The sequence below is a fragment of the Acidithiobacillus ferridurans genome, assembly GCF_003966655.1.
Taxonomy (GTDB): Bacteria; Pseudomonadota; Gammaproteobacteria; order Acidithiobacillales; family Acidithiobacillaceae; genus Acidithiobacillus; species Acidithiobacillus ferridurans.
In genome coordinates, this window is the sequence record NZ_AP018795.1 from 2,351,150 (window position 1) to 2,408,820 (window position 57,671).

Sequence of the window (57,671 nt, forward strand, 5' to 3'; positions counted from 1 at the left end):
CGTGATCAAGGACATCAATATGCGCGATTTGGGGTTGCGTGGCCTGTCGGGTAATGAAAGGAGAAAACACTCCAGGCCACACTGTTTCTATTAAGTTTTCCAAAGGTTCTACCTGACGAACACTCTTGACCACCGGACGTGAAACTTCATTTGCCATTTTACACCTCCTTCACGGGCATCAATAGGACGCCAGCCAAGCGACTGTACGCCTGGACTCTGGCATGCAACGTTATGGGTACGAGTTCAGATGATTTCAAGGGGGGCTTTAGGCCTTTTGGAGGAAACTGAACCGCCCCGGGTTTCAAATAGCCTTCTGCCTGGGGCAGTGACTTGAGCTTGTCATAGGGCGTCATCATGTTTACGTAGCGGTAGAGCTTGCGTTGTTTGCCTTTGGTATCGGTGCGGGTTTCCGGGAAGAAGCAGAGGCGGTGGAAGTTGATATAGGGGTTGAGGTGTTGCTGGTTGAAGGTGTTGATCAGCGCCGCCCAGCGTTATGGAATATGGCTGTAACCGAATAGCTTTCTCACCACGGCGCCGTTTTTGCTTTCGGCCCGGGCGTTGTCATTGGAATGACGTGAGCGGGACTTGGTGAACTCGATGCGCAGTTTCTCCAGCAGCTCTGCGACCCGTTTGTTGATGTATTCCAAGCCGTTGTCGGAGTGGAAGCCGAGCACGCTAAAGGGGAAGCTGTCCAACAGCTGTTCCAGGGCCGGAATGAGGTGCTGCTCGCTGATTTTCTCGACGCTCACGACGATCTCAAACTGTGTCTGTTCATCCACCGCGTTGATGTGATACACGCCTTTCTGTTTGTCCAAGTCGCCTTGATGAACCGTATCGATGCGGATATAGCCGGGTCGCCCGTTGGGCTGGGGTTGGCGCCGCTCGCCGAGCGTTGACGGCTTGGGTCGGGTCTTTGCAAAGTGGCGCCGCTGGCGAGTGTAGATGGTGGATTTTCTCAGGTTATAGAGGTGGTTCACGGAGATCGAGGCCAGCCGCTCATACTCGGCCTGACCGAAGACCGCGCAGGCGCGCTCACACAGCTTCTTGATGGCCTGACCGCAGGACGTGTCGTGGCGCTCATCCATCGCCGCCAGCAGGCGGATATCTTTGGCGGTGTACTGGTGCTGGAAACCAGCCACGGTGCGCTGGCGGCGCTGTAACCGACCGTGTTGGCGATACTGGGCAATCAGCCGGGTGATCTGCTGACGGAAGTAACCACTGATTTTCATCAGATAGCGGATCACCATCCCTCCATCATGAACGGAGCCCGATTCCGTTGCGGCTCACTCCAGACTAATTTCATGTTGGAAACACGATCCACCCTTCAGACTCATTTCATATTGGACAAGGCCCATTGTTGACGGAAACAGTAACTCTAACTAAGATCTATGCCGACCGGTCGGTATGTAACGGATACAAGTGAAGGAGGTCATCATGCAAGTAGGTTTCATTGGATTGGGGCAGATGGGTTCGGGAATGGCGGCCAGACTGCTAACTTCCGGAGAGAATATCAAGGTGTTCAACCGCACTCCCGAAAAAATGCAGGCTTTTGCGGACCAAGGTGCACAAGCCGCCAGCAATCTTCAGGACTTTGCAGATGCCGATGTGGTATTCACCATGCTCGCCGATGATCCTGCCGTGACATCCCTGGTTCTGGAAGAAAACGGCCTGATAACGCAGTTGCGGCCGGGGGCCGTGCATGTGTCCTGCAGTACCATCAGTGTTGCCCTTTCAGCGCAACTGGCCGCAGCCCATGCCAAAGCCGGACAGGAGTATCTGGCCGCACCGGTTTTCGGAAGACCCGATGCTGCGGCTGCTGGCAAGCTGTTCCTGGTCTTGGCGGGAAAACCGGAACTCATTGCCAGTCTGCAAACACTTTTTGACGTGATAGGTCAACGCAGCTTTGTGGTGGCAGAGGCACCGGAAAAGGCCAATCTGGTCAAACTCAGTGGTAATTTTTTGATTGCTTCGGTCATTGAATCGCTGGGTGAGGCCATGGCGCTGGTGGAAAAAGGGGGGGTAGACCGCCATGCCTATCTGGATCTGCTGACCTCTAGCCTGTTCAATGTGCCCCTCTACAAAAACTATGGTGCACTGCTTGCCGACCGGAAATTTACGCCTCCAGGCTTTGCCGCGCCCTTGGGCCAGAAAGATATGCGTCTGGTTCTGGCAGCAGCGGAAAATCTGGATGTCCCTCTGCCTCTTGCAAGCCTCTTGCGTGATCGCTTTATTCGCCTTGCTGCTGAGGGCGGTGCCACCCGTGACTGGTCTGCCGTAGGCGCATTGGCCGCGCAGGATGCCGGTCTTCTGCCCTGAAAGTCGGTGATACTTCACAAGGAGAAACCATGTCTGAGCTGAAATTCCATTCATATCGTCAACCAGCGGGAGGCTGGGGGGCGCTTCGCGCTTCCATGCAGAGCCTGCGCCAGCAAGGCATTCTCTCGGCAGGAACTGCCCTGCTGCTGAAGTCCAATCAGGCCGAAGGTTTTGATTGCCCGGGCTGCGCCTGGCCCGACCCCGATGCCCACTCCACCTTTGAATTTTGTGAAAACGGGGTGAAGGCCGTTGCTGCCGAAGCCACCAGCAAACGCGTAACGGCCGATTTTTTTGCCCGGCATTCCGTGCGCTGGCTTGCCCAGCAAAGTGATTATGATCTGGAAGAATTCGGCCGCCTGACGGAACCGATGATGTATGATGCAGCCAGCGACCATTATCAACCCGTTTCCTGGGAGCAGGCATTTGCCCAAATAGCCCGTCACCTGCACGCGCTCGAATCCCCCAACCAGGCTATTTTTTATACGTCCGGCAGAACTTCTAACGAAGCAGCTTTTCTCTATCAGCTTTTTGTCCGTGAGTTTGGTACCAACAACATGCCGGACTGCTCCAACATGTGTCACGAACCTACCAGTCTCGGAATGCCTGAATCTATTGGTATTGGCAAAGGTACTGTCACCCTGGAAGACTTTGACCATGCCGACACACTGCTCCTCTTTGGTCATAATCCTGGCACCAATCACCCGCGTATGCTGGGCACCTTGCGGGATGCGGCCAAGCGCGGCTGCCGGATTCTGGTTTTCAACCCGCTTCGGGAACGCGGCCTGCAGCGGTTTGTGAACCCTCAGGATCCCGGCGAGATGCTCACCAATCATGGGACCGAAATCGCCACCCATTATTATCAGCCCCGCATTGGCGGCGACTATGCCATTGCCCTCGGCATAGCGCGTTATCTGTTGGAGCAGGGCTCTCTGGATCAGGATTTTATTGACATCCATACCGAAGGTTTTAATGCTCTGAAAAAAATTGCCCTGGATACCCCTTGGGCAGAAATTGAGTCAGAAAGCGGTCTCAGCCATGCCGAGCTTATGGAAATCGGTAAAATTTATGATTCGGGCAAAGCCAGCATCATCACCTGGGGAATGGGCATCACCCAACACAAGCATGCCGTCGCTACCATTCAAATGCTGGTCAATGTGCTCCTATTGAAAGGGAATATGGGTAAGCCAGGAGCCGGAGCTTGCCCCATTCGCGGGCATAGTAATGTTCAGGGCGATCGCACCATGGGGATATGGGAACGTCCCGCTGCCGATTTTCTGGATCGTCTGGGTAAGGAGTTTGGTTTTGAGCCGCCCCGAGAACCCGGCCATGACGTCATTGGCAGTATTGCCGCCCTGGAAAAAGGCGAGGCCAAGGTGTTTTTCGGGATGGGAGGCAATTTTGCCAACGCTACCCCGGATACCCAGCGCGTACATGAAGCATTGCGCCATTGTGAACTCACCGTACATGTGACCACCAAACTCAATCGTTCTCATGTGGTTCACGGGAAAAATGCCCTGATTCTCCCTTGTCTGGGTCGGACGGAAATAGATATTCAAAATGGTCAGCCCCAGGGCATCACCGTTGAGGATTCCATGAGCATGGTGCACATTTCCCAGGGAATTCGGGTGCCGGCTTCCCCACAACTGAAATCCGAATGTGCCATCATTGCCGAATTGGCTGAAGCCACTTTGCCCAACAGCAAAACTCCATGGCGCGCCCTGGTAGAGGATTACGACCGGATTCGCGACCGCATCTCAAGAGTGGTTGCGGGTTTTGAGGACTTCAATGCCCGGGTCCATCAACCCAGAGGGTTTCATCTCGATCTGCCGCCTCGCTCCCGACGCTGGACAACGCCATCCGGCAAGGCTCAGTTTATTGCCCAGCCATTGCATCACATCACTGAAGGCCGCTTTGTTCCCAAAAGTACGGCGCGGATTTTCAATCTGATGACGATTCGTAGTCACGATCAGTACAACACCACTATTTATGGGTATGAAGATCGCTACCGGGGGGTATCAGGTGCCCGCAATATTTGCTTCATGCATCCGGAAGACATGGCTGAATTGGGTTTTGCAGAAAATTCGCTGGTGGATATTATTTCGCACTGGACTGACGGCGAGCGCGTTGCCCGGAGTTTTCGCCTGCTGCCTTATGATATTCCCCGCTCCTGTGTGGCGGGTTACTATCCCGAACTGAATGTGCTGGTTCCTCTGTCCAGCCATGCAGACCGAGCCAACACCCCGACTTCCAAATCCATTCGGGTGACCTTTCACGCGGTGACCAAGCGTGACGACTGAGTCTGTTCCAGAATCGGCCACGGAGGATTGGGTCATCGCTCTGCTGCAAGCACTGTGTAATGAACCGGTCATTTCTCTGGCAAAAATAGGGAAACAGATGAATTTGCGGCGTAGTCAACTGGAACGTCTGTTGTTACTGCTTGGTGAAAATGAAAGCTGGGGTGGTATGGGTTATCTGACCCAAAGCGAACAACGTGGTCGTGCTGTGATCCTTCTTACCCAGAAAGGAAAGGATTTATGCGCATCCATGGCGAATTAGATAGTTGCATCGGCTGGTCAGCAGCGACCCTGCTGACCGGAAAAGGGTTATCGGTTGCCCACCAGGAAGCTGTCCTTGAAGAACGGGCAGTATCCATTGTCATCAACGGTCAGACTTATGCGGTGATGATGGTGACGCCGGAGCATCTGGATGATTTCTTTATGGGTTTTCTGTGGAGCGAAGCCATTATTCACGGCCCCGAGGAAATTATCGCCTGGGAACGGATGACCGAAAATGGCGCCTGGGCCATCTACCTCCAGCTCACGGCAGCAGCTGCAGAACGCGCGCAACACAAGCGTCGTCACGTCCTTGGCGGAAGTGCCTGCGGCTTGTGCGGGACACCACTCCTGGCCGGGCTCATTCCCTTTGCGCCACTGGAAAGCAGTTTTTGCTGCAATCCGGCCTCCATCCGCACTCTCATGGTCCAGATGCAGGAGCGACAGGCGCTCAACCACAGTACCGGGACAGCCCATGCAGCCATTCTCGGCTATCAACGGGATTATCTGGTGCGCGAAGATATTGGTCGCCACAATGCGGTGGATAAAAGTATTGGTGCAGCCATTCAGCATGGGCTGAGGCCCGGCGAAGTCAATGTGCTGGGGATTTCCTCGCGCCTGAGTTTTGAAATCGTCCTCAAAGCCATTGGCTTTGGTATTCTGGTGATTGCGGCTATTTCCGGGGTCAGCAGTCTCGCTATCAAGCTGGCTGAAAGCCATGGTGTTACCCTGATTGGTTTCGCCCGGAATGATCGCATGACTTTGTATGCCCACCCCGAACGCATCTAGAAAGACTGGGTGCCCGCACTTTCCCCGGTTTGTGATTATTAACCAGGCACTTAAATATCCGACATAGCATAGTGGGCAGAAGGGTGGCGAAAATAGCTGGTGACCTGGTGCGGCATTTGGCGCAGACGCTCCATGAAGGCTGTTGCCTTGGCTATTAGCGAGTTTTTCTCAGTGCTGACCGTGCCGACACGTAGAGCCGTTTTGAAGTCCCGATTCAGGTATTCGTCGGGGTTGGATTCCGGCGCATAGGGCGGCAGAAAGGCCAGTTCAATACGGTCTTTTTTATCCGCGAGCCAAGTCGTTACCATCTTGGCATGATGCACACGCAGATTATCGACTACCAGATAGATTTTCTTGGGCGCATTCTGAATCAAGGCCGTGAGAAAAGCGATGAAACGCTCCGCATCCATGCTGCCTTCGACAATCTGGAAAGCGACTTTGCCCTGCGGAGAAATCGCCGAGATCATGGATAGCGTGGTCCATCGGGCGGGAACAGCCAATACCGGCGTTTGTCCCCGAGGAGCATACCCGCGCACCCAATGGGCATCTTCCTTGACGGCCGTCTCGTCCCCCCAATAAATCACCGCTCCCTCTTGGGCCGCTTGCGCGCGTAGGCGGGGATAATCCTGCTCCAACCACTGACGGACCGCTTCTGGATTCTGCTCCAACGCCCTTTTGACAGGACGTTGCGGAGTGAAGCTCCAACGCTTGAAATACTTACCCACCAGACGCTCCTGGACCATCCGTACAGCAGAAAACTCTTCCAGCAATACGGCCACCTCTGTCTCTATGGCCTGTTCGATCAGGGAACGTGCCGCTCGCCGAAGTACGCCTTCGATGCCCAGGCCCAACTCTCCCATACCACCCTCAAATACGGTATTCTTTTCCACGGCGTACTCCTTACGTTGCTCACTTGGCCTGCAAACCCTTTGTAGCAACAGTACGCCACCTTGCTCAAGTCACTTGTAACCCGTCTATACACCAGTTTCGATCATAGCTCCTATGCGGACAAAAACCGTTCGAACTGCAAACAGGAGTCCGGCAACCCTTGGCTCAGAGCTAATTCCGTCACCCCCTGGACCAATCGCGTTGATCCGCAAACATACAGATCCGGTAAAGTGGCAAGACTTCCCAGATCGTCGCGCAAGGCATCCACCACGCTGCCTCGATAATCCACCCAGTGATTGCCAGGACGTGAAAGACATATCTTCACCTGCAGTTGGGGAAGTTTATCCTGGATCTGACGGATTTCCTCCTGACAGAAGAGTTCGTCTTCATATCTTGCGCCGAAGTACAGACGTGCCGGAAGCATTTCTCCCCAATCTGCCATGCGTCGCAGCATCGACAGTAGCGGCACGAGACCTGTCCCGCCACCAATGAACCAACGTGGCCGCAGGCCGTTTTCTCTCAGGGTAAAGGTTCCCAGTGGTCCACGTATGTTCAGGCGATCGCCCACCAAGGCGGATTCCAGATAGGTAGAGAAGGCACCACCTGGTCGTAGCGTGATGAAAAATTCCAGGTCGCCATTCCAGTTGGTGTTGTTGGCTAGAGAATAGGCGCGACGCGCATCGCTGCCAGGTACCTGGATTTCCATAAATTGCCCAGCTTCGAATTCCGCAGCTCCCCCTTGCTCATCAGGTTGCAGGCGTAATAACAGTCGTCGCGTACCCGTAGCCACCATAGTGACGTCCACTACTTCTGCCTCGCGCTCCGGGATGCGCTCAAAGCGGATGTAGTTGTAGTCATAAGGCGCCTCCAGAATCAGATCCGCTCGCGGATAGGTACGGCACAGAAGTACATCGCCTCGTGCCTGCGCTTTCTCTGGCAGGGCTTCCATACTGACTTCACCCAGGTGATAAGTGCCTGCGGTAACGGTGGCCACGCAGGCTCCGCAAGTTCCCTTCCGGCATTGGGAAGGAAGCAGGATACTTTCCCGGTCCGCAGCAGAGAGTAAATCTTCCGCCTCAGAACAGACGAAGGACACCTGTTGCTTATCACGGGTATGGATAGTGATATCGTAGTTGGTCATGATGTGCTCATCCTTATGCCGCTTCGTCCGTTGCAGAACGAAGCGGCGTTCCATTGTGCTATGCCGTATGCGCCAGAGCCGTCTGCAAATCCGCTTGCGCCTCGCCAATAAGATCGAGATCAAGATCGAAACGTGATTGGAGCTTCTGCACCAAAGTTGGTGTGAGATAGGCAGGCAGGGTGGGCCCCAGCTTGATTCCCTTGATACCCAGAGCCAGCAGGGAAAGGTGAATGGCGGTAGCCTTTTGTTCAAACCAGGAGAGCATGATCGACAACGGCAGGTCATTGACCCCACAATTGAATGCCTCGGCCAGGGCACCCGCTACCCGGATGGCGGAGTGGGCATCATTGCACTGGCCTATATCCAGCAGGCGGGGGATGCCTCCAATATCTCCGAATTCATGCTTGTTGAATCGATACTTACCGCATCCCAGGGTCATCACTACCGAATCGGCGGGGGCATTATCCGCCACCTCCGTGAAGTAGTTGCGCGCCGGAGAAACACCATCGCACCCACCGACGAGGAAGAAGTGGCGAATATCTCCGTGCTTCACCGCATCGACGATTTTATCCGCCACACCCAGGAGAGTGTGATGCCCAAAACCGATGGTGATACGCTGCTCTTTTGCATCGGCAGTAAATCCCGGTAATGCCTTGGCGGCCTGGATCACCGGGGTGAAATCCCCATTGTCGATATGGCGGACGCCGGGCCACCCCACTGGGCCAAGGGTAAAAATTCGATTTTTATAACTTCTGCCCGGCTCAATGATACAGTTGGAAGTCATGACAATGGGCCCAGGGAAATCTGCAAATTCACGCTGCTGATCTTGCCATGCTCCCCCTAGATTCCCGGCCAGATGAGGGTATGCCTTGAGCAAGGGATAGGCGTTGGCTGGCAACATCTCCCCATGGGTGTAAACATTGATCCCCTGATCCTTGGTCTGCTCCAGGATTTGTTTGAGATCATGGAGATCGTGACCGCTGACCAGGATTGCCTTGCCCTGGATCGGGGAGATGCGCACAGAGGTAATTTCCTGCGCTCCAAAACTGTCCGTATTGGCAACGTCAAGCAACTCCATCACCTTCAGGTTCAAACGGCCGACTTCCAATGATTCTTCCAACATTTCATCGAGGTCCGTTGGATTACTTGCCAAGTAGTCCAGGATTTCCTCTGCCTGTGCGTCGACTTCGTCGCTCTGATAACCCAGGACGCGGGCATGTTGAGCATAAGCGGCTACGCCTTTCATGCCGTAGAGGATGAGGGCACGAGCACCGATCACATCGGATCCGAGATGTTCTACGTCGGCGTTTATGGCGACGCTAGGGGCTTGACGCAGCAGTTGTTCCAGACTATCGGCAGGTTGGAAGAGGGCCGGACCGGACAGGATTTCGGGAGTCTTGCCCTGCTCTCGCGCCGCTTCCTCGTACAATAATTTGATCCGTTCACGCCTTTTGCTGGCCTCCTGGATCAGGTGGACAAAACGTGTGGCAGTGAAGTTCACATTGGTGAGCGTGGTGAAAAGCCCATAAAAAATGAAGTCGTCCGTATGTCTGTCGGCAACACCCATCGCCCGCGCCCGGCGCGCATACTGGGCAATGCCCTTCATAAGGTGCGTGAGAATGTCCTGCAGACCGGCAGTGGCCTCATCCTTGCCGCACGTTCCCGGCTCACTGGTACAGCCTATTCCGGCGGGGCTGCGGGTGGTTTGTTCGCATTGATAGCAAAACATCATGGTGTCTCCTGAGGTTGTGGTGCTTGTTTGTCAACAATATCTGCTGTGATCAGGACCATCCTTGATTTCAATCAAGTGGCTGCGCCACTTCCTCATGATCGTCGACGGGAAACCCGTAAGCAAAAGACAGGCGATTGACCCTGCCCGGAGATTCGGCGTAACGTATTTAACGTCACACTACGCTCCGCCTATCCCGATCAATTGTCTGGAATCCGGCGGCTGAATCCGCCTGCGAGACGCCACCCGCAGGCACATAACAGGCTGAGTTATGGTCCGTAAAAGCCGCATCATGGGGTAAAGATGGTTTTAGACACGGTTTTGTTCGCCCAAAAGCCAGATTGATGACAATCGGCCAAGTAGAGTTAACAGAAATGGAGCGATTGCGCCGAACAGAAATATTCTCTGTCTGGTCGGATGAGGACCTTTCGCATTTGTTTAAGGGCGCACGTGTTCTGGAGATGAATGTCGGGCAAATCCTTTTCCTCGAAGGCGATGCAGCTACCGCTTTCTATTTTCTTCTGGATGGACAAGTGAAGCTGGTGACGTCGGCTGCTGACGGCCACGAGAAAATAGTTGATATTTTGCAAGGCGGAGACCTTTTTGCAGAAGCTGTAGCCTTTTTGGGATATCGTTATCCTGTGCAGGCAATAGCGGCCATGCCGAGCCGGGTTCTGGAAATTCCCCTTACGATATTTCTCGTCATCCTACAGCAGCATCAGGAGCTGATGCTGCAAATGTTGGGCAGACTGAGTCTGCGTTTACGTCATTTAATAATGGAGTTGCGACATCTTACTGTGGAATCCGCTGACCAACGGGTTGTAGGATATCTGCTGGAACTTTGCCCATCGGGAAATTCTCCCGTGAGTTTGCTTCTACCTGCCAAAAAGGCCATGATCGCGGCGCGACTAGGTTTAACCCCGGAAACATTTTCTCGTGTGTTGAAGCGATTGCGAGAGGAGCATTTGATCACGGTTGAAAAACTCAAGATATACATTCACCGCCCTTCTGCGTTACGGCAATGGGCGAAGGAAGACCGCTGAAGAGACACGAACCATGGGGCCTCCAACCGGTTTGTGGCCTGGCAATACCAGGCGATATCAGGCGACCCGGCGGCTTTGCGCTCTCTGCATGGCGCGCAAAGGCGCCGATTCGGTGATTTTGATCTGTTCCGGTCGCAGGCAGGGCTGCTTGGCCAACACCTCCAGGAATCTAGCATCCAGCAGAGATGGGGCAAAGCTCCCGGTTTTGCCGGGAGATATTTACCTATTTATGCTGTGCTATTGCTTGGTGACCGTCTTTTGGCCATCAACCATTATTCCATAACGTATGATCTCTTTTGAGAAAGTCGTCATGCGAAATATAATGAGAGCAATCGGAGGAAAATGTCAACCCTACGGTGCCGTTAAAGATGTTGACAGATCCTGAGCGCAAATAAAATATTCCTTGCATAAATCTCAATGTTCGTAAATTGCTCAATATTTTCCGGACCTCTTGCTGGGGTACCACAGCTTCATCCGGATATGGACGCTTGGGATACGCCAAGCAAATATTGGGGTCTATCAGTTCGTCTATAGTCAGCAGACGGTACCGATACGGATCATCCATCACCCAGAGTATGGCTTGGCTGCTAGAGAAATGGAGAATTATATGGTATACACCATGTACGAGTATCAATTCTTCCACGACACTAAGCACGGTATCCAGATGTCTATCCATTTTGCTTTCGGAACGCATCTTCGTATCGGCCGTATCCGATATGAATGGGTCTCCTTCAAACCGCCGGGGATACCGGGGCTCTTCGTATATTTCGCCTGCCTGAGGCAAGTCCCTCAAGGCAAAATCCGCACCGATGAAACCGAGAAGTGTGCCGTCGGTGTCACGCACAAATTGGACGGCGGTCAACGAAGGCCGTAGCGCATGCAGACTGATATAGGCTTCGCACAACAGAAAGTCGACAGCTTGGACCCCTTCTCGTATGTAGGGCCACTGCTGATACTGCGCTTCACGATATTTGTTAGAATACTCGGCAGCCAGCAAGGCTTCTCTGACATATGGCCGGTCCGATCGATCCCGGCCAAAGTGCTCGGCGAGCAGACCTTCACGGCTGATGTTGGACGTTATCTGCACTCCGCCGGTGTCCAACACATATAAAAACTTACAGTACGGTACGTTGGAGAATGCCTCGCTCAATGCAGTCTCCATTTTTGGACGGTCACCCCACACACGACTGCATGCATCTGCCAGGCGCCGCATTGGCTCGTACAGCAACCCGGTAAGCAACGCGCGTTGCTGAAAAACCCGTCTTGGCAGGGAAGAGTCTTCTAGCGCTGTCATAAAAAAGAAATCTCCATTGTGGCTTGCGTCTCCTGCCGGCGTTGGACGGCTCTCTTACACATATCTTGCATCTTCCCTCCAATGGCTGTCTCTAGCAAGACCAGGTTTGCAATGCGGCAGAAATTTTCACGTCATCCGTGGCCACTGCTTGTCGCATACGCGACGGTAAACACTGCCATCATCATCAATTTGGAAGAGATAAAGCCAACCATTATCCACCAGTTCTCGGACGAGAATGTGGCGGGAAATGATGCTCTCCATCTCTGCCTGCGGAGCCTCAATCACCACGTTGAGACGGACCGGCTCATGGATCCAACGCTTACCGTCGTGCAGGGACTGCAAGGCAAAACCGACACGCAAATCCCCTCCATTCCCCTCTAAAACGCCGATAGATCCCCCAACGACATTATGTAGCACTTTATTGCCGCTGCCGAAACGCAGATTGTCTACCATGGAGCCGTAGTATTGCATGTTGATCCAGTTTGCCACCACCATGGGTGCGGTCATAATCAACTCCAATGTGGAGAAGCCCGCGTCCTTATGCCAGTCATAGTCATGCAAAAAAGCCCGACCTTCCAAGTCAACACCCCTTGTCCTCTGGCGGGGGGCTGCGATAAAAGCGGCGTTGCCTGCTAGTGCCCATTCGGGTCTGACCTCGGCCCAGTCCCGAGTGCGTCGCCGCATATCGCGCGTGACCACCTCAGGAGCTTGAGAGGCCGTACCCAGCAGGGTGGCGCGCTCCAACCGCGTAAGCTCACCCGCATCCGCCAGCCATTGGCGGAGTTGCGCCAGATCTTTGGCGTGTGTTGTCGGCAAATCTTCCGTATCAAAGATCGTCACTTCATCGGTTGTGGTGTCATGCAATCCGGCGATAAAATAGGTGTCTTTCGGAATTTTAAGCCCTTTTTCCTCAAGACCCCGGCGGGTCGCCGGATCGTTTAGCAAGGTTACCGCAATCCTGGCACTGGCTTCTCCCGTCTGCCCGGCACAAGCACCGCAATCGAGTCCAGTCCCCTGTGGATTATTGACCGTAGTGCTGCCATGGCCTGCCAACAAGATCAGGCGTGCGAATGTCTGCGTCAGCCCCATGTTTTTAAGGATGAATTCTCCGACACCCGCCCGCTCAGTTTCTGGTATTCCGGTACTTTTCGCACTGGATTTACCGTTACCGCTAGCGATCAAGCGTGGGCGCAATCTCTGTTTCGTCCCACTATCAAGGCCCCTTTCGTCCGGATGGGGTACGGTGCGAGTCCAACCCATGCTGTCACCGAAAAGCTTCGGGGCATATAGCAACCCGGTGGCTTCCACAAAGGTGAAAGTCGACACTGCTGATGTTTTGAAACTCTTCCAGGCGGTGGCTACCCGTAGGCGTAATTGCCTTTTTGCGGCATGCCGTTGCGTTTCATCCTCGCTTGCATGACTCAGGTCCTCGCACACCCGATAAGGCGGATTGAAAATGACTGGGAGATGCCCCTTAGGCGCATTCGAACCGAATGGGACGTATTCCATGAGTACGCCAAAGAAACCCGCAAAGCCCAAGGTTTGAATGCCTGGAGCCACTGTTTCCAGTGCCCGGCGGATGATTTCGGAGCGCACGTCTATGCAAAACGCAGCCTGCGCCACGGGTCGCTCAATGACTGTATTGCTTGGCCTCGATGCTTCTTTTAGTGATTTGATTAATGACCGCTGATAGCCGATCTCCAGCGCGGTTTGCAAAATGGCATCAACATGCTCCGACGGTTTTTCTATCGCCCTATTTTGTTGGGTGTGCAACATCAGGTGCCATTGTTTTCGTACGGCGATATCTGCGCAGGTCTTGTGAAGAATGGCATCCCAACACACGCGGATGGCGAGAAGATCACGCAAGGATTGATCGGTCTCACCCTTCAATTCGGCCTGCCAACGCAAATATCTAGCCCAACCCGCCCAGCCGCCGATACTCAGGAGTGCTGCAAAGAGATAATCATCGATCAGATCGAACGGGACGGAGAGTTCCTTCAGAGCCAAGGCAATGGCCGTTTCAGCGGCTGCCGGGAGTGCGGCGGCCGCTTCTCCAATCCCGCGCAAACCGACCATTCGCGGGCTCTTGTCGAAATGCATGAACTTTAACCAAGCCTGATACATCGGGTCATCGCGCCACGGCATGCTCCATGTGGCCTGCCCCTCGTCAAAGTACGCCGCGCAATATTGGCTAATCCTTTCCACAACGAAGCCTGGCCAATCCCGACGATCATCGGCAAACATGGCATCCGCGAAGACCGGAAAGGGCACGTTCCGGCTTGCCGATCGTTGTTTCATCGCCTGCTTGAGCTGGGTAACACTCCAATTGCTGTGCATTTCCTTCAGTGCTTCGTCTAAATCCTCTTGGGTGATCCGTCCGTTGGCGATCTGTTCTTCATAATATGGCCGCGGCATGGTCAGTCCCTTGCCAGTGATTTTGCGAAGCGTCTGATCCGCTCGCCAAAATGGTTGATCGCGCAAGCCAACGTATGGATTTACTGCAACAAAGTGCTTGAGCGGCCAGAGTGGAGCAATTCTCTGGCATGCTTTCTCAATGTTCGCTTTGATGTCCTGATATGACTTTATTGTCGCTGGTGTTGGCATGCCTACTCCTCCGGGAACCGAACTTGTGGATTTGCCGCGTCCACCGTTTTTCCTATCTTCGATGCGTGCAGAAAGGCCATCTGGCTAAAAACAAGATCAACATACAGTCCATTATATAGGTTCACATATACGGCCTGCCAAAAAGCCGACTTCTGCAGACGGGGCAAAAGTTGCTGAATGTGCAACAAGGAAAGAAAAGCCACGACGATAAGCGCCAGTAACCAGATTGGAATACGATCAGCCTGCACGGTATCACTGGGAATGCTGGTTCCCAGCAAGTCGCTAGACAGATCATGCAGCCCAAAATAGGCTGAACAGACCATGATGCTTAACAGAGCCACTCGGGAAAGCAATGTGCCGGCTCCGACTCCGGACCTATTGAGGGCTTGCAGCAGAAGCTGACCCATCGCAATGGCGACGATGGCGCCGATCGTCAGCAAAGTAGGTTGCTTTTGCAAATCGATGCCAAATGCCATGGCAACTACAAAGGTCACTATCCCTGATATAACAATTGCCAATTCCGCTCGTCCGAGCGTTTGCGTTGTAGTGAGCTTCTGGATCGTCGGTCCACGGAAATTGTCTACCACACTTCCGGAAGACAGGAACGCATGCGCCTTATAGACGGAGTGAGCGATAATATGGAGTACGGCGATACTGTACAAACCCAAACCGCATTCCATGAGCATGAAACCTAGCTGCGCAGAAGTGGAATACGCCAGTGATTCTTTGATATTGGTTTCCGTCATCATCATGAGAGATGCCACTGTTACAGATAAAAGTCCCGCAAGAATGAGTGCGGTCCAGGCCCAGCTTACGTGGGTGATCATGGGACTGACACGCAAGAGAAGGAATGCCCCGGTATAAATGAGCCCTGCGTGTAATAGTGCCGAAACCTGCGTGGGGGACTCCATAACCTGAATAAGCCAACCATGCAATGGAAATATTCCGCTCTTTAAAATAGCACAGAGTACAATCAGGCCTGTTGCGATCTGCAAGCTGGCAGGAAGACTTCCGTGCCACGTGTGCATCCACTGTGCGATTCCTGAAAACTCTGCTCTTCCTGTGGTCCGTGCTATCAGAAGAAATGCGGTGAAAAGGCTCACGTCAGCGATACGCGAAAACAAATACTTTTTGCGTGCCGCAATCACGGCGATCGGACGTTCGCGGTAGAATATCAATAACTGGTGTAAAAACAGACTGGCGGCGACAAATGAAATCCAGAATCCCCAGATATTATCTGTCACAATCAGTACTAGAAATGCTCCAACGGTCAGACTCAGCCACCGGTGGAACTGTCCCTCATGGGCGTCCCCTACCATATACGAAGCGGAATACCGAGAGACAATCATTCCCATAAAGGAGACCAACACGAACATGACGAACGTCAACGGATTAATCAATACTCGGACCGCAAATGAGCCTAGTTCCCATGGAAGATGGATCGACAGTAGGGTCTGCGAATGCTGTATTATCGCCAAATATATTGTCGTAGCAGCGATGCTACAAAGCAGTGCAAACCAATTGGCACCGTTGCTCAGCGTCTTGACCCAGCGCGCATGATGGTCCGCGCGGATTCCTACAAGTAAACCCACCAATAGCAATGGCCATGGTGCAACCAACATAAGAAGAGAGGATGCAATCATTCACAACTCCTGCGTGAAGTCAGAAATGTAGCTCGGTGACCATTTGCTACAGTCTTGCGAAGTGAACAGTAACCTGTACATCGATAAATAATAAGTTAAGATTTTTAACCATGATGTTTTACTTATATAAATGGGTTATGGATCGGCACTCTAGTTGCTATTACGTAGAAGGCAGTAGTGACGGTAGGATTGGATATAGTGGAGGTGCTGATGATGGCCGGGGTGTTTTACCGCACGGGGGCGTTACGGTCGGGTTGAGGGCGCCATCTTCACGATGGCGGCGACTTCATCGCCACCTGTGGATCAGTCGCTACAATCCTCCAACAGAGGAGCCAGGGCATCGGCACACAGATCCAGCCAATGGCAAACCGGTGTCTCACTGCCGCTTTGAAGGTGTATTTGGCAGCCCACGTTGGCCGTGGCGATGCAGTCCGGCTGCCCTGCCTGCAAAGCCTCCAGTTTCTGATTGCGTAGCTGCTGGGATAGGGTAGGCTGCAAAATAGAGTAACTGCCTGCTGAACCACAACAAAGATGGCTATCTCGAACATTGGTTAATTGGTAGCCGGCTTGTTGTAAGAGCGTTTCGACCCTGCCTTGCAAGCGCTGGGCATGTTGCAGAGAACAGGGCGCATGGAAGGCGACTGTGCCGCGATTAGCGGCCACGAAAGGAATTTCCCCGGCGTGTTCCAGAAGCCATTCACTGGGATCGCAGGCCAGAGCGGCGACACGCGCAGCCTTTTCAGCATAGTGCGGGTCGTTTTGTAACGCTTCCCCGTATTCCTTGACCATGCTGCCACAGCCGCTGGCGCTGACCAGAATGGCTTCAGCGCCGGCTTCGATCAGCGGCCACCAGGCGTCGATATTGCGACGCATATAGTTGTGCGCTTCGTTGTGTGCGTTGAGGTGCAGGCTGAGGGCACCACAGCAACCGGCGCTGGCAGGCACATCGACAGCCACACCGAGGGAGCCGAGTATTTGCTCCAGCGCCACCCCGGTCGAGGGGGTCATGACGCTTTGCACGCATCCGGCGAGGGCAATGACCCGGTGCGTCGCATGGAACGTGACCCGGGGCGCCTTCAGTCGGGGCTTGGGCAGGGTCGGAACCATGCGCGCCAAAGCATCCGGCAACAGGGGCTTAAAGATGTCACCGAGTCGTACCAGCAGATGGAAGCGCTCGGGATGGGGAACAATGGCGCGCAGCAGGCGGCGCTTCAGCCGCTCCAGTGTCGAGCGGCCCACTTCTGCCTCAATATGCGCGCGGCCGATTTCCGCCAGCCGCGCGTAGCGCACGCCGGAAGGACAGGTGGTTTCGCAGGCGCGGCAGGTGAGACAGCGGTCCAGATGTTCCAGGGTATGTTCCGTGGCCGGGGCACCGGCGAGGAATTCCTTGATGAGGTAGATGCGACCACGCGGACCATCCAGTTCATCGCCGAGAATCTGGTAGGTGGGGCAGGTGGCGGTACAGAAGCCGCAGTGGACGCAGCTGCGCAGTATGGCATCGGCTTCGGTTACGCTGGGATCATTTTGGAAGCGGGGGGCGATATGGGTTTGCATGGGCAGACCTCAGAGGGTGGCGTAAAGACGGCCCGAATTGAGGATGCCGCGCGGATCGAAGGCCGCTTTGAGCCGTTGTTGTATCGCCAGCAGCGGTGGTGCGAGGGGATGAAAGACCTCGCCACGGCGATTTCCACCACGAAACAGGGTGGCGTGACCACCGTGCTCCGCTGCCAACTGCCGCAAGGCAGTCGCATCAAGGGCACCACGCAGCCAGCGTTGACCGCCGCCCCATTCGATAAGGGTCTGATCCCCGAGCGGCAAGGGGGGGGTGGCCGGGGCCACGGCCAGACGCCATAAGGGTGCGTCCCCCTGAAAAAAATCGTTCCGCTGTTCGCGCAGTGCCACCCAGAAGGCCGCCGCCTCGGCATCGGGCAACCTTTCGCCGCCCAGCCGGGTCTGTGCCGCCCGCACGGCGCTTCCGGTGCCGGAAAGACGTATATACAGGTGCTCACCATCATACGCCGTAGCGGAAAGCGGCAGTGGCTGTCCAGCCCAGTCATTCATGCGTTGGACGGCGGTAACGGGGTCCATCGGCCATACCAGAGTCACGGTACTATCGGGACGCGGCAGCACCTTGAGGCTCACCTCGAGCAGAACGCCCAGGGTGCCGAGGGCACCTACCATCAAACGGGAGACATCATAACCGGCGACATTTTTCATGACCTGCCCGCCGAAGCGCAGGATTTCGCCTTGTCCATTGAGGATGCGCATGCCCAGCACCATATCGCGAGCCGACCCTGCGTAGGGACGGCGCGGACCGGAAAACCCACAGGCCAGCGTCCCGCCAATGGTCGCGGCGGGTCCGAAATGCGGGGGCTCGAACGGGAGCATCTGCCCGGCTTCCGCCAGTTGTGCCTCCAGTGCTTGCAAGGAAGTACCCGCGCGCAGAGTGATGAAAAGCTCGTTGGGCGCGTAGTCGATGATGCCCCGGTGGCCACCGAGATCGAGCAGATCGCATGCCGGCGTTTGGCGGCCATAAAACGTCTTGCTCCCGCCACCACGAATAGCGAGCGGTTGGGATCTGGCGTGGGCCTCTTGTACGGCCACCTGCAAGGTCTGGCTCTGATCTATGTCAAAAACGCTCCAGTTCGGGGAAAGGCAACTGGCCATGATGCACATGCATGGCCCCCAACTCGGCGCAGCGATGCAGGCTGGGTACGGCCTTTCCGGGGTTGAGGCGACCTTCGGGGTCGAAGGCGTGTTTGATGCGATGCAACTGCGCCAGTTCGGCGGCGTTGAACTGGACGCACATGCTGTCCAGTTTCTCGACGCCGACGCCGTGTTCGCCGGTGACGCTGCCACCGACGGACACGCAGAGTTCAAGGATGCGGTGCCCAAATTCCTCAGCGGCGTGCAGCTGTCCCTCGGCATTCGCGTCGTAAAGGATCAGCGGGTGCAGATTACCATCGCCCGCGTGGAAGACATTGGCGACCCGCAATCCATATTCTGCGGACCAGGCGGTGATTTGCTCCAGCACTTCCGCCAGGCGCTGGCGCGGAATGGTCCCGTCCATGCAGTAATAATCCGGAGCCAGACGCCCCACCGCCGGAAAGGCCGCCTTGCGGCCTTTCCAAAGCAGCAGACGGGTTGCTGCGTCCTCGGCTATGCGGATAGCGCGAGCACCGTGGCGTTGGAGCATGGTTTCGACCTCTCGCAGCTGTTCCTCCAGTTCCACGGCCGGGCCATCCAACTCACAAAGGAGGATGGCTGCGGCATCGCGGGGATAACCGGCATGGACAAAATCCTCCGCGGCTTCGATGGCGAGCCGATCCATCATCTCCAGGCCGGCGGGAATGATGCCCGAGGCAATGATGGCGCTGACCGACTCCGCTGCCGCCTCGACGCTGGAAAAGGCCGCCAGCAGGACGAGGACATGCTCCGGCATCGGCAACAAACGCACCGTGCATTCCGTCACCACACCCAGCAATCCTTCGGAACCGGTCATTAGCGCCAGCAGATCGTAGCCGGGGCTGTCGAGAGCCTGACTGCCGATCCGCAGGGTTTCACCCGTGGCGGTCAGCACATCCAGCTCCAGAATGTTGTGGACGGTAAGCCCGTATTTCAGGCAATGCACACCGCCGGAGTTCTCCGCTACATTGCCGCCAATACTGCAGGCGATCTGCGAGGAGGGGTCGGGCGCGTAATACAAACCCAAAGGGCGGGCCGCTTCGCTGATGGCCAGATTGCGCACGCCCGGCTGAACCCGAGCGGTTCGGTTTTCCCGGTCGATGGCGACAATATGATGTAAGCGGGCCAGACTGAGAAGCACCGCATCACGGAGTGGGCGCGCGCCCCCGGAAAGGCCCGTACCCGCGCCACGCGGCACCACCGCCACGCCGTGGCGCTGACAGATTTGCAAGACCGCCTGTACGCCCTCCCGGTCCGTGGGCAATGCCACACAAAGCGGCAACTCGCGCAGTGCCGCGAGGCCGTCGCATTCATATGGCCGTAAATCTTCCGCACCATGCAAGACCGCATCCGCGGACAAGGCCGCCTGCAATTCCGCAAGGAGAGCGGTAGGGTAGGGGGACGCTGGCATGCTGGGTCGGCACCTCACGCAGGGGCGTCGCCGCGTAAGCGGCGGCGGGCGAGGGCGAGGCTCCCTGCATCCCCCACATTGCCGGGGAAAATCACCACCGGCAGTTGGGGGGTGCGAGGGTGATCGGCGGGGCAGACCACCACAGAGCAGCCCGGCAGTATCTGCCCCATGACCCGCGCCATGCGCAGGGCGAGGCCGTCGCTGAGGACATCGTTGGAAGTGATACCGCCCTTGCTGATGAGGAAACCGAGATCCTCCGGCAAGCTTCGGACCACCTCCATCAAGAAGGCCGACACGGCCTCCCCAAAGGCCAGACGGGCAGCTTGATCGGCAAAACGGCGCTCACCACGGCTGGTGTAGATGACGACATCCAGCCCTTTGCCGTGAGCCGCCGCCGCTCGCCGCACAATGGCCTCCAACTGTGCAGGGCGCTGCGCGCCCGCACAACGGTCCACATCGACCTCTATAGCCTCCAAGCCGGGTTCCAGGAGCAGACAGTCCAGTTGCTCCGTGGTTTTGCGCACGTGCGAGCCGACGACGATGGCACCGGCCCGGCTACCGCGCACCAGTTGCGCCATATCCTTGGCCGCCACAGGTTGCGGCGGTAAGTCCGCCAGCGCCGTCAACAGGCTAGCGGCACTACGGAAGAGAAAGCGCCTGCCTTGTGCCGCGGCAGCCCGTAAATCCCGGGCAAAGGCGGCGAGGTCCGCAGGTTCCACCGCATCCACCACGGCGCAAATGTTGTCCCTCAGGGCCAGAAGGTGCCCCAGGCAGCCCGCGCGCAACTCCGCCAGTGTGAAGCGCTCCACCGCCGCCGCCGGAATCCGTCCCTGAGTCTTCTCCTCCACGTAGTCCGGCAGAAAGCCGTGATGAAAGGCAAACACCGAATCCTTCGCAAATTCGGTCTTATGGGCGGGCGTCTCCACACCGTTCTGGCGCACGTAATGCACGCCGTCCCGCGTGATGCGTTCGCCCTCAAAAAAGGCGGGAATAAGAAAATGGGCGTCGAAGGGCCCCAACTCTTCGGCCATCACGTCGGTTTCCACCGGATAATGGCCGCGCAAGGTGGAGTCGGAACGACTCACCAGAATAGGCCGCACCGCCCGCCCCGCCGCTGCTGCTCGATCCAGTGCCACCCGCAGATTCCGGCAGATGTCGCGGGTGACCGCCGCCGCTCGCTCCCCCACCATGCCCCGAGTGTTGCTGAGGATGAAAAAGAGCGGAGCCGCATCGCGCAGAGCGATGGCCAGCGTTTCCACATCCCAGCGCGTGAGCAGCAGGCACGAATGCACCGTCTGCGAACCCGTGGGGTCGTCATCGATGACGATGATTTTATTGTCGGCGTCGACCATCCGCTACCATCCTTATCCGGCGTCGAGGCCGTGGATTTTATTGACGATGCTCTCGACGGTAATCCCGTTGAAGGCCATGAGTTCGGCCGGGGTGGCCGTGGTCTCACCGCGCAACCAGGCCAGCACATCGCGCTGCCTTGCCCGGCTGCGCAGCAGCACCGGCTCCAGCGCCCCGGAAGTACCGCCGCTGATACCTAGCAGCACCTCCCCGATGAAGAGGTCGTGGAAGTCGGTGTCGCACATGAAGCCCTTATCCGCCTCGGAAACCGTGTGCGCGGCCACATCTGCCGGGCGGTAAAGCTGGCGGGGGTTGATCACCGACAGGATTCGCACCCGGTATCCCTCCTTCTCCAGCACCTGACTGGCCGCGAAAACCGGTAGCAGGACCATATCGCCGGTCACTGCCAGGGTCACGGTGCCACGGTTGCCCGTACCCGCATCATGCAGGAGCGCCGCTCCCTTGCGCACCGCCTCCCGCGCCTGTGTCATGGTCAGCCGTACCGGCAGCGGACTTTTGGAAGCGATAATGACCATCGACTTGTTGACGCTGTTCACTGCGTACTCGTAGGCGGCCTGAATGGCGTTGGCATCCGTGGGATAAAGCAGAAAGACATTGCCGTTGCGCATCTGAGCGGCAAAGTAGTTCTCGATCTCCGGGCGCTGGTGGGTCCAACCGTTGCGGCCCTGCTCCAGAGCTCCGGCGGTGAACATGCAGACCGTGGATGGGGTCTTGCGCCGCAATTCCGCCATCGCCTGTGCGACTGTCTGCATGATGGGCCAGCCATTGATGGCAAAGGATTCATAAGACAGCCACAAGGAACGGCTGCCCAAAAGGGCCAGTCCCGCCGCCAAACCCGCGCAGGCATCCTCGTTCAGGGGTTCATAGACCTGCCCGCTGGGTTGCTGGTTATAGAGCGGATCTTCCGTGGGGTGGCGGATTTTCAGGGCGTCATTGATGTTCTTCATGGCCGAGGCTTCGTTGCCGTCGGCATTGGTCACCACAAAGCGCGGATCCTGCTGTCCCACCCAGGCCACCAATGCGCCCATGGCTGTGGCGGGTACGACCGGTTCGCCTAAGGCAAAATCCTCCAGGGGGAACTCGCCCAGCTTGGCGATTTCCAGCACTTGCTCGGTTACCGCCGTCTTGGCGGCGGGGCCACCCCCGGCACGCAGGAAGTTTTCGCGCACCAGCGCCCAGGATTCGGGACTGAGGGCGCGGCACTCCAGGGCAGCCTTGATTTCCGGGGAATCCGGAGTGTCTTTGGGATACAGGTTATGGGATTTGGCCCCCAGCACATGCACGCCCGCACCTTTCATCTGCTTGAGGATGAAGGCTGTGTGGCGGCCCCCCAAGGCGCCGTCCGCCGCCTTGGCCATGCCGGTCAGCACCGCTTCCATAAAGGCCAACCGCTGGCCAAAGGAAAAGCGCGTGGAGTCGACATAGGCACCTTCCTGACCGGCATCGTCAAAGTTCTTGGCATCCACCAGGATGACTTCGTCGAAGTCATGGGCGCGCCAATAGGCGATCATCTCGTCATTCGTCATCAGGGAAACCATGGAGTGATGTTCCTGACTAAAGCCATTCCAGACCAGCACCGGCAGATAATTGGTAACCCTCGGATAAGCGAAGTGAAAGTGCTTCATGGCGCTCAGCACATAAGGCTCCCCAAAACCGCCGTCACCGATGGTCACCGGGAAGAGGGTGCCAGGGTGCAGCAATGCGCCCGCCATGGCAAAGTGCTGTCCCTGCCCCAATGGGCCCGCGGGAGCCAGCAGGCCAGGGATTGCGCCGGAGAGATGACCGAGCAGTCCATGCTGTTCGCGGAAACGCGCCATCATGTCGTTCATGTCGCGGATACCCATTTCCTCCAGGGAACAGTCAAGGAACATAGCGCTGTAGAAACCCGGGGCGTGGTGACCTACTTCGGTGACGATGTTGGTGTGGCCGAGCATCACCAATGCGGCATACGCCTCCGTACTAGAGGCAAAACCGCCAGGATGTCCTGAGGACTTGGCGGCGCAGATCTGTAAAGTGCAGTAACGCAGGGCATCAGCCATGAGCAGGGTCTGGTAGACGGCTTCCATGGCCGCAGGATTGGGAATGGCCTTGCGTCCGGTCGCTATGGCGGCACTGCGGCCATACTCCTGGAAATTCGGCCAGGATTCACCAAAGTGGAACATGCCGGCGCAAAAGGCAGGGGCGTTGGCGGGCAGGGCGGTATGGGCGGTCATAGTGCGATCATCCTGTGACAAAAAGAAATTGCATCCACTCTAAGCAAGACGATATGATTCCGCAATGGGTAATCGTTTCCATAATACGGAATAATTTATGTCAACATCTACCACCGATAAAAACTCCTCCATCCAGGTGATCACCCGCTTGCGTGCTCTGCTGGATGCCCTCGCGGCGGAAGGGGGGAGCGCACCACTCAAAATACTCGCCGCCGTCACCGGACTCGCACCCTCCACCGCCTTCCGCATTCTGGCCTCAGCACAGGACAACCAACTGATCGCTCGCGATGCTGGCGGCCATTACCGCTTCGGCCAGCGCTTGCAAGACTGGGCGCAGCTCGCCCATGGCCGCAGCGACCTACGCGCCGTCGCCCGGCCCATCATGGCCTGGCTGCGCGATCAGGTGCAGGAGACGGTGAATCTTACCATCCAGGAGGGCGACGAAGTGATCTATGTAGAGCGCGCCACCTCGTCGCGGATGATGCGGGTGGAGCAGGTGATCGGCAGTCGCGCGCCGCTACATACCACCGCCGTCGGCAAGCTCATGCTGGCGCTGAATGGCGAAGCTGCTGTCCAAAGTTACGCTACCCGCACCGGCTTGCCGGCGCTTACTGTTCATACCCTGCGCCAGGCCGATGCCCTCTGGGAAAACGCCAGAAGCGGACTTGAACGTGGCTATGCACTGGACAATGAGGAAGCCGAGATTGGCGTCGGTTGTCTCGGCGTGCTGCTCCACAGCCGATTGCCCTGGAATGCCGGCCTCAGTATCTCCGCGCCTATTGAGCGTCTCCAGGAAAGCTGGGTACCGATGCTACAGGAGGCTGCGCGGCGGATAGATAGGGGCCACCAGAAAAATGATGTACCGTCCATAAGTTGAAGGGCCTGTAGGTGCATAGCGTGATGGGCAACGAGTAACCCCCATTTGATGGAAATGCTTGCTGACCGGTACTCTCAATTAGAGTTAATATTTATTAACTATAATAATAAAGATAATTAACTTTTATCAATTATACGCTTCTCCCATACTGCACTCCAGTCAACGTCCTCTATGCGCGCTGACGGACCCGATGACGAGTATTCCCCCCGCGTGATATCGGGTGCGAGCCATGAGGTCCCGTGACCAACGCAATGAGTGTTCCGGATGATCCGCTTTTGAATGGAGCAATGGGAGGTTTTATGTCGCTTTTCAGGCAGATGGTAAGACCCGCAGAAGACTTGAGGCTTTTGGCTTTCGAACTCGCTCAGGACATTGATGCCATTTCGTCAAAGGGGGCGCAGTCCCCTGAAAAATTCAACGGCGCCCACGCACGGGCGGCAGGGCATTATGTCTGCGTACGTTATCACCACAATCAAGAGCCGTCTCTGCTTAGTATCTATGAAGCGCGCCGTTACTTGGCATGGCTCCGTGCCGGTCACGTTGGAACCCACTGGAATGTAGCGGATTGACCAAATGAAGTCGGGGTTGCCATGGCAACCCCATGGCCTGTGCTTTTTTGGGAGTCATGCCATCAAATGCGTGAGATAGAGCATGCAAAATATTCGCGTTTGAAAAACGCCATCTACAAAGATACAAGTGTGGCCCTACTTACCCAGCACGGCAAGGAGAAAGTCGTTACTCCTATATTGGCTTCCGCCATTGGCTGCGAAGTTACACTGGTGACGGGCTTTGACACGGACCAACTGGGTACCTTTACCAGAGACATCCCCCGTGCTGGCACCCAGATCGAGGCGGCGCGGAAAAAGGCGCGCATCGGTATGGAGCTAGCGCATTTGCCCTTGGGGCTCGCTAGCGAAGGCAGCTTCGGACCGGACCCGTTTACCGGGCTGTTTTCCTTGAACGTAGAAATGGTTGTCTGGATCGACGATACGCTCGGGATCGAAGTGGTGGGTGTTGCCTCGGGTAGGACCAACTTCTCTCATCTGCTCGCTGCCAACTGGGAGCAGGCCGAGGCATTCGCCCGTGCGATAGATTTTCCTGAACACGGGATCGTAGTGCGCCCGCGTCATGAGGACGACTCCCGCATCCGCAAAGGGATTGCCGACTGGGAATCGCTACGTGAGGCCTTTTTCTGGGCCTGTGGCGAGGCGGATAACGGCTGCGTCTTCCTGGAAACCGACGTGCGTGCGCATATGAACCCCATGCGCATGGAGATCATAGCTTCGGCTACACGAGATCTCGCAGACAAGCTTGCTACCCCATGCCCGGTCTGCAACACGCCCGGCTTCGACATCGTGGAGCGCGTCCCAGGCCTGCCTTGCGAAGGTTGCGGCGCCCCGACCCGGGATACCCGGGCGGACATCCACCGTTGTGGCAGGTGTGGCCACCAGGTCGCGCTGGAACGTCTGGAGAAGGCCGCTCCAGCGGGTCACTGCGACTGGTGCAATCCATGATCCGAAGCGGCATGGCAGCCATGTGACGACAGCCCGAATGGAGGTGTATCGCGTTATGATGACTACGATTACCGAAGCAGGGCGGGATATTTCAGTAACACGTCTGTTTCTTTTCGTTCGGAGAACAGACGACCTTGCCAGTGCCTGCCAGCAGGTCGAGGAGTTTCTTGCATTTTGTCGCAGTCGCCAAAGCGATCCCTTTGCCAATGAACGTTTCTTGGGAGTCTGGGTGGAGGAGCACATAGTCACCAGTCTCCCTCAAGAGTGGGTACAGCCATTGTCAGCCACTCAGACCCTTCTTCTAACGATGCGGGAGATTTTTGCATTATGGGGTATCTGGTCAGTCGCCTCGATGGATGCGGTATGCCTGGAGACCAATGAGGGGATGGCCCTTTCCCACAATCTAGTGCTCGATGCGCTGATTGCACTTAGGCAGGGGGACGCCGGAACAGTTGGCGCTTATTCACCGGTCTTCGCGCGTGGCACGCCAATGGAACAAGTGCATGCAGAGATCAAACAACTGAATTTTCTGTATCCGCTTCGGATCGCAGGCCCGGTTTATTGCGACCCGGATACGGGTGCTTTGTCCTTACAGGACGAATTGTCATGCCATTGAAAAAATGAACACGGTAAAACCCGACGCGGATGGTTATACTCCGACTTTGTGCGCCAGGAGGGTACCCATGGTGAAGCGATTCACTCTCATACGCCCCGACGATTGGCATCTCCATCTTCGGGATGGCGCGATGATGGCCGCGGCACTCCCCGACACGGCGAGGCATTTTGCGCGCGCCATTGTTATGCCCAATCTTCAAACTCCCATCACGACAGTCGATCTGGCGCAGGCCTACCGCGACCGCATCCTCGCGGCACTCCCAGCGGATATGCGCTTCGAGCCGCTCATGACCCTTTATCTCACGGACAATATGCCGGTGTCCGAGATCGCGAAGGCAAAAAACAGTGGCTTTGTGCAGGCGGTCAAGTACTACCCGACCGGCGCGACCACCCATTCCGAGCATGGTGTGACCGATCTGAAGCGTGCCTATTCAGTGCTCGCGGCGATGGAAAAACTGGATCTGCCGCTGCTGCTGCACGGCGAAGTGACCGATTCGGCGGTGGACATGTTTGACCGTGAGGCGGTGTTCATCGACCGGCACCTCATGCCGTTGACGCGCGATTTTCCCGGCCTGCGCATGGTGCTCGAGCACATCACCACACGCGCGGCGGTCGACTTCGTTCGGCAGGCCCCCAACAACGTCGCCGCGACGATTACCGCGCACCATCTGCTGCTCAACCGCAACGCGCTATTCGAGGGTGGGTTACAACCACATCATTACTGCCTGCCGCTCCTAAAGCGGGAGACGCAGCGCGCAGCGCTTGTCGACGCAGCCACGAGCGGCAACCCGAAGTTTTTTCTCGGCACCGACAGTGCGCCGCATTCGCGTCAAGCCAAGGAGTCCGCCTGCGGCTGCGCTGGCATCTATACCGCGCACGCTGCAATGGAACTGTATACCGAGATTTTCGAGCGCGCCGGTGCGCTTGACCGGCTGGAGGCCTTCGCAAGCTTCCACGGGTCCGATTTCTACCGGCTGCCGCGCAACCGGGACACCCTCACCCTGGAGCAACGGAGCTGGACGGTGCCTGAAGAACTGTATTTCGGGAAGGACACGGTCGTGCCGCTACGCGCCGGAAAAACGATGGCGTGGACGGTGCTGACATGAGCAGGCAGCGTGCTGGCCCGCAGGATTCGGTAAATTTCCGCTGCATTTTGCTGCAGCTTACGCATACTCAGGAGGGTAATGATGTCTGACAACCGCAGAAGCAAGACCATCACGCAGGGCGTGCAGCGCTCGCCCAACCGGGCCATGCTGCGTGCGGTGGGGTTTGGTGATTGGGACTTCGACAAGCCTATCGTCGGCGTGGCGAACGCGCACAGCAGCATCACGCCTTGCAATATCGGTATCGGCGCGCTTGCCGCCCGTGCGGAAGCGGCGCTCAAATCGGCTGGTGCCATGCCGCAAACGTTTGGCACCATCACCATTTCCGATGGTATTTCGATGGGTACCGCCGGCATGAAATATTCGCTGGTGTCACGCGAAGTGATTGCCGACTCCATTGAAACGGTGTGTCAGGGCCAGAGCATGGACGGCGTGCTCGCCCTCGGCGGCTGCGATAAGAACATGCCGGGCGCAATGATCGCCATCGCCCGCATGAACATTCCGGCCATTTTCGTTTATGGCGGCACCATCAAGCCGGGCCACTACCGGGGCCAAGATCTGACCATCATGAGCGCCTTTGAGGCGGTGGGGCAACACACCGTCCATAAAATTGACGACGAAGAACTGCTGGAAATCGAGCGTCGCGCCTGCCCTGGCGCGGGCTCCTGCGGCGGCATGTATACCGCCAACACCATGTCTTCCATCTTCGAAGCCATGGGCATGAGCTTGCCGTACTCCTCCACCATGGCGGCGGAGGATGCAGAAAAGGCGGAGAGTGCGGCACAGTCCGCAGAGGTATTGGTAAGCGCCATCCGAAAACAAATCCTGCCGCGCCAGATATTGACGCGGCAGGCGTTTGAAAACGCCATTGCGGTGGCCATGGCCGTGGGCGGCTCCACCAACGCGGTATTACACCTGTTGGCCATTGCGCATGCGGCACAGGTACCACTCACCCTTGATGATTTCGAGGCCATGCGCGGGCGTGTGCCGGTACTCTGCGACCTGAAACCATCGGGCCGTTACGTCGCTACCGATCTGCATCGGGCGGGCGGCATTCCCCAGGTGATGAAAATATTGCTCGCCCACGGCGTGTTACACGGCGATGCGCTGACCATCAGCGGTCAGACGCTTGCGGAAGTTTTACAGGATGTGCCGAGCGAAGCGCGTACGGATCAGGAGGTGATACGTCCGTGGAATAATCCCATTTATGCCCAAGGGCACCTTGCCATCCTGAAGGGCAATCTTGCGCCCGAGGGCGCGGTGGCGAAAACCACCGGCTTCATGGCGCACAAAATCACCGGTCCGGCACGGGTTTTTGAATCCGAGGAGTCGTGCATGGAAGCGATCCTGGCGCAGAAAATCAAGCCCGGCGATGTCGTGGTCATCCGCTACGAAGGGCCCAAGGGCGGACCCGGTATGCGCGAAATGTTATCCCCCACCTCGGCGATCATCGGCGAAGGATTGGGCGATTCGGTTGGCCTTATTACTGACGGCCGCTTTTCCGGCGCCACATACGGCATGGTAGTCGGTCATGTCGCGCCGGAAGCCGCAGTGGGGGGCACGATCGCACTAGTCATCGAGGGAGACTCGGTGACTATAGACGCCGGACAGCGTTTGCTGCAACTCAACGTGTCTGATGAAGAAATCGGACGCCGCCGCGCCGTCTGGCAAGCACCCGCACCGCGCCACACGCGCGGCGTTTTGGCGAAGTACGCCAAATTGGTTTCCTCGGCCAGTAAGGGGGCCGTAACAGATTGAACGTTAGAAACGAAAGGTCGTATGCGCTGATGCGGCGCGCGCCAGTCGGTCGCTTACTGCCTGCCAGTCGGCACCGCTGGGTGGTGCCTCAATCAGCAGACCATCGAGCCCTTGCTGATCCAGAGCGCGCAACTGCGCGTAGAGTTCGCGGGCCCACCCTGCCGGATGCGGCGGCATATGGTGCCGGAGGCAGGATTCGGGCAACTGCGTGGCGGGCATCGCCAGCACCCCGACGCGTTGCCCCTGCCTGAGGCGCCGGCATATTTCCGCTTTCAGATGCCCCGTCGGCACCAAGTAGAGAGGGGTTCTTGGGGCGTAATGGGAGCGCAACATCCCCGGCGCCCGCAGCGCATCATTTCCCTGCGGAATGACGGGCTGCTCCAGGACCGCTTCGATCTCGGCAAGCGTAATCGCGCCGGGACGCAGCAGCCGGGGCTGATGCCCGCTCAGGTCGAGAATGGTGGACTCGATGCCCACCCGGCAGGGCCCGCCGTCTAGGATGAAGTCCATGGCATCGCCCAGTTCCTCGCGCACATGTGCTACGGTGGTGGGGCTTACCTGGCCAAAGCGGTTGGCCGAAGGGGCGGCGATGCCGCCGCTGAAAGCTTCGAGCAGCATCAGGGCGAGGGGATGATCGGGAACCCGCAGTCCTACCGTATCCTGACCACCGGTGACCCTATCGGGCACGCGGCAGGCACGGTGCAGAATCAAGGTAAGTGGACCTGGCCAATAACGCCGCGCGAGGACGAAGGCCGCTGGCGGGATATCCCTGGACCATTGACTAAGGTGATCGCGCCGTGCCATATGCACGATCAGCGGGTGATCAGCCGGTCTACCCTTCGCCGCGAAAATGCGGGCCACGGCGGCGGGGTTTTCCGCATCGGCCCCGAGGCCGTAGACGGTCTCCGTGGGGAAGACGACGAGGCCGCCGCTGCGCAGGATCTCCGCAGCCCGCTGCATGGCGGCGAGCAATTTCTTACTCGAAGGCATGGTTTAGTTGCTCCCCGCCGCGGCTGGCAGCGCCGAACGCGGGTCATAAGAGGACCACTCCAACCGCTGCCGGTGGAGTCTCAGCCAGACAGTGTTCCGGCCAATAAAGACCAAATTTGGGTTGTAGGCGAGCGGGTGTATCTCTTTGTCTTCAGCCAGAGCCCTGTTCACATCGCATAGAATGGCCCTCTGATTCATTTCTGCGCCGCACAGTTTGCGGTGATGGGAGGGGTTGCTTTTGGCGCGGTATGAGCGGCTGCAAGCCGGCTGGCAAGGCCATGAAGAAACGGACCAATGCCCATCCACGTGGTGGCGTGGTGCCCCGACCGATGCGGTATTCGCTCTACCGGACAGTCCAGCCAGCATGCCAAATCTGCGGCATTATCCAAGAGCGGATCAATCACCGGCCCTGTCTGGTTCAGCACCACGCCAACCAGTGGTAATGCCCGGTGCTGTAATACCTCCACAGTGAGCAGGGTGTGGTTGATGACGCCGAGGCGATCGGCGGCTACTACCAGCACAGGCAGCCGCAGTGCGGCGGCCAAGTCGGCGTTGGTGGTTCCCGCCGCCAGCGGGGAGAGCAGGCCGCCAGCCCCTTCCACTAGCAAGAAGTCGTCTGCGCCAATGCCCGACTGGCAAGCGGTTACCAGTTGATCCAGAGTCAGCGTCCGACCTTCCAGGGCAGCAGCCCGCTCCGGTGAGAGCGCCGCCCGCAGTGGATAAGCACAAACCTGTTGCAGCGATTCGGTACTGTCCGCAGCCTTCCAGAGCGCGGCCGCGTCCTGGGGCAGCAGGCCATCCTCGCCCGAGGCACACCCCGATTCCACCGGTTTGCGCGGGCGCACCGATAGGCCCCGCTGCACCAGGAGACGGGTCAGTGCCACCGCCACCCAGGTTTTGCCGACGCCCGTGTCAGTACCAGTGACAAATAGTCCGGTGAGGCCCGCCATATCCAGCTCAACGGCGTGCTGAATGCTTTTCATAAGCTTTCCATGGCGTAGTCGATGCTGATTTCTCTGTCGGCCACAGGTAGGAAACGCCGGTTGGTGAAGGCTGTATAGTCAGGATGCCTGTGGTAGGAATCAATCACTTCCGGTGCCGCAAAACGTACCCGCCAGCAGTAGCGGTATTGAGCGTGTTCTTTCATCGCCTTACCCGTAATCACTGACCGCACTCCAGGAATGGTGCTCAGCGCTTGCTGCCCCTCGCTCATCATCGCAGCCACTTCCTTTTCAGAAATGCCAATAACATTGTGGATGATCAGGTGTTCCACGGGTGCCCACGGACGACAGCATGCCAATACCTCAGCAGCCCGCCCGGCAGCACCCCACACGCGCATACATCGTTCAGCCTTAGCACTGATTGCCGCACCAACGCTCTGAACCAAATCCAGGTAACCAGCACCCGGCGCTGACCTTGCCCGTGCGCGGATCGCCGCATTCGCAGCTTCAGCCAACGCTGTAAAACAGTTGATCTTGGCCACGCCGTGGACAATGAGTCGCCGAAATTGGTCATCGTCGAGCCGGACCCTGCAGTGGATTGACAGCGGAATACCAAGCGCCTGGTTGATGCTGCGAAGCCGTTGGATATCCAGCTTGGCTTTACTGTTTGGACAACTCTGTTCCACCCGAATGGACACCTCGAGGAAGTCTACTCCCGTGCGTTCGACAAAGCCTTTTGCCTCGGCCACTGTGGTGGAAGGTAACGCGGCGGTATGCCATTGGGCGTTTATATCCATTGCATCAGTGAGATAACTCAAGCTCCCTTCGACAGGCACCCCGCAGGCATGGGCCATCTCGACTACAGTCTTCGTATGCGCCAGGTTATCGGAAAAAGTCGACTGGGAGGCGTCCATCATCACGCTGTTGCAGCCCAGGCGGATGGCCCGCACCGCCGCTTCCAGGTTTGCCCCACGGTCAAGATGAAGGGCCACGGGTACCGAGCTACGGCGTGCCGCTGCCTCTACCCCTGACATCAGCAGTTCGAAGTCATAGTGTTCCAGTTGCGACTCAGCTAGAGAGAGGATTACGGGTGCGCGAGACCGCTCGGCAGCGGCCATGACGCCCTCCACGAACTCCAGATTCACGACGTCGAAAGCACCTACCGCGTATCCGTGCGCATAGGCATGGTTCAGAAGATCTTTCATGTGCACCAAAGGCATAACGCTACCCTCCGAATAAATCCTATACGGAAAGATTTCCGTTCTGACCGTCGCATCACAGGATCTACCCCCTGTAATGCCTGACACTGCACAAATCGCTCACCCTTCATCGCGCGGCAGGTTTTTCATCGGGTGAGTCCCATGTAAAGGATCGGCAGCTTTTCTGGCAGCCTCTGCACGTGATCCAGAACCACATAGTTCTTTGCGCCAAAAATGCGGGATACATACTGGTCGGCTCTGGGATCAAGACTCAGGCAGTAGGGCGCGATGCCGGCTTGGGTCAGATCTTCCACCGCTTTCCTGGCGTCATATCGCAGGTATTGGGGATCGCGCACATCGTTATCCGCCGGCTCACCGTCGGTGATCACCAGCAACAGTTTTTTGTTGCTGGGCTGACGTTTCAAAATCGAGCCGGCATGACGGATCGCCGCGCCCATGCGCGTGGATAACTGTCCGCTCATACCCGCCAGGCGGGATTTGGCCTGATCGTTGTAAGACGCACCGAAATCCTTGTAGCGAAAATATTCCACATCGTGGCGGCCGTTTGAATCGAATCCATGAATGGCGAAGGGGTCGCCGATCTTGTCGAGGGCATCGGCGAGCAGCACCGTGGCCTCACGTGCCAGTTGTAACACGGTGCTGTTCGAACCCAGCACCGGGTCATTGGTAGATTCGGATAAGTCGATCAGCAGCAGCACCGAGAGATCACGCACCTTGCGCACATTGCGCATCATGATGCGCGGATCGGGCTGCTCGCCCATACGCATCTCGATCATGGCGCGCACAGCGGCGTTCAGGTCGATTTCGTCGCCATCCTCCTGCTTGCGCAGGCGCTGCACCCCTTGCGGCTGCAATGCTTCGATCAGAAACTTGAGTCGGCCGATGATAGGTTTGTGCTTGGCTACAATTTCATGGATGGTCTCCAACGTGCCACTCTTGGCAGGCTTTTCCAGTACGGTGCACCACTCTGGGCGCTCCAACTGCATCTGGTAGTCCCACTCCGGGTAATGGTAGGGATCCGGCGGTGGCTCGCGCCCCTCCTGCTGGTTCAGACTGGTGGGTTCCTCGTCGCGGAAAAATTCGCTGGATAGCACCCATATTTCGTTCGCGTCGTCGCCTGCGCCGGGCACGTCGAGGGCGTTGACCATTTCCATCACGCTGACGTACTTGCGGATTTGCTGTGTGGTGACGCCGGCGATTACCTGCCCGTCTGCGCGGATATCCTCGAACTCCCACATATAACGGTTGTCATCGCGGTAGGGGATATCTGGCACATCAGTAGTGGCTGAATAGGCCACACCGAGCTGCAGCATTTCCGCGGCAAGGCGCAGCCCGACCTCCCGCGACCATTCGGTGGAGACCAGCCGTTCCTGTTGCTCGCTGAATATCTGGCGACCCATCGCCACCCAAGGATGGTCATCGCGGTAATCCGGGTCTAGTAGTGCATGCGCCAGACGCGCCATCAAGGACGCGGCTTCATTGCCAGACGCGGGCGTTGCCGTGTGCAGCGGCAACCAAATGTGCCTGAGGCCAGGAAATTGCTTGAGGGCAATGGTTTCCACGCGCGCATCTTCGATCAGGCCAATAAGCGCACTCTGCAATGTACTTAGCCCAGTGCTGTCGAATTGGTCTGTGGTGTATACCTGATGGCAGGCCGCGTGGGCGGCACTGGCGCGGTATAGCTCAATGCCGTGAATGTGCGTTTCCTCACCTGACGGTGCCTGCCACACCAGATCATCATACGCATCGGGGAGATGTATGATGTACCCCTCGATCGAGGGGCGGTAGCCTTCGCGCTGCTCGAAGTCGCCGCTGGTGGGACGCATGAAGAAATCGCGGCCCCATAGCGCGCGCAAATACATGCTGATGCGGCGCTGCACATCGATGAACAGTGTGCCCTTGCGTTCTTTTTGCAGTACGCCGATGGATTCCGGGCTTTCCAGCGCGAAATATTTTGCCTGGCCGTCGAAGTCGGTCTTGTGCGCCTGCGCGCCCCACAGCGCCCAGCGCCGCAGCCCGCCCAGGGTAAGCTGGCCCAGGAGTGTGCTGAGGTGATCCAGCATCGGACGCACGCCGCGCGGAGCTTGCGCGAGCAGGGTGTCGAGCAAGTGCAAATAGCCACGGAACAGCTCCGGATCACCCAGCCGCGCAGCCGCCACGGGACTGCTGGAAAACATCGCGGCAATGACGGTAGCGCTGGTCTTGGAGTACATCTTGATGGCGGCGGCCAGCATTTCGCGGACGGCATCTTCGCCCAGTTCGTGCGCCACCGCCGGTGCGCTCTGAATGAACGACACCACTAGATCAGTGCCGCGTCCCAGGGATTTCAGGCTGGTCGCGCCATTCAAATAGTAATTTTCCAGTCCACGCGGGGTGAATACTCGCGCTGCCTCATCCCAGGAGGCACGCAGCACTTCGACGGCGTGCTCCCCGAGTTCGGCCAATATGTCCTGGTACTTTTCGAGTTCGACCGCCATTTTCGGCTCCGGATATCAGAAAAAAGTACTCACCGCCGCGTCAAGCGCATCGCGCATGTCGGGATCATCGGTGATCGGGCGCACCAACGTCATGTGGCACGCCGCCAGGGGTTCCACACCTTTGGTAATGAGACTGCCAGCGTAGATCAGCATGCGTGTGGAGATACCCTCGTCGAGACCATGTCCCTTGAGGTTGCGCGCGCGTTCGGCGATGGACACCAGCTTGCCGGCGATTTCAACGCTGACGCCGGTTTCGTGGGCGACGATCTCGGTTTCTATGTCGTGTGCAGGATAGTTGAAATCCAGTGCACCGAAACGCTGTTTGGTAGACTGTTTCAGGTCTTTCATCAGACTCTGATAGCCCGGGTTGTAGGAAATTACTATCTGGAAATCGGGATGGGCCTGCACCAGTTCGCCCTTCTTCTCCAGCGGCAGCACACGCCGCGCGTCGGTGAGCGGGTGGATCACCACCGTGGTGTCCTGGCGGGCTTCCACCACTTCGTCGAGATAGCAGATGGCTCCAAAACGCGCGGCAATGGCCAGCGGGCCGTCCTGCCAGCGGGTGCCGGAAGCGTCGAGCAAGAAACGGCCGACCAGGTCGGATGCCGTCATATCTTCGTTACACGCCACAGTGATCAGTGGCTTACCCAGTTTCCACGCCATGTATTCAATAAAGCGCGTTTTCCCGCAGCCTGTGGGTCCTTTCAGCATCATTGGCATGCGTACCGAATAGGCGGCTTCGTACAGGTCGACTTCTTCGGCTACGGTGCGGTAATAAGGCATATTACGAACGAGATATTGATCAATTTCTGGTGACATTTTTCACTCCTGAAGCCAAAAATGAGGCGTTTAATCTGGCCAAACCCGACGCGGGTGCAGCCTCTGCTGATGTTCTGAGCGAGGTGCAGAGGGCCGTTTTTCCTCAGTGGAGTTCGATAATGGCGGAGGCTTCTCGCCCGGACGGACCGTGCTCAGACCATTCGGTTGGGCGTCTGGTGCCGCAGCAGCACACGCGTCTACTATCGGTGCCGACTTTTCGACTTGCTGCGCTTGAACCTGGCGTACCCCTTGCGCCAGTTTGGATCCCAATTTCTTCACAGGCATAAGACCTCCTCAATGATCGCTTCCATATCCGCTACGGCTGCTTGGGCGCGTTTGCCCAGTCCGTAGACGCTTACCCCTTCAACCGCAGCGCTGCGGTAAGCCGCACGCCGCTGCATGCCGGCCTGCAATATCGGTACGTCAAACTCCGCCAGGGCCTCGCGCATGGCGCGGGACAGGGCATTACGCGATTCCAGTTGATTCAGCACCAGGCCTGCACGCAAGCCTGGATTCAAGCGCCGGACTCCGCCCAGCGCTGCCGCCATCCCCACGATGGCCCACAGATCAATTGGGGAGGGCAACACCGGAATTAATATCACCTGAACCGAGCGCATCACCGCGGCGACCACGTCACCCTGAATGGCGGGCGGGCAGTCCACCACCACGTAGCGGTAGGTGTATGCCAGTTGCGCAATGGTAGCGAAGGGATCACGACCAGCCTGCGCCACCGGCGGCAGTCCGGCGCTACCATCTGCCATGGCGACCCACTGACTGATCGAACCCTGAGGATCGGCATCTATCAGGTGAGTAGAACCCCGCCGAGCCAAGCCCGCCGCGAGATTTAACGCCAGAGTGGTTTTGCCGGTACCACCCTTTTGGTTGATTACCGCGATGATGCTGTCCGCCATGCTTGCCCCTGGTGCCGATTCTATCGGTCCGCCGGTTTAGGTTCTTGCCGTAGCGGCCAGCGCTTCCATCTCGCCAGTGAATCTGGAGTTGCGCTCGGTCAGCTCAGCCCGACCTTCGGCATCAATACTGATGTTGACGTAGGTTTTCCCGAAGCTCACATTCGGATAGTAGCCCTCGCGTTTGGACAGATCAGCCATTTGATCCAGAAAATGGCGTGTCTGAACGTAACTTCCAAACTCAAATCGCCAGTTCAGCGTGGGCAGAAGTTCCTGTGGTCCTGATGAGGCCGCATTCAGATCCTTTACAGCGTTCATGATGTTGCTCCTCGATGCATCTCGATCAACAGGTGATCCAGGTCGCGCAAGTGACCCAACTCCTCTTGCAGCAGACCGGCGAACAAGGCTTGTAACTCTTCTGCGCGCATGCGGGCGCAGTAGTGGGCCGCTTCTTCATACAGGCGGATCACGTCGATCTCCAGTCCGCGATCGATCAGTAGCATTTCCTCCAGGGATCGACCCGGACGAATGGGCGGCAGTTGCGTACCATTGGAAGCAATACCCAATATCAACATGCGCTCAATCAATTGCTGTGCATGTCCGAGCTCTTCTTCCGCATCACGGCGGAAACGGCTACTGTATTCCTTCAACTGCCACATGGCGGTCAGGCTGGCCTGGGTGAGATACTGTTGCACGGCGGCCATCTCGGCACTGAGCGCGCGCGTCAGGTAGCCCGTCATTCGCGGATCGTTCGCCATGGCCGCGCCGGCGCTAGCTGAGTGACTGGCTGACCACGCCATCCAGGCCGCTGTCACCGGCATCGGGCGTCTTCGGTAGTATGTTTTCTACCTCTGAGTGCACGCGGGCGATGATATGGGCGGCCACCAGTCCGTCGCCAACACGCTCACACGCATCCGCCCCTGCCCGTACCGCCGCATTCACCGCACCGGTCTCACCGCGCACCAGCACGGTGACATAGCCGCCGCCCACGAACTGGCGGCCCACCAGGCGCACTTCTGCCGCCTTGGTCATCGCGTCCGCCGCCTCAATCGCCGGCACCAGGCCGCGCGTCTCGATCATACCCAGTGCCACTCCGCTGACATTTATCATTCCCATCACTCCATGTTCCGGTTCGGTTGATTCGAATAATACGGTTCATTCCACCGGGCTGCTGGGCAGAATATTCTCCACTTCACTGTGTACGCGGGCGATGATATGGGCGGCTACCAGTCCGTCACCGACACGCTCACACGCATCTGCTCCGGCGCGTACCGCCGCATTTACCGCACCGGTCTCACCGCGCACCAGTACGGTGACATACCCACCGCCCACGAACTGGCGGCCCACCAGACGCACTTCCGCCGCCTTGGTCATCGCGTCTGCCGCTTCAATCGCTGGCACCAGGCCGCGCGTCTCGATCATACCCAGTGCCACTCCGCTGACGTTTGCCATTTTCATTACTCCTTCTCTGGTTCAGTTGACTCAAGTAATACTGCTCATTCCACCGGGCTGCTGGGCAGAATATTCTCCACTTCACTGTGTACGCGGGCGATGATGTGGGCGGCTACCAGTCCGTCACCGACACGCTCACACGCATCTGCTCCGGCGCGTACTGCCGCATTTACCGCACCGGTCTCACCGCGCACCAGCACGGTGACGTAGCCGCCGCCCACGAACTGGCGACCCACCAGACGCACTTCTGCCGCCTTGGTCATCGCGTCTGCCGCTTCAACCGCCGGCACCAGGCCGCGCGTCTCGATCATACCCAGTGCCACTCCGCTTACGTTTGCCATGTCCACTACTCCTTTTGGGTTAAAAAAATGGTTAGTTTCCTGTCTGGCTACCGCTGGGGTCCCAATGATCAATGATCCCGGCGATGGTCAGGTCTGTCAGTATCCGGTAATCTCCCGCAGCGTAACGGGCTGCCGAACCGCTCACGGCAATCACCCATTTGCCTGGTGGCACACCTACTGGGTCGGCGGCCACGCTGATCCGACCTTTCGCATCGGTGAGTACCCGGAGCGATGCATTCTGCAGCCCGGGTATTCTCCGGGTGGCCACGAGATCAGAGACGACGCGCATAATGTCCATATCGGATATCCTAATCTTCCGACCAGTGGTCGATGATGCCGACGATGGTAAGATCGCTCGGAAAGTCTTTGCTGCCCGCCGCTTCGCGCGCTGCGGATGAACCCACGCAAATCACCCAGTCGCCAGAAACACATCCCACCGCATCCACGGCGATGCTTCTTGCACCGCCTTTTTCCTTTACCACCAACAGTGGGCGATGCCCCATTTCCTTGATCCGGTTGGTCGAAACCAGGGTTTTTTCCACCTGACAAATCTTCATCGTGCGCTCCGTAATGCTGAGGCACCATTCGCCTCGACCGGTTCGATCGGGCTGCCCGGGGGCTTGTCCTGCACGGTCATGCCGCAGACCAGCAAACCCTGCCGATGCAATTCCGCATAGCGCGCCTCGATCGCGGCTTTGACCCGCTGACAGCGTTCTACAGTGCGTTCGCGACTGCCGGGCACGCGACGGTCATAGCGGAAATGAATCGCCACAGGCACGGGTAATCCATGCAGGACATTAAGCGTGCTAAAAATCTGAAGGCCCACGTCCAGATCCGGCCCTCCTTCTTCCACCGTGTGCAAGTAAACGAAATACGCCAGGTTGCGTACCTGGAATTCCTCAAATCCATCCCCCACGCTGATGAATCGCTCGTTATGGCCGATGTCCGGGTAGCGCCCACCCCAGTTGCCGCATACATACTCAATCTGCGACAGGTTGTTGATCAGAAGCGTGGCAATGAGTCGGCGCATACCCTCGTGTGGTTCGCCGTTGCCCTTGCCCCATCCGTCCGTAGCGCTGGCGGCTTGAATTGCCTGATACACCTTGAGTCGTGCATTGCTGGCATCATCGTTAACCGTTTCTTTATATAACGTCAGATTGCTGACGCAGCGATATAAACTCATTTCGCCATCCGCGTCGGGCACATGCACTTTAATGCCGTCGGTATCCGTATCGACACCAATCAGTAAGGTGTCGACCGAGGCACCGCAACAAAAACTGTTTTCGATGGCCTGACGAAATTCACGCAACCGCCCCAGGCCTGCTTCTGCAGCATCCCTCTCGCTGCTGTGATGCGCCGCACAACCCTCGTGGGCGGGGTCGGAACTGCTCCAGTGGTAGACCGCTATTTTTAGGTACCGCGTACCTGCATCGGCAGACACCGGACGGCCTTCGCGATAGCGCATCAGTTCGGTTTCGATCCAGCGTTTGACATTGGCCTCAACGTCGAACATGGCCCCGGCGTAAGCCTTGCGGCTGCGCACCGCGTCATCGGGCAAGCGCAGAATGTAGCGCACCAAGCCCTTCAGCCGCCCGTCCGAGCACGGTGTGATATCCACCGCGTGGTAGCCACAGTCGAGCAAGAACGAAGTCACCTCGTCTGAATTCTGCGGCACGGCCTGCGTTTGCTCCGCCATCAGGCGAATGGTGTGCATGACGCACGCCCCATACAGCGCGCGCATATCCAGGTTAGCTATCCAGGCATCCTCCAGAATTCCTGCCGGTAACAGGAAGCCAAGATCCGTGTGGGCAACGCGCTGTGCGCGTTCGAGAAAATCGGCCTCATGCTGCTGGGCGGCAAGGTGCTTTAGCGCCGGAATGATGGCTGCGAAGTGCCCCTTCACCGCCTGTTCGTGGGCCAGCAGGCGGTGGTTCTCCAACTCATTGGTGAGCGGGTGCCGACAAGGCCGTGCCGGATCCGACGAGCAGGCCGGGTTGGGTGCACTCTTCGGGTTGAGTACAAGGTCCCGCGCCGCAAATACCGGTTTCTGCGGCCGCGCTTGCAGCGTGCTGGCCGGCGTACCCAGACCGTAAGGTGGTCGGTTTACTCCTGGCTGAGGGCTCACATGCCGCCCGGGACGGTTTCTCGTATTCATCGCAATCTCTGGTCCATGCTGCGTGTGTGGGCGTACAGTCGCCGTCGGTATCACATCAACCTCGTGCACCGCCGGAATAGGTGATCGGAGAGCCTTTGGCATCGTTGCCGCTGCTGCCGGTCACTCGGCTGGTCGGCAACGCCGGCCGCTCGCGGTCTTTCATCTGGGAAGCCCCAAGCACCTTACCGCGTTGATCTCCACGCAAGGTCTGGTTGCGGCGCGTGGATGTGCCTTCGGTGCCGGTAATGCTTTCATTGCGCCTCCATGCGGCCCCCGTGATGGCAAAACCGCCCTCGTGCCCGTCTCCGGTGAGGCGACTGCGCGGCACTTCTGTTGCGGCGGTCGTTGGCACGGCACCATAGGCCTCATCGCGATAACGGAACTCAGGTGTGCCGGAAACCAGACCAGCCGCCAGATTCACCGGACCGGTAATACGTCCCACTGCGCCATAGGCGGTACCGGTAACCCGGTTGAGCGGTCTCTCCTGCGCGCTGCGCGCGGGAGTCGTGACGCTAAAATTTCCGCGGACTGCTGCCACCTCCGGGGCAGCGACTGCCGTATGCGGCGCATCGGCTGGGCCACGGGTGAGTGGATGCATCCGCGTCCCATTTCCACTCTTGTGCAGTGCCCGTTGATCAGTGCCCGCATAAGGGGTGCCACTCAAAACCTGCCCTTCACCACGAGCAGATCCGGTCACTTTGTTGTCCGGTCCCAGCCGGATGCCGGTCATCATCGCATCGGCGACGCCACTTTGTTTTGCCATCAGTGCTTGTGCTGTGGCCTGGTGGTCCGAGGCACAAAATGCCGCGTACTGATCGGGACCCGCGTATTCCGTGCCCGTGACAGGCTGGCAACCGCCATATTCATCCCCGGTGACCTTGGGGCTGCGTTCCACTGACGTGCCGGATACCGGCTGTTCGTGCCAGGTGTGCGTCACGCCGACTTTTTCCGGTGTAGGAACGGGTTTGCGGTTGCAGGCCTGATACTGAGCCAGTCCAGCAGATTCGGTGCCCGTCACACTGGCGCAAACTCCACGTTCCGTACCCGTCACGCGGTTTCCAGGGGCGGTCTCCGTACCCGTCAAAGCATGCTCGCGCAGCGTACTCATCACGCTCACCTTGTGTGGAGCGCTGCCGCCGTCGCGACACAGGCTGCCAAACGACTCCGGCTGGTAATATTGGCTGCCGGTAAGCTTGCGGCAGGATCCGGGCTCATCCCCGGTCACTCTGGCGCTGCGCCCGACTTCGGTTCCACTCACGCGCTGACCAGCCTCGGTGGCCGCTACGCTGACCTTGGCCGGAGTCAGCGCTGGCCGGGTTGCGCAAAAGGATTCAAATTTGTCGGCGCTGAGATATTCGGTGCCGGTCACGGCCTTACAGGTGCCATGTTCATCTCCGGTGACCTTCACGCTGTGCCCAAGCTCGACGCCGCTCACACGCTGGCCTCGGGTGGTCCGGCCTACATTCACCTTAGCGGGAGCCGGCTCCGGGGTGGCGGTGCACAATGCGCCGTATTGCTCGGTGCCAATATATTCAGTGCCGGTGATGGCCAGGCAACTGCCCGGCTCGGCACCCGTGACCTTGGCGCTGCGTTCCACCTGGGTGCCGGTCACGGATGTGCCACTCAGGGTAGTCCCTTGCTCCACTTTGGCAGGTGCTGCAGGCTTCTGACGGGTCCGGCCGCTGGGTCGATATGCGGACTGATCGCTGCGCCCTTTTTGGCACATGGCTTCACGGCGTGCCTGGGCGGCGTCGCGCCCGCTCAATCCTGCCAAGGCGTCGGGCTGACCGCTGTTGTGCGATATACGTGAAACACGGCTACAAGACGACGCTACCTTTCCCTGAGTGGAAAGCGCGCGGCGACGCTCCTGGCAGAGTTTGCGCACCGCGGAGGCGCTCGGCCCGGCCACTGATGCCGGGTCTTCGTCTACCAGCGCGCATACCGCTTCGAGCAACTGTTCCCGCTCGGCGATTTCAGTTGCGTCCTTACCTTTGCAGCCACAGCCATTCGGGGGGGTAAGTCTTGCGCGGCAGCTGCCGCTTCTACAGGCGCAGCGGTGACAGTCGGTGTATCCGAGGCAATGACACGAATCCCCGTATGCGCAGTAGAGTTGGCTTGCGCAAGCCCTATGGCGCCACCCTGCGACAATGCCTCACGGCGCGCACGGGAAAGCGACTTGCCGGTAGCCCCTGTCGCCTCCATGGCGGCCATATTGCCCACTGTCCGCGCCGCCGATGCGGATGGTTTTGCCCCCAGCGCGGCGGCACCATTGTGCGACAGTGCCCGCCGCCGCTCCAGCGCAGCGGCACGTGTCGAGCGTGGGGACGCCATATTGTTTGCCATAGAGTCACTCATGACTTGATCCTTCCGTATCCATCAAACCCCTGCGCGGGCCACCCGCTGGATAGCCCCGCACCGATCTTGCTTATCGCCCGCGGAACACCACAAAAGCGCTGCCCTGGCTCTGCGAGTAGTTGTCATACCCGATCAGGCGCACGTGATGGTTGGGGTGGGCGCGATGGCATGCCTCCAGTTCGGCAATAACGGTGTCCACTGACTGCTCGCCGAACATGGGCAGTTTCCACATGTACCAGTAGTATGTTGATGCGCGTTCAGGCTCCACATGCTCGATGCCGGGGTTCCAGCCCTGGTTCACGAGATAGGCGATCTGACGACGCATTTTTTCCGGTCCCATTGCCGGCAAATAGGAGAAGGTTTCGTACTTGGGTGTTGAGTCGTAGTCTTGAATGTCAGCCATTTTCTATTCCTTTCTTTGGCGCGCGGAGCGAGCCGTCAAGCCTCGCGCCACGCGGGTTTTCGTTTGCGCCTTTGCGATTACTGTCACAGAATCAGCGATTCACCACGTCCAATTTGTCCACGGTATCAAATTCAAACTTGATCTCTTTCCAGGTTTCCAGAGCAATTTTTAACTCTGGACTGTCTTTCGCTGCGTTGGTGAGAATGTCCTTGCCCTCGCGCTCGAGATCGCGACCTTCATTGCGCGCTTCCACACACGCCTCTAGCGCGACACGATTGGCAGCTGCTCCGGCAGCGTTGCCCCATGGGTGCCCTAGCGTCCCGCCACCAAACTGGAATACCGCATCATCGCCAAAGATTGCTAACAACGACGGCATGTGCCAGACGTGGATACCGCCAGAGGCTACTGCGAACACACCTGGCATGGATCCCCAGTCCTGGTCGAAGAAGATGCCTCGACTGCGATCCTCAGGGACGAACGATTCGCGTAGCAGGTCGACCCACCCTTGAGTGGAGGCGCGGTCACCTTCCAGTTTGCCAACCACCGTGCCTGTATGCAGGTGATCACCACCCGACAGACGAAGCGCCTTGACGAGCACCCGAAAGTGAATGCCGTGGTGCGGATTACGGTCCACAACCGCATGCATGGCACGGTGGATGTGTAGCAGGGTGCCGGTTTTCCGGCACCAACGCGCCAGACCGGTATTGGCACAGAAACCACCCGTAAGGAAGTCGTGCATGATGATGGGCATATTGAGTTCCTTGGCGAACTCTGCCCGCTCATACATTTCCTCGGGCGAGGGTGCTGTAACATTTAAATAGTGTCCTTTGCGCTCACCAGTTTCAGCTTCGGCCGTGTGGATCGCATCAGCCACGAACAGAAACCGATCGCGCCAGCGCATGAAGGGTTGCGAGTTGACGTTCTCATCGTCCTTGGTGAAATCCAGACCGCCGCGCAGACACTCGTAGACTGCACGACCATAATTCTTGGCAGATAGACCAAGCTTGGGCTTGATGGTGCAGCCGAGCATTGGTCGGCCATATTTATTCATCTTGTCGCGCTCGACCTGGATGCCGTGGGGCGGTCCGTTGCAGGTTTTGACGTAGGCGAGTGGGAAGCGTACATCTTCCAGGCGTAGTGCACGCACTGCCTTGAAGCCGAAGACATTACCCACCAAAGAGGTGAATACGTTAACCACGGACCCTTCTTCGAACAAATCTATGGGATAGGCGATAAATGCGTAAAAGCTGGTGTCATCGCCCGGCACATCTTCGATGCGATAAGCACGGCCTTTGTAGTAATCCATGTCAGTCAGCAAATCGGTCCACACCGTGGTCCAGGTGCCGGTAGAAGACTCGGCGGCTACCGCGGCGGCGGCTTCTTCACGATCCACCCCTGGTTGTGGCGTAATTTTGAAACAGGCTAAGATATCAGAGTCCAAAGGCACGTACTCGGGGGCCCAATAGGTCTGCCGGTATTCCTTTACTCCGGCCTCATACTTTTTTACGGCCATGCTTGCTCTCCTTGTGTCATGGTAGACGATGGTGATTGGAGCCACCTGCCAGGTTCCAATGCTTGGGTAGCATTGTGGACGATCTGTAACTATATAAAAGTAAAATATATTTACTATTATAATTTAGTATGGTTTACTATTGGCATGTCTATCCGTCATGCAACCTTGCACCAACTCAAGATCTTCGCTGCCGTAGCTCGGCACATGAGCTTCGCCCGTGCCGCTGAAGAGCTACATTTGACACCTCCTGCTCTGTCCATTCAGGTCCGGCAACTCGCCGAGGCAGTCGGCCAGCCGCTTTTTAATCAGATTGGCAAGAAAATCTACCTGACCCCGGCGGGGGAGGCGCTGACATCGGCGTGCCACGATGTGCTGGATCGACTGGAATATTTCACTCAAGAGATAGCCGCTCTTCAAGGACTGGAGAAGGGCAGCTTGAAGGTCGCCACGCTCTCTACCGCTAAATACTTTATTCCACGTATTATGGGAGGGTTCTGTACGGAGCATCCTGGTGTTGCTACTGCTTTGTTTATTGGTAATCGGGAAGCACTGCTGGAGCGGCTTGCGCGTAACCAGGACGACCTCTACATCCTGGGTCAGCCGCCGGAACACATAAACGTCGTCGCGGAAGCTTTCGCCGATAATCCCTTAGTGGTGGTATCCCGATCGGATCATCCCCTGGCGTCGGAAAAAGACCTTGAGCCATCACGTCTACGAGACGCACCATTTATTTTGCGCGAACCCGGTTCGGGAACACGTCTGGCTGCAGAGAAGTTTTTCGAGCAACACGGCGTTGTTCTCAGAACACGTATGGAATTTGGAAGTAATGAGGCTGTCAAGCAGACTGTGGCTGGCGGTTTAGGCATTGCCGTGCTGTCGGCAAGTACGATACACGCGGAACTTGCCAGCGGCGAACTGGTGATTCTCGACGTGCGTGGGTTTCCTCTAGAGCGCAAGTGGTATGCGGTTTATCCGGCGGGAAAACTGCTTTCTCCAATCGTCAGGGCCTTTATGGGGTGCCTGTTTGCGGTATCTGCACATGGTGAAAAGGAATGGCGCGCTCAAGAATGAAGTAATGGGATGAACGTCCCCTTCCCCCCAGCCGCGGTCCGATGCCACGATGGGGGCCCATTGAACAAGGAGGTTCATCCCATGAAAGCGTAGTAATCGGCCCTGGGTGCCGCAAATCGCGCCGAAGAAACACGCTGCGACTCCGTTTATGGCAAAGTAAGGGTGTGGCACTGCAGAAGGCCGATAAATCACGGGAGTATGTATCGTGTCTTCCTTTATCCTGCCGGTATTTGGATGCTATTCTGCTTGATAGTCTGACTCATGTGTTAGAAGTAAACAAGCGGACCATTGTTGGATCAGTGAATTCTTCATTGTACTTTACCCGTCTCCTGTCATGGTAGGATAATGTAGCTCCATAGATTTCTGATTCTCTACAAGACATGAAGCGCTCATAAGGCGCGCATAGGATAACCGATGCCTTCCAAGCTTTTTGTAAATCATCCATGACTACGGCGTATGATCGTGAAATTCTCCAGTTAGATCCGGTCAAGGATCACTGCCGAATCACCTTTCTGATGGCAACTTGTGTGTATCCTTTTGATATCGCGCGTGCGCTTGAACTAGCCCTGTTTCGCACGTATGCGGTACCTCGTATTTCTGCTCTCCTTCGCCATACAGGAGAACTCACTGAACGGACCCGCAAACGTTACGATGATACGGACCTGCTCCTCAGTGAATTGATTGAACACGGCTACGATAGTCCACAAGGGCAGGCTGCCATTGAAAACATCAACCGCCAGCACGCCAAATATACGATTCGCAATAAGGACTATCTATATGTATTGTTGACGTTTATTTTTGAACCGATACAATGGATAGCGCGTTTCGGGCATCGCCCCCTATCAGAAAAAGAACGCTTGGCCTGGTTCCACTTCTGGCGGGCCATAGGCGTGCGCATGAACATCCAAGATATTCATGATGAATATGCTGAGCTGGAGCAGTTTAATCGTTCCTATGAGGCAGAGTGTTTTCATTATTCCAATTCAAACCGATGTGTCGCAGAAAAAACGATAGACTTGCTACTGGGCTTTTATATGCCGCACGTACTGTTTCGACTGGGAAGGCCTGCCGTTTATGCTCTACTGGATCGACCCCTACTAAACGCTTTAGGCTTATCTGGACAATCAATCTGGTTGAGCCGAGTGCTCACCCGTGCATTACGTTTACGCGGACGAATAGCCAGTGCGCTACCGATCAAAAACAAACCAGTGATGCGTACGCAATTGCGTCGGCCAACCTACCCAGAGGGCTATCGCATTGAAGATCTTGGCCCAGAAAAACCTACGCAGCAGCGGGATTGAAGGTCTACTTTAAAGACAAGCTCTTGGCCTTTCCTATCTACCAGTCGCGATTCTCAAAATTCATGCTCATAAGACTGCCACGTTTTACAGCATTAGTGACGAGTTGCGAGAACATGCTGGTCAGTCCGCCGAATGGCTGCTTCCGCTGCCCTGCCGCCGTTGAGCTTTGGTAGTCGCCAGTAGATGGATTGCAGTCATCCAGCAGAGGGAATCATTTGTAGGCTGGCATAAGGCGACGCCGCCCCATGCCGGTTATCCCCCCAACCCTCGATCTATACCCTTTCAGGAATCATCTGAGAGGGTTATTTCATGTCGAGCAATCCCGATTATCTGGCTGCCCGCCAGGAATGGCTTGAGCGCTACGGCTCCTACATCGCGCAGGCGAGAAACTGGCGCATCGCTGCCCTGTCGGCTATCGGCATTGCCGCCCTGTTTGGGGCGGGCATGGTGTACGAGGCAGACCGTGTCCATATCGTGCCCTATGTCGTCGAAGTGGACAAACTGGGCAAGGCTGTGGAACTGGCGCAGGCCGTGCGGGCCGGTTCATTCGCCCAGCCGGTAGTGCAGCACATCGTTTCCCGCTTCACCTGGCTCGCTTTCACGCGCAGCCCGGACAAGTTTGTGCAGAAGCACTTCATCGATGAATCCTATCATTACATCGCATCGAGCGCGGAATCCTCGCTGGATGCCTTCTACGCGCAGCACAATCCCTACGCGGCCTATTCCAACAAGACGCAGGGCAACACGGTCACGATCCAGAGCGCCGTTCCCGTTGGGCAGGTGACGGGCAAGGGTGGCTCGTACATCGTCGATTTCCTGGTAAAGCACTATGGCCCGCATGGCGGCGTGGATGGCGAGCAGAACTGGCAAGGCACGGTCACTTACGCGACGGTCCCGCCATCGAACAACCCCAATGTCCTGAAAGGCAATCCATTCGGCATCTACATCACGCACTTTGCATTCAGTCCGCAGGTGTAAGGAGAAGATGACATGAAAACCAAGACATGGCTTTCTTTGGGGCTCGCCGTCCTTCCTGGATTGGCGTTGGCTGGCGTGGATATTGGACTCCCTGCGGTGAAGCCGATCGGTTCGCTGCAGGGAAAACCGCCAATACAGCCCGCAGGAACGAAAACCGGTTCCGCCCATCCGTCCACGACACCATCCGCATCTGGCGGCACCACATCTGCGCGCCAGAAGGTCCCGGCCATCTCCCCGGAGGCTGCCGAGCGGATAGCGGCGGTGCAGGTGTGGCAACAGTCCATCGCCACCCCGCCCGAGGGCCCAGAAAGTGCTGCAACCAGAGGGCTGGCACGTCAGTCGCTGACGGCGTCCCAGGCAATGGATAACACTCTTCCGGTAATCAGTGGCGCGAACGGAACCGTCGACAGCCTGGCCGGTCGGCCCGTGCTGGTTTGCTCGCCGCTGCACACCTGCATCATCGAGCTGCCCGACGGTGTCAGGCCCGTGACGACCGTCGGCGTCAGCAAATCGGAATGGAATGTGCAGCAGGCGCTGGTTGGGAAACAGCCGGAAATCTTCCTGAGCCCGAAATTCCAGGGTCTCCACCAAAACATCGTGGTAGCCGCAACCGACCAGGGCAGGCCCATCAACTATGAAATCCGTCTGGTCAGTGACGCAGTGCGCTACATTCCCGCCCTGAAGATCGAGGATAGCGGGGGCGAGGTCCGTTCCTGGAAAACAGACTTGCAGTCAGCAGACTCGCAGGCAGCAGCCTTGCAGACGGCAGACAACGCACCAACGGATCAGTCGGCTGCTGACCATAAAGGCAATGTACTGCCTCTGCCCAATATCCGTCTCAACCACGTCAATCTTCGCTGGTCCATTCATTGCGGTGGCGGCGGATGGTTCCGTTCCAGCGACTGCAAACCGATCCGTCCATTGCGCGTGTATGACGATGGGACCCATACCTTCATCGACATGCCCCAGGGGCTGGCGAGCCATGGGGGCTTTCCCATCCTGCAAGCCCGCAATGCCAGTGGGCACCTGATCGGAGTCGACACCCAGATCCGGGGCAACACCTATGTCGTCGATTCAGTTCCTGCCGAGATCCTGTTACGGCTGGGTTCTGAGATGGTCACCATCCAGCAGGAGGGGAGGTAACATGCGCTACGGGGCAAAAACGATGAAAAAACGGTCTGTGTTGATGATGGCCACCGTCGCCATGGCAGCAAGCGTACCCGCTTCCATGGCATCCACGGTGAAGGTGCCGGGAGTTGCCGGACAGTCCGCGCCAATTGCCGGAACGGTGAACACCGCCCAGATTTTTCGGCACAGTCTGAACATCCACTATGGCGAACCCATCCGGGCGGTGGAGCAACAATCGGTGCGGGCCTTTGCCCTGGGCACGCTCTCGCAGCTCCCCGTATTCACGCGCCCGGGCGGAGAGGTCATCGTGCCACTGGGGCAAGTCCTGCCGGTGCTTCAGACCGCCCCTGGCAACTTCTCCGTGGTCATTCTGGGGAAGGGCGTCCAGCCGGTCTCCCTGGTCGGCGCCCCACGCGCCGAGTGGGTCGTGAAGGAGACCGCCGCCGGCGGGCTTGCGGCCGGCAGACTTGCAGCTGGCAGACTTGCAGCCAGCAGGTATCCCATTCTGGAAATCATGCCCCGCTTTGCCGGACTCAAAGGCAGTATCCAGATCGTCGCGACCAGCCCCCACGGTTACCCGTTGACGTACACCGTGGGCCTGGTCAGCGGTACCTCCCGGTTCACGCCGGTTCTGTCCTTCTATCGCGTCCCTCACGATCTCCCCCAATCCAGGGAAGTGGGTACACGCTACCAGGACAGGCAGGCCACGGCCCCCATCGCCCATGCTTCGCATGCCAATACTCCACCTGTGAATGCCACACATGCCGATCTCGACTGGAAAATGCAGTGTTTCACCGGCGACTGCAAGCCTGTCCAGCCGATCAGCGTGGTCAGCGACATCAAGGACAGGATGACCTATATCCGCCTGCCCACAGGGAAAACTCCGATGGTTCTGGTGCGCAACCAGGCAGGCAAATCCTTGCTGGTGGGCTACCGCATGGAAGGGCACACGCTGGCCGTGGGGGCCGTCCCCTACCGCATCGATCTGCTCACGGGCAACTGGAATCACCTGGCCGAAATTCGCCTCACGAACGAGGCAGGAGCGTAGCCATGAAAAGCGGCAAAGACTTTTTCTCCGATTTGCTCCAGAAAAAGAAAGGGCTGCTCCCGGCGGGACAACAGCCCGCCGTGGATAGCCGCAAAGGCCCTTGCAGGCCGCAAGGCCCTGGCGGGCAGCAATGCCCACAAGCCAGTCAGCCCGGAATCGAGGTCAAGCCGGACAGGGACCGAATGGCGACGCGCATCAAGCGGACGCCGCTCTATATCGCGGCTGCGGTGGTCGGACTGGGCGCCTATGGCGGCTATGAGTATCTGCAAAGTCACCCGATGTTCGGGAACGCCAAGCCGCAGGTGCAGGCCAAAACTATCCAGCCGGCGAGCGGGACTGGCGCACCGGTCGCCCCTGCGCACCGGAAGCAGGTCCACAAGCCCACCGCTCCTGGAGGAGGGGCTGGCAGGTCGGCAACCGCGGCCACGAACAGTGATGCTGACCAGTCTCATCCAGCGAAGGCTCCAGCGTCCACAGCGCCCACAAAGAATCCCTATGCAGCGCAGGACGCCGCCTTCGCGTCCGCCCTGGGTACGGGAAGCGCGGGGAGCGGAGCCGGTGAGGGCCTTGCCTGGAAAACGCCGGAGTCAACGCCGTCCGCGCAGGGCCCGACAGTGCTCCCTACGGCCCTGCCGGGTGCAGCCCTGCCGGGTGCAGCCCTGCCGGGTGCAGCCCTGGCTGATGCAGAACAAGCAGCCGATGGCGCCAGGAAAACGAAGAAAAAGACCCCGCCGCCCCTGGTGACCCGGGAGACGAGCCCCTACGAGATTCTTTCCGGGTCGGTCATTCCCGCCGTTTTGCAGACGGGCATCAAGAGCTATCTGCCGGGAGAGATCACGGCGGTGGTCAGCCAGAACGTCTATTCGTCCGTGAATGGGGCAACGCTCCTGATCCCTGCCGGCGCCAAATTGGTGGGCACCTATGACACACAGACGGCCCTGGGCATCAACCGGCTGGCCGTTGCCTGGACGCGCATCGAGTTTCCGAACGGCACCACCATGAACCTGCCGGGATACGAAGGGGCAGGCGGTGCTGGATACGCCGGCTTCGCCGGGGAGGTCAATGACCACACCTGGCTGATCTTCAAGAATGCGTTATTGATGTCGATCGTGGATGCAGGGATGGCGATTGCCTCTCCGTCCACATCGACCAGTGTGACAGGCCAGATGTCCGGGAATGTGGCGCTTCAGGACAGCGAGCAAGCCCTGGCACAGACCTTTGGGGAAGCCGAATCCCAGCTGCTGGAAAAGTACATCGACATCGCACCCACGATCACCATTCCCACCGGCTATCTGTTCTCGGTGGTGGTGGCGCATGACATGGTCTTCCCCGGCCCCTACGACCCAGCCATGCAGACGGGATCGGCCATGGTCGACCCGGCGCTTGGGCCAAATCTCAATCCCTATGGGTTACGCCCTGCGAAGGGGCTGCGCCCTGCCAAGGGGTTGCACCCTGCCAAGGGGTAAGGAGCGAAAAATGCGCGGAAGCATCATCATTCGAACAGAGCACGATTGCGCAGGGCTTCCGCCGGCAAGGCGAACGGCGATTGTGACACAGAAAGTGCGCTCCCTGTCCGATGAGGGCCTGCAGGATCTGGCCCGGCGCCGGGAGAAACAGCACCCGGGGCGTCACCTTCGCCCCATGTCGATCACCCTGCCTGCCGACGTGCTGGAACGACTGCAATGCTTTCAGGGAAGCAGATGGAGCGTCTCCGCGCTGATCGATCGGATTCTGGAATCGGAAGATACCCGCCCAGCATCGTCACGGAGTTCGCGATGATTTTACTCTCCCAGATCAACGCGGAATGCGCCCCCATGGTTGCACCCTCGACGATGGCCGCCATTGTGCGGGTGGAGTCCGGGGGCAACCCGTTGGCGATATGGAACAACAGTACGCGGAGCATGGTCATTCCCGGCAGTCGGGCTCAGGCCATCCGGTATTTGCGGCACGCCATGGCCGCAGGTCAGCGGGTCGACGTAGGGCTGGCCCAGGTGGATACCGGGAACTTCGCCGCCTTCGGACTCAGGCCCCAGAACGCCTTCAATGCCTGTGCTAATCTTCGGGCTGGCGGCGAGATCCTGCACATGGATTGGCAACAGGCGTTGTCCAGCGGCTACCGGGGCCAACAAGCGCTCTACCACGCCTTTGAAGCGTACAACTCCGGGCGACTCCGGGGCGATGCCCAATATGCCAACCGGATACTGGGTGCCGCTGGAGTACCCACGTCCGCCGGCTGCAAGCTTGCCGGCTGCAAGCCTGCCGGCCGCAAGCCTGTCGCTTACGGCCGATTGCGCACCGTCTCCTGGGGCAACCAGGGTAACGCGGCACTGCCGAGCAATCCCTTTCCCCAATTTCGGTGGCAGGCAAAATCGCCTCAGGCGGTAACCAGCGGACCATCAGATGACTCCCACTCCTGGCCGGTTCTCCCATAAGGATGCCGAGATGACAGAAAAGATCCACGCCCCTGACAGATCCGTCTCCGACTACAAGGTCCAGCGCCTCGCCCGGGGCGGCAGGCTCAAGACGACGCTCGCCGGCGTTGCGGCGGGCGTTCTCGGTTACACGTTGGGCATATCCTATGTGGCCAGGGACGTGTTTCCCGGCTACCAGTGGACCGATGATTTCATCCAGAAGGCGCATGCCTACATCGCATTGCCCTACGGCTGGCGGCTATATGATCCCCTGCCGTTCCTGCGGCCCATGATCCTGAACATCCACTATCCAGTGATTCATCAGGCGTTCTATGACGCCGGTCTGCCGGCCGTGGTGCTGGGCGTGCTCACGGCGGGGATACTTGGGAAAAAGCACAAGGACGCGCAAAAAGCCGTCCTGGACAATCCTGTGCATGGCTCAGCGCATTGGGCGGGTAAAAGTGACGCGATCCGGGCGGCGCTCCTGCCCGCTCCCCCGCCAAAGACGGTGATGGACTCTCTGCGCCCCTGGCTTGGCTTACACCCTGCGAAGGGCTTACACCCTGCGAAGGGTTTGCACCCTGCAAAGGGGCTCAAGGGATATTCCGAATGGGCCCGCTGGAAAGAGCGGCGGGAAAAGCGGAAAAAGGAGGCCGCCGAGTGGCGGAAGAGGAGGGCGGAGAGGGAGCAGAAACGCCTGTCGGAGATCCCGGAGCCGACGGTTTTCGACCGGTTCGACTCCCCCCATGTCTGCTATGTGGGGGCCTTCGTCGAGAACGGGGTGGCCACTCCACTCCAGCACACCGGGGCGGAACACATCCTGGTCTTTGCCCCGACCCGATCGGGCAAGGGCGTGGGCCTGGTGCTGCCCACGTTGCTGGACGGCTGGATGGACTCGGTGGTCGTGCATGACATCAAGGGGGAAAACTTCCACCTGACGGCGGGCTATCGCAAGGCCATGGGCCACCACATCCTGAAGTTTTCACCGGGATCGGTATCCGAAGAAGGTTGCCACTTCAACCCGCTGGACGCGGTGCGTGTCGGAACCCAATACGAAGTCAAGGACGTGATGAACATTGCCACGATGATCGTGGACCCGGATGGCAAGGGCCTGAACGATCACTGGCAGAAAACCGGTTTTGCCCTGCTCACGTCCATCATCCTGCATGTGCTCTACGCCATGCCGGACAAGACCCTGCGGGGCGTCGCCGCCTACCTCAACGATCCCACGCTGGAAAGCGTGGACGTAGCCTTTGAGCGCATGATGCAGACGGAGCATGACCCGGATGAGCAATATGGCTGGAGGGACGGCAACGGCCAGTGCTCCAGGGTCCATCCGGTCATCGCGCAATCCGCGCGGGAGATGCTGAACAAAGCCGAGAATGAAAAATCGGGCGTCATTTCGACCATGATGAGCTTCCTGTCCCTCTACCGCGATCCCATCGTCGCGAAGTGGACCGAGTATTCGGACTTTCGCATCGCCGACCTTCAGGACGCCGAACAACCCGTCTCTCTGTACCTGGTCACCAGTCCGGAAGACAAGAACCGGCTCAAGCCCCTCATTCGCCTGGTGCTCAACCAGATTGCCTCCCAGTTTACCGCGGAAGAACGTCTGGAAGCGAAAGACGGGCGAATCGTCGCCAAGGGACAGCATCGGCTGCTCTTGCTGCTCGACGAATTCCCGAGCCTGGGCAAACTCGATGTGTTCCTGGACAGCATCGCCTTCCTCGCAGGCTACAACGTCAAGCTGTACCTCATCACCCAGGACATCGCCCAGCTGGAAGATGAAGGCCACGGCTACGGCAAGGCCGGGGCCAAGACCATCATCGGCAACTGCCACATCCGGGCGGCCTACGCGCCCAACCAGGTCGAGACGGCCAAGTGGATCTCCGACATGCTGGGCACCCGTACGGTGACCATGGAAAACGACAACCAGAGTTTTGACGGCTCCCTGTTCGGTCAGAACAAGGGCTATTCGACGAGCCTCAGCTACCAGTCCCGCCCCCTGCTGACAGCGGATGAGGTCATGACCTTGCGGGGACCGGAAAAGGAAGGCTCCAATATCAAGACCCCCGGCGATATGCTGGTATTCGCGGCGGGCTTTCATCCCATCTATGGACAGCAGCTGCTCTATTTCAAGAACCCGGAATGGCTCGATCGGGCATCCATTCGGTGGCCAGAGAAGAGCGATTCCATCCCCGGAGCCAGGAAAGACTACAAGGCCATTCTGGGCGAGTCCGGCGGAACGCTACCCATCCCCCATATCGAGAAAAAACCGGAAGGGCAGGATCCTGTCGAGGAAGTAAGCGAGGCTGAAAGGGCGGCATTGGCCGCGGCGGCTGGCGATCTGGACGCCGTGGCAGGAGAGTGCAAGCCCCTCGCGGGGTGCAAGCCCTTTGCTGAGTGCAAGCCACTCGCGGGGCGCAAGCCCACGGGGGACGGGAAATATGACACGTCCGAGCGGGACGCGGAGAGAGGCGTTATCGGGGGGTTGATGGGGGATGACGGCGACGGATGATGGTGGATGGTTCCTGCAAGAGGGAAAACCGCCTAATATAGACATCAGGGACCGCATGAGGGCTTTCTTTAACCCCTCGCTGATGATCGATACCAGAGGAGCGTCCAGAATGAATGCCGTTTTACCTTCTATCATCTCCGAGTTTGAGACCGCCGAGCAGGAGGCCAGCTATACTGCGTGGCTGCGTACAAAGGTCGCGTCGAGCTTGGCTGATCAGCGACCCAGTATTCCGCATGACGAGGTGATGGCCGAAATGGACGCGATCATCGCGGAAGCGGAAACCTCTGCTCAAAGGAAATTCTGAGTTGTTACCCATTATCTGGCGGGCCTCGGCCCGCGATGACTTGGCGAATATCATTCGCTACATCGCCAACGAGAATCTGCCAGCGGCGCGGCGTATGAAACGCCTGCTGGAAGAGTCTGTCTTGCCTACTGCCGAACATCCCTACCTATACCACATCAGCGATCGCGTGCCGGGCTTGCGTGAGATCGTCGCGCACCAAACTACATAGTGCTCTATCGTGTCACGGCCACCTGCATTGAGATCGTGAACGTGGTGCATGCCCGCCGTGAGTTCCCGGTTTCCACCCAAAATGAGTAGCCTCATTGTAATGTCCCATAACAGCCCCTCACAGGCAGGCGGAGAACCCCGCAAAACCGGGCCATCCGTCGCTCATGATGCCGATCCAACGAGGCAGAAGGGCGAATTCTGTCTGGTATAGAAAAACCAGGTCTGGGTCTGCCCCGGAATATTCGTTGATAAATTCCTCAGGACGCTCCATATTCATAGATGATAAAAATGCGGAGGAATATGTCATGCCTATTTCAACTGGAAGAATCGCTGTGATTGCCTTGGGTATTTTGGCTTTGTCAGGCTGTGCTGTTGGCCCCTACGGTCGATATGGATATCAGGGGTACAACCAGCCGCCCCCACCCCCTCCTGGTCAGTACAACAACGGCTACGGCAATCCACCACCGCCGCCACCTCCTCCTCCCGGTCAGGGGCCTGGTCAGTACAACAATGGCTACGGTAATCCGCCGCCCCCACCCCCTCCTGCGCCATAAGCAACATTCTGGGACAAGTTCAGCTTTATCCAGTAAAACAATAAAAGAGGATTTGCTATGCCGCGTAAACCGATTGTACTCAGTATCGCCATGGGCCTCGCCGGATTAGGGGTTTTATCACTCTCTATACCGGCGTCTGCTGCGCCGTTTGATCTCAGTGTCATGCTGGGCGATCTCGGGATCAATCTCGGTAACACGGGCTTGCCCCTGCAATATGGCTATTTTGAGCCACCCTCCGCGTATACCAACTATTACAGTCAGCCACTCTATGCGCAGTACATGATGTGGTACTACTACCCGCAGACATATTACCAATATTATCCGGCACCGCCCCCGCCTATGCCGGCGGGGGCACCGCCTCCACCGCCTCCACCACCTGGTGCGCCGCCGCCGCCACCACCTGGCACTTATTTTAATTATCTGGGGTACAACCACCGCCACCGGCTCCACCTGGCGCACCACAACCACCCCCGCCTGGTCCTCCCGGTGGACCAGGCTTTGGGCCCCCAGGGGGACCACCACAGGGTCTCCAACCGGGTGGACCTGGATTCGGCCCACAACAAGGACCGCCTCCCGGAGGACCACCTGGAGGAGCTCAGTTCCAGCAAGGACCAGCAGGAGGGCCTCCGCAGGGACCACAATTTGGTCCGAGAAGGGGGCCACCACAGGGTGGACCAGGAGGGCCGGGACCTCAACAGTTTCCCCAAGGACCTATGGGTGGACCTGGATTCGGCCCACAACAAGGACCGCCTCCCGGAGGACCAGGACTTGGAGGACCTCTACAGGGACCACAATTTGGTCCGAGAAGGGGGCCACCACAGGGTGGACCGGGAGGGCCTGGACCTCAACAGCCACCCCACCAAGGACCTATGGGTGGTCCGCGTCCACCGGGAGGACCAGGTGGACCGCCCCCTGGAGGTCCCGGCGCACCTTAACGGCCAAAACAAAACGAGCCGCTCATCATGGGGCTCGTTGTTTGGTACTCTTTACGCCCTCAATAAACGAGAAAACAGCATCCACAAGACCGAATG

The 57,671-nt window shown here is 58.0% G+C and carries 54 protein-coding genes and 1 pseudogene (2 of these 55 running past the window's edge); 23 read left to right on the forward strand and 32 right to left on the reverse strand.

All coding sequences use genetic code 11. The annotated features are described in order from the left end of the window. Together AFERRID_RS12160 and AFERRID_RS12165 are read right to left on the reverse strand one after the other, a co-directional pair. Nucleotides 1-157, reverse strand: the 5' portion of a protein-coding gene (locus AFERRID_RS12160) for an Hsp20/alpha crystallin family protein (protein WP_009569199.1). Its footprint begins 290 nt before the window's first position; only the first 157 of its 447 coding nucleotides appear in the window; its start codon is at nt 155-157; the stop codon falls past the left edge of the window. 334 nt (nt 158-491) lie between these two features. Beyond that, on the reverse strand, nt 492-1,247 hold the full coding sequence (locus AFERRID_RS12165) for an integrase catalytic domain-containing protein (protein ID WP_049756717.1): 756 nt from the start codon (nt 1,245-1,247) through the stop codon (nt 492-494). Between the two features lie 187 nt (nt 1,248-1,434). Here AFERRID_RS12165 and AFERRID_RS12170 point away from each other — a divergent pair, with 187 nt between their 5' ends. The 4 genes from AFERRID_RS12170 to fdhD are packed head-to-tail and all read left to right on the forward strand — an operon-like array spanning nt 1,435 to nt 5,657. Then, nucleotides 1,435-2,316 (forward strand): NAD(P)-dependent oxidoreductase, encoded by an 882-nt coding sequence (locus AFERRID_RS12170; protein WP_126605307.1) that lies wholly within the window; start codon nt 1,435-1,437, stop codon nt 2,314-2,316. Between the two features lie 29 nt (nt 2,317-2,345). Further along, nucleotides 2,346-4,613 carry an FdhF/YdeP family oxidoreductase gene (locus tag AFERRID_RS12175; protein ID WP_126605308.1) on the forward strand — a complete coding sequence of 756 codons (2,268 nt, stop codon included), beginning with the start codon at nt 2,346-2,348 and terminating at the stop codon, nt 4,611-4,613. Then, complete coding sequence (locus tag AFERRID_RS12180; protein WP_009569193.1) at nt 4,603-4,872, forward strand: hypothetical protein; 270 nt, start codon at nt 4,603-4,605, stop codon at nt 4,870-4,872. The genes AFERRID_RS12175 and AFERRID_RS12180 overlap by 11 nt, the downstream gene beginning before the upstream one ends. After that, nucleotides 4,851-5,657 carry a formate dehydrogenase accessory sulfurtransferase FdhD gene (gene fdhD / locus AFERRID_RS12185; RefSeq protein WP_126605309.1) on the forward strand — a complete coding sequence of 269 codons (807 nt, stop codon included), beginning with the start codon at nt 4,851-4,853 and terminating at the stop codon, nt 5,655-5,657. The genes AFERRID_RS12180 and fdhD overlap by 22 nt, the downstream gene beginning before the upstream one ends. A 50-nt stretch (nt 5,658-5,707) precedes the next feature. On the opposite strand, the gene AFERRID_RS12190 is transcribed toward fdhD, so the two are convergent. The 4 genes and pseudogenes from AFERRID_RS12190 to hcp form a co-directional block, all read right to left on the reverse strand. Next, the gene (locus AFERRID_RS12190; protein ID WP_012607157.1) at nt 5,708-6,400 is read right to left on the reverse strand and encodes an IS630 family transposase; all 693 of its coding nucleotides are present in this window, start codon (nt 6,398-6,400) and stop codon (nt 5,708-5,710) included. Further along, nucleotides 6,386-6,547 (reverse strand): annotated as a pseudogene (locus AFERRID_RS15730) (IS256 family transposase); the annotation flags it as partial. The pseudogene AFERRID_RS15730 and the gene AFERRID_RS12190, both read right to left, overlap by 15 nt. Before the next feature lie 110 nt (nt 6,548-6,657). Then, nucleotides 6,658-7,686, reverse strand: coding sequence for an FAD-binding oxidoreductase (locus AFERRID_RS12195; protein WP_012607158.1), 1,029 nt, complete (start codon nt 7,684-7,686; stop codon nt 6,658-6,660). Between the two features lie 58 nt (nt 7,687-7,744). Further along, nucleotides 7,745-9,418: a hydroxylamine reductase gene (hcp, locus tag AFERRID_RS12200; protein ID WP_197722439.1), complete on the reverse strand. Its 1,674-nt coding sequence runs from the start codon at nt 9,416-9,418 to the stop codon at nt 7,745-7,747. 341 nt (nt 9,419-9,759) lie between these two features. Between hcp and AFERRID_RS12205 the strand changes: the two genes are divergently transcribed. Further along, nucleotides 9,760-10,458, forward strand: coding sequence for a Crp/Fnr family transcriptional regulator (locus tag AFERRID_RS12205; RefSeq protein WP_226832978.1), 699 nt, complete (start codon nt 9,760-9,762; stop codon nt 10,456-10,458). Nucleotides 10,459-10,723: 265 nt separating this feature from the next. Here AFERRID_RS12205 and AFERRID_RS12210 read toward each other — a convergent pair whose 3' ends face one another. The 8 genes from AFERRID_RS12210 to AFERRID_RS12245 all read right to left on the reverse strand — a co-directional run bounded on the left by AFERRID_RS12210 (nt 10,724) and on the right by AFERRID_RS12245 (nt 23,679). Then, nucleotides 10,724-11,752 carry a PDC sensor domain-containing protein gene (locus tag AFERRID_RS12210; protein WP_012607160.1) on the reverse strand — a complete coding sequence of 343 codons (1,029 nt, stop codon included), beginning with the start codon at nt 11,750-11,752 and terminating at the stop codon, nt 10,724-10,726. Between the two features lie 126 nt (nt 11,753-11,878). Next, the gene (locus AFERRID_RS12215) at nt 11,879-14,356 is read right to left on the reverse strand and encodes a YbcC family protein (protein WP_126605310.1); all 2,478 of its coding nucleotides are present in this window, start codon (nt 14,354-14,356) and stop codon (nt 11,879-11,881) included. Nucleotides 14,357-14,358: 2 nt separating this feature from the next. Beyond that, the gene (locus AFERRID_RS12220; RefSeq protein WP_009566373.1) at nt 14,359-15,999 is read right to left on the reverse strand and encodes a proton-conducting transporter transmembrane domain-containing protein; all 1,641 of its coding nucleotides are present in this window, start codon (nt 15,997-15,999) and stop codon (nt 14,359-14,361) included. Between the two features lie 303 nt (nt 16,000-16,302). Next, a complete protein-coding gene (glcF, locus tag AFERRID_RS12225) occupies nt 16,303-17,553 on the reverse strand; it encodes a glycolate oxidase subunit GlcF (RefSeq protein ID WP_126605311.1) in 1,251 nt (416 codons plus the stop codon). Between the two features lie 9 nt (nt 17,554-17,562). Continuing rightward, nucleotides 17,563-18,675, reverse strand: coding sequence for a glycolate oxidase subunit GlcE (gene glcE / locus AFERRID_RS12230; RefSeq protein ID WP_126605312.1), 1,113 nt, complete (start codon nt 18,673-18,675; stop codon nt 17,563-17,565). Then, nucleotides 18,629-20,095 carry an FAD-linked oxidase C-terminal domain-containing protein gene (locus AFERRID_RS12235; RefSeq protein ID WP_126605313.1) on the reverse strand — a complete coding sequence of 489 codons (1,467 nt, stop codon included), beginning with the start codon at nt 20,093-20,095 and terminating at the stop codon, nt 18,629-18,631. The genes glcE and AFERRID_RS12235 overlap by 47 nt, the downstream gene beginning before the upstream one ends. A 14-nt stretch (nt 20,096-20,109) precedes the next feature. Continuing rightward, complete coding sequence (locus AFERRID_RS12240; protein ID WP_126605314.1) at nt 20,110-21,447, reverse strand: four-carbon acid sugar kinase family protein; 1,338 nt, start codon at nt 21,445-21,447, stop codon at nt 20,110-20,112. A 12-nt stretch (nt 21,448-21,459) separates the two neighbouring features. Continuing rightward, a complete protein-coding gene (locus AFERRID_RS12245; protein WP_126605315.1) occupies nt 21,460-23,679 on the reverse strand; it encodes a phosphoketolase family protein in 2,220 nt (739 codons plus the stop codon). Nucleotides 23,680-23,776: 97 nt separating this feature from the next. Between AFERRID_RS12245 and AFERRID_RS12250 the strand changes: the two genes are divergently transcribed. From AFERRID_RS12250 to ilvD, 6 genes are all read left to right on the forward strand, one after another. Next, on the forward strand, nt 23,777-24,556 hold the full coding sequence (locus AFERRID_RS12250) for an IclR family transcriptional regulator (protein WP_126605316.1): 780 nt from the start codon (nt 23,777-23,779) through the stop codon (nt 24,554-24,556). 239 nt (nt 24,557-24,795) lie between these two features. Beyond that, nucleotides 24,796-25,125 carry a hypothetical protein gene (locus AFERRID_RS12255; protein WP_225981993.1) on the forward strand — a complete coding sequence of 110 codons (330 nt, stop codon included), beginning with the start codon at nt 24,796-24,798 and terminating at the stop codon, nt 25,123-25,125. A gap of 129 nt (nt 25,126-25,254) precedes the next feature. Then, the gene (locus tag AFERRID_RS12260; RefSeq protein WP_232027566.1) at nt 25,255-26,070 is read left to right on the forward strand and encodes a DUF6671 family protein; all 816 of its coding nucleotides are present in this window, start codon (nt 25,255-25,257) and stop codon (nt 26,068-26,070) included. A 55-nt stretch (nt 26,071-26,125) separates the two neighbouring features. Next, nucleotides 26,126-26,686, forward strand: a complete 561-nt coding sequence (locus AFERRID_RS12265; protein ID WP_126605318.1) for a hypothetical protein — start codon at nt 26,126-26,128, stop codon at nt 26,684-26,686. 67 nt (nt 26,687-26,753) lie between these two features. Beyond that, entirely contained in the window at nt 26,754-27,791 is a 1,038-nt protein-coding gene (gene pyrC / locus AFERRID_RS12270) for a dihydroorotase (RefSeq protein WP_012607167.1), read from the forward strand. Between the two features lie 78 nt (nt 27,792-27,869). Next, nucleotides 27,870-29,546, forward strand: coding sequence for a dihydroxy-acid dehydratase (ilvD, locus tag AFERRID_RS12275; RefSeq protein WP_226835602.1), 1,677 nt, complete (start codon nt 27,870-27,872; stop codon nt 29,544-29,546). Between the two features lie 3 nt (nt 29,547-29,549). Here ilvD and AFERRID_RS12280 read toward each other — a convergent pair whose 3' ends face one another. From AFERRID_RS12280 to AFERRID_RS12365, 18 genes are all read right to left on the reverse strand, one after another. Continuing rightward, nucleotides 29,550-30,536: an L-threonylcarbamoyladenylate synthase gene (locus tag AFERRID_RS12280; RefSeq protein WP_012536689.1), complete on the reverse strand. Its 987-nt coding sequence runs from the start codon at nt 30,534-30,536 to the stop codon at nt 29,550-29,552. 194 nt (nt 30,537-30,730) lie between these two features. Continuing rightward, nucleotides 30,731-31,519 (reverse strand): dethiobiotin synthase, encoded by a 789-nt coding sequence (gene bioD, locus AFERRID_RS12285; protein ID WP_009561320.1) that lies wholly within the window; start codon nt 31,517-31,519, stop codon nt 30,731-30,733. After that, nucleotides 31,516-32,697, reverse strand: coding sequence for a class II fructose-bisphosphate aldolase (locus AFERRID_RS12290; RefSeq protein ID WP_012536692.1), 1,182 nt, complete (start codon nt 32,695-32,697; stop codon nt 31,516-31,518). Before AFERRID_RS12290 ends, bioD begins: the two co-directional genes overlap by 4 nt. Before the next feature lie 125 nt (nt 32,698-32,822). Then, entirely contained in the window at nt 32,823-35,174 is a 2,352-nt protein-coding gene (locus AFERRID_RS12295; protein ID WP_126605319.1) for a nitric oxide reductase activation protein NorD, read from the reverse strand. Between the two features lie 15 nt (nt 35,175-35,189). Continuing rightward, complete coding sequence (locus AFERRID_RS12300) at nt 35,190-35,993, reverse strand: CbbQ/NirQ/NorQ/GpvN family protein (protein ID WP_126605320.1); 804 nt, start codon at nt 35,991-35,993, stop codon at nt 35,190-35,192. 275 nt (nt 35,994-36,268) lie between these two features. Continuing rightward, nucleotides 36,269-36,904, reverse strand: coding sequence for a ParA family partition ATPase (gene parA, locus AFERRID_RS12310; RefSeq protein WP_126605321.1), 636 nt, complete (start codon nt 36,902-36,904; stop codon nt 36,269-36,271). A 36-nt stretch (nt 36,905-36,940) separates the two neighbouring features. After that, nucleotides 36,941-37,219, reverse strand: a complete 279-nt coding sequence (locus AFERRID_RS12315; protein WP_012536697.1) for a hypothetical protein — start codon at nt 37,217-37,219, stop codon at nt 36,941-36,943. After that, nucleotides 37,216-37,659 (reverse strand): ferritin-like domain-containing protein, encoded by a 444-nt coding sequence (locus tag AFERRID_RS12320; RefSeq protein WP_012607171.1) that lies wholly within the window; start codon nt 37,657-37,659, stop codon nt 37,216-37,218. The genes AFERRID_RS12315 and AFERRID_RS12320 overlap by 4 nt, the downstream gene beginning before the upstream one ends. Nucleotides 37,660-37,672: 13 nt before the next feature. Further along, nucleotides 37,673-38,011 carry a BMC domain-containing protein gene (locus tag AFERRID_RS12325; RefSeq protein ID WP_012536698.1) on the reverse strand — a complete coding sequence of 113 codons (339 nt, stop codon included), beginning with the start codon at nt 38,009-38,011 and terminating at the stop codon, nt 37,673-37,675. A gap of 45 nt (nt 38,012-38,056) precedes the next feature. Then, nucleotides 38,057-38,353: a BMC domain-containing protein gene (locus tag AFERRID_RS12330; protein WP_012536699.1), complete on the reverse strand. Its 297-nt coding sequence runs from the start codon at nt 38,351-38,353 to the stop codon at nt 38,057-38,059. A gap of 44 nt (nt 38,354-38,397) precedes the next feature. After that, nucleotides 38,398-38,694 (reverse strand): BMC domain-containing protein, encoded by a 297-nt coding sequence (locus AFERRID_RS12335; RefSeq protein ID WP_012536700.1) that lies wholly within the window; start codon nt 38,692-38,694, stop codon nt 38,398-38,400. 31 nt (nt 38,695-38,725) lie between these two features. Further along, nucleotides 38,726-38,992 (reverse strand): carboxysome peptide B, encoded by a 267-nt coding sequence (locus AFERRID_RS12340; protein WP_009567525.1) that lies wholly within the window; start codon nt 38,990-38,992, stop codon nt 38,726-38,728. Nucleotides 38,993-39,002: 10 nt separating this feature from the next. Then, entirely contained in the window at nt 39,003-39,251 is a 249-nt protein-coding gene (locus AFERRID_RS12345; protein ID WP_009567526.1) for a carboxysome peptide A, read from the reverse strand. Then, on the reverse strand, nt 39,248-40,849 hold the full coding sequence (locus tag AFERRID_RS12350; protein WP_126605322.1) for a carboxysome shell carbonic anhydrase: 1,602 nt from the start codon (nt 40,847-40,849) through the stop codon (nt 39,248-39,250). Before AFERRID_RS12350 ends, AFERRID_RS12345 begins: the two co-directional genes overlap by 4 nt. Before the next feature lie 55 nt (nt 40,850-40,904). Further along, nucleotides 40,905-42,803 (reverse strand): CsoS2 family carboxysome shell protein, encoded by a 1,899-nt coding sequence (locus tag AFERRID_RS12355; RefSeq protein WP_232027568.1) that lies wholly within the window; start codon nt 42,801-42,803, stop codon nt 40,905-40,907. After that, entirely contained in the window at nt 42,776-43,204 is a 429-nt protein-coding gene (locus tag AFERRID_RS15735; RefSeq protein ID WP_232027570.1) for a CsoS2 family carboxysome shell protein, read from the reverse strand. The genes AFERRID_RS12355 and AFERRID_RS15735 overlap by 28 nt, the downstream gene beginning before the upstream one ends. Nucleotides 43,205-43,274: 70 nt before the next feature. Beyond that, complete coding sequence (locus AFERRID_RS12360) at nt 43,275-43,607, reverse strand: ribulose bisphosphate carboxylase small subunit (RefSeq protein ID WP_009567528.1); 333 nt, start codon at nt 43,605-43,607, stop codon at nt 43,275-43,277. A 91-nt stretch (nt 43,608-43,698) separates the two neighbouring features. Beyond that, the gene (locus tag AFERRID_RS12365) at nt 43,699-45,120 is read right to left on the reverse strand and encodes a form I ribulose bisphosphate carboxylase large subunit (protein ID WP_012536704.1); all 1,422 of its coding nucleotides are present in this window, start codon (nt 45,118-45,120) and stop codon (nt 43,699-43,701) included. A gap of 18 nt (nt 45,121-45,138) precedes the next feature. On the opposite strand from AFERRID_RS12365, the gene AFERRID_RS12370 reads away from it, so the two are divergent. The 12 genes from AFERRID_RS12370 to AFERRID_RS16030 form a co-directional block, all read left to right on the forward strand. Continuing rightward, nucleotides 45,139-46,191, forward strand: a complete 1,053-nt coding sequence (locus AFERRID_RS12370; protein ID WP_232027572.1) for a LysR family transcriptional regulator — start codon at nt 45,139-45,141, stop codon at nt 46,189-46,191. A 443-nt stretch (nt 46,192-46,634) separates the two neighbouring features. Next, the gene (locus AFERRID_RS12375; protein ID WP_126605323.1) at nt 46,635-47,492 is read left to right on the forward strand and encodes an oxygenase MpaB family protein; all 858 of its coding nucleotides are present in this window, start codon (nt 46,635-46,637) and stop codon (nt 47,490-47,492) included. A gap of 309 nt (nt 47,493-47,801) precedes the next feature. Then, nucleotides 47,802-48,470, forward strand: a complete 669-nt coding sequence (locus tag AFERRID_RS12380; RefSeq protein WP_126605324.1) for a VirB8/TrbF family protein — start codon at nt 47,802-47,804, stop codon at nt 48,468-48,470. Between the two features lie 12 nt (nt 48,471-48,482). After that, nucleotides 48,483-49,613, forward strand: coding sequence for a TrbG/VirB9 family P-type conjugative transfer protein (locus tag AFERRID_RS12385; protein ID WP_126605325.1), 1,131 nt, complete (start codon nt 48,483-48,485; stop codon nt 49,611-49,613). Between the two features lie 22 nt (nt 49,614-49,635). Then, nucleotides 49,636-50,646: a TrbG/VirB9 family P-type conjugative transfer protein gene (locus AFERRID_RS12390; protein WP_226832925.1), complete on the forward strand. Its 1,011-nt coding sequence runs from the start codon at nt 49,636-49,638 to the stop codon at nt 50,644-50,646. Between the two features lie 2 nt (nt 50,647-50,648). Beyond that, complete coding sequence (locus tag AFERRID_RS12395; protein ID WP_126605327.1) at nt 50,649-52,112, forward strand: TrbI/VirB10 family protein; 1,464 nt, start codon at nt 50,649-50,651, stop codon at nt 52,110-52,112. A gap of 10 nt (nt 52,113-52,122) precedes the next feature. Then, nucleotides 52,123-52,425: a hypothetical protein gene (locus AFERRID_RS12400; protein WP_126605328.1), complete on the forward strand. Its 303-nt coding sequence runs from the start codon at nt 52,123-52,125 to the stop codon at nt 52,423-52,425. Further along, complete coding sequence (locus AFERRID_RS12405; RefSeq protein ID WP_126605329.1) at nt 52,422-53,078, forward strand: lytic transglycosylase domain-containing protein; 657 nt, start codon at nt 52,422-52,424, stop codon at nt 53,076-53,078. Before AFERRID_RS12400 ends, AFERRID_RS12405 begins: the two co-directional genes overlap by 4 nt. Before the next feature lie 10 nt (nt 53,079-53,088). Then, nucleotides 53,089-55,575 carry a type IV secretory system conjugative DNA transfer family protein gene (locus tag AFERRID_RS12410; protein WP_126605330.1) on the forward strand — a complete coding sequence of 829 codons (2,487 nt, stop codon included), beginning with the start codon at nt 53,089-53,091 and terminating at the stop codon, nt 55,573-55,575. Further along, nucleotides 55,559-55,879: a type II toxin-antitoxin system RelB family antitoxin gene (relB, locus tag AFERRID_RS15740; RefSeq protein WP_225981997.1), complete on the forward strand. Its 321-nt coding sequence runs from the start codon at nt 55,559-55,561 to the stop codon at nt 55,877-55,879. The genes AFERRID_RS12410 and relB overlap by 17 nt, the downstream gene beginning before the upstream one ends. A gap of 1 nt (nt 55,880) precedes the next feature. Further along, nucleotides 55,881-56,087: a type II toxin-antitoxin system RelE/ParE family toxin gene (locus AFERRID_RS12420; RefSeq protein WP_009569336.1), complete on the forward strand. Its 207-nt coding sequence runs from the start codon at nt 55,881-55,883 to the stop codon at nt 56,085-56,087. Between the two features lie 610 nt (nt 56,088-56,697). Next, on the forward strand, nt 56,698-57,671 hold the 5' portion of the coding sequence (locus tag AFERRID_RS16030) for a hypothetical protein (protein ID WP_197722498.1). It continues 1 nt past the right edge of the window; only the first 974 of its 975 coding nucleotides appear in the window; the start codon lies at nt 56,698-56,700; only part of the stop codon is in view: it crosses the right edge, with 2 bases visible at nt 57,670-57,671.

Bases quoted from the DNA above. Each gene is read 5' to 3' on its own strand.
- relB (WP_225981997.1), top strand. From the start codon at position 55,559: ATGACGGCGACGGATGATGGTGGATGGTTCCTGCAAGAGGGAAAACCG.
- AFERRID_RS12395 (WP_126605327.1), top strand. From the start codon at position 50,649: ATGAAAAGCGGCAAAGACTTTTTCTCCGATTTGCTCCAGAAAAAGAAA.
- AFERRID_RS12360 (WP_009567528.1), bottom strand. From the start codon at position 43,607: ATGGCTGACATTCAAGACTACGACTCAACACCCAAGTACGAAACCTTC.
- AFERRID_RS12190 (WP_012607157.1), bottom strand. From the start codon at position 6,400: ATGGTCCAGGAGCGTCTGGTGGGTAAGTATTTCAAGCGTTGGAGCTTC.
- hcp (WP_197722439.1), bottom strand. From the start codon at position 9,418: ATGATGTTTTGCTATCAATGCGAACAAACCACCCGCAGCCCCGCCGGA.
- AFERRID_RS12375 (WP_126605323.1), top strand. From the start codon at position 46,635: ATGACTACGGCGTATGATCGTGAAATTCTCCAGTTAGATCCGGTCAAG.
- AFERRID_RS15735 (WP_232027570.1), bottom strand. From the start codon at position 43,204: ATGAGTGACTCTATGGCAAACAATATGGCGTCCCCACGCTCGACACGT.
- AFERRID_RS12290 (WP_012536692.1), bottom strand. From the start codon at position 32,697: ATGCCTTTGGTGCACATGAAAGATCTTCTGAACCATGCCTATGCGCAC.
- AFERRID_RS12325 (WP_012536698.1), bottom strand. From the start codon at position 38,011: ATGATAAATGTCAGCGGAGTGGCACTGGGTATGATCGAGACGCGCGGC.
- AFERRID_RS12380 (WP_126605324.1), top strand. From the start codon at position 47,802: ATGTCGAGCAATCCCGATTATCTGGCTGCCCGCCAGGAATGGCTTGAG.
- AFERRID_RS12330 (WP_012536699.1), bottom strand. From the start codon at position 38,353: ATGGCAAACGTCAGCGGAGTGGCACTGGGTATGATCGAGACGCGCGGC.
- AFERRID_RS12280 (WP_012536689.1), bottom strand. From the start codon at position 30,536: ATGCCTTCGAGTAAGAAATTGCTCGCCGCCATGCAGCGGGCTGCGGAG.
- AFERRID_RS12295 (WP_126605319.1), bottom strand. From the start codon at position 35,174: ATGGCGGTCGAACTCGAAAAGTACCAGGACATATTGGCCGAACTCGGG.
- AFERRID_RS12220 (WP_009566373.1), bottom strand. From the start codon at position 15,999: ATGATTGCATCCTCTCTTCTTATGTTGGTTGCACCATGGCCATTGCTA.
- AFERRID_RS12315 (WP_012536697.1), bottom strand. From the start codon at position 37,219: ATGAACGCTGTAAAGGATCTGAATGCGGCCTCATCAGGACCACAGGAA.
- AFERRID_RS12385 (WP_126605325.1), top strand. From the start codon at position 48,483: ATGAAAACCAAGACATGGCTTTCTTTGGGGCTCGCCGTCCTTCCTGGA.
- AFERRID_RS12365 (WP_012536704.1), bottom strand. From the start codon at position 45,120: ATGGCCGTAAAAAAGTATGAGGCCGGAGTAAAGGAATACCGGCAGACC.
- AFERRID_RS12345 (WP_009567526.1), bottom strand. From the start codon at position 39,251: ATGAAGATTTGTCAGGTGGAAAAAACCCTGGTTTCGACCAACCGGATC.
- AFERRID_RS12370 (WP_232027572.1), top strand. From the start codon at position 45,139: ATGGTAGACGATGGTGATTGGAGCCACCTGCCAGGTTCCAATGCTTGG.
- AFERRID_RS12210 (WP_012607160.1), bottom strand. From the start codon at position 11,752: ATGACAGCGCTAGAAGACTCTTCCCTGCCAAGACGGGTTTTTCAGCAA.
- AFERRID_RS12335 (WP_012536700.1), bottom strand. From the start codon at position 38,694: ATGGCAAACGTAAGCGGAGTGGCACTGGGTATGATCGAGACGCGCGGC.
- AFERRID_RS12300 (WP_126605320.1), bottom strand. From the start codon at position 35,993: ATGTCACCAGAAATTGATCAATATCTCGTTCGTAATATGCCTTATTAC.
- AFERRID_RS12170 (WP_126605307.1), top strand. From the start codon at position 1,435: ATGCAAGTAGGTTTCATTGGATTGGGGCAGATGGGTTCGGGAATGGCG.
- AFERRID_RS12405 (WP_126605329.1), top strand. From the start codon at position 52,422: ATGATTTTACTCTCCCAGATCAACGCGGAATGCGCCCCCATGGTTGCA.
- AFERRID_RS12235 (WP_126605313.1), bottom strand. From the start codon at position 20,095: ATGCCAGCGTCCCCCTACCCTACCGCTCTCCTTGCGGAATTGCAGGCG.
- ilvD (WP_226835602.1), top strand. From the start codon at position 27,870: ATGATGTCTGACAACCGCAGAAGCAAGACCATCACGCAGGGCGTGCAG.
- AFERRID_RS12165 (WP_049756717.1), bottom strand. From the start codon at position 1,247: ATGGTGATCCGCTATCTGATGAAAATCAGTGGTTACTTCCGTCAGCAG.
- glcE (WP_126605312.1), bottom strand. From the start codon at position 18,675: ATGTGCATCATGGCCAGTTGCCTTTCCCCGAACTGGAGCGTTTTTGAC.
- AFERRID_RS12205 (WP_226832978.1), top strand. From the start codon at position 9,760: ATGACAATCGGCCAAGTAGAGTTAACAGAAATGGAGCGATTGCGCCGA.
- parA (WP_126605321.1), bottom strand. From the start codon at position 36,904: ATGGCGGACAGCATCATCGCGGTAATCAACCAAAAGGGTGGTACCGGC.
- AFERRID_RS12250 (WP_126605316.1), top strand. From the start codon at position 23,777: ATGTCAACATCTACCACCGATAAAAACTCCTCCATCCAGGTGATCACC.
- AFERRID_RS12265 (WP_126605318.1), top strand. From the start codon at position 26,126: ATGATGACTACGATTACCGAAGCAGGGCGGGATATTTCAGTAACACGT.
- AFERRID_RS12175 (WP_126605308.1), top strand. From the start codon at position 2,346: ATGTCTGAGCTGAAATTCCATTCATATCGTCAACCAGCGGGAGGCTGG.
- AFERRID_RS12390 (WP_226832925.1), top strand. From the start codon at position 49,636: ATGAAAAAACGGTCTGTGTTGATGATGGCCACCGTCGCCATGGCAGCA.
- AFERRID_RS12240 (WP_126605314.1), bottom strand. From the start codon at position 21,447: ATGGTCGACGCCGACAATAAAATCATCGTCATCGATGACGACCCCACG.
- AFERRID_RS12215 (WP_126605310.1), bottom strand. From the start codon at position 14,356: ATGCCAACACCAGCGACAATAAAGTCATATCAGGACATCAAAGCGAAC.
- AFERRID_RS12195 (WP_012607158.1), bottom strand. From the start codon at position 7,686: ATGACCAACTACGATATCACTATCCATACCCGTGATAAGCAACAGGTG.
- fdhD (WP_126605309.1), top strand. From the start codon at position 4,851: ATGCGCATCCATGGCGAATTAGATAGTTGCATCGGCTGGTCAGCAGCG.
- bioD (WP_009561320.1), bottom strand. From the start codon at position 31,519: ATGAAAAGCATTCAGCACGCCGTTGAGCTGGATATGGCGGGCCTCACC.
- AFERRID_RS12340 (WP_009567525.1), bottom strand. From the start codon at position 38,992: ATGGACATTATGCGCGTCGTCTCTGATCTCGTGGCCACCCGGAGAATA.
- AFERRID_RS12245 (WP_126605315.1), bottom strand. From the start codon at position 23,679: ATGACCGCCCATACCGCCCTGCCCGCCAACGCCCCTGCCTTTTGCGCC.
- AFERRID_RS12410 (WP_126605330.1), top strand. From the start codon at position 53,089: ATGACAGAAAAGATCCACGCCCCTGACAGATCCGTCTCCGACTACAAG.
- glcF (WP_126605311.1), bottom strand. From the start codon at position 17,553: ATGCAAACCCATATCGCCCCCCGCTTCCAAAATGATCCCAGCGTAACC.
- AFERRID_RS12350 (WP_126605322.1), bottom strand. From the start codon at position 40,849: ATGAATACGAGAAACCGTCCCGGGCGGCATGTGAGCCCTCAGCCAGGA.
- AFERRID_RS12400 (WP_126605328.1), top strand. From the start codon at position 52,123: ATGCGCGGAAGCATCATCATTCGAACAGAGCACGATTGCGCAGGGCTT.
- pyrC (WP_012607167.1), top strand. From the start codon at position 26,754: ATGGTGAAGCGATTCACTCTCATACGCCCCGACGATTGGCATCTCCAT.
- AFERRID_RS12320 (WP_012607171.1), bottom strand. From the start codon at position 37,659: ATGGCGAACGATCCGCGAATGACGGGCTACCTGACGCGCGCGCTCAGT.